The organism is Mycobacterium sp. D16Q13, from assembly GCF_002013375.1.
Lineage (GTDB): Bacteria > Actinomycetota > Actinomycetes > Mycobacteriales > Mycobacteriaceae > Mycobacterium.
In genome coordinates this window covers 57672-115342 of sequence record NZ_MAEW01000015.1, presented here as the reverse complement: position 1 = coordinate 115342, position 57671 = coordinate 57672, and the positions used below count along the sequence as shown (strand labels likewise).

Annotated in this window: 55 protein-coding genes (2 of these 55 cut by a window edge); 43 read left to right on the top strand and 12 right to left on the bottom strand. The window is 64.2% G+C overall.

The window, feature by feature from the left end; genetic code table 11:
* A protein-coding gene (locus tag B4400_RS17285) for a non-ribosomal peptide synthetase (protein ID WP_078311764.1) crosses the window boundary here: on the top strand, positions 1-885 show its end. 2598 nt of this gene lie to the left of the window's left edge; the window shows 885 of its 3483 coding nt (coding positions 2599-3483); its start codon lies off the left edge, out of view; its stop codon occupies positions 883-885.
* Positions 886-889: 4 nt separating this feature from the next.
* On the opposite strand, the gene B4400_RS17280 is transcribed toward B4400_RS17285, so the two are convergent.
* On the bottom strand, positions 890-2269 hold the full coding sequence (locus B4400_RS17280) for a SagB family peptide dehydrogenase (RefSeq protein WP_078311763.1): 1380 nt from the start codon (positions 2267-2269) through the stop codon (positions 890-892).
* A gap of 275 nt (positions 2270-2544) precedes the next feature.
* On the opposite strand from B4400_RS17280, the gene B4400_RS17275 reads away from it, so the two are divergent.
* The 3 genes from B4400_RS17275 to B4400_RS25060 are packed head-to-tail and all read left to right on the top strand — an operon-like array spanning position 2545 to position 4902.
* Positions 2545-3699: an alpha-hydroxy-acid oxidizing protein gene (locus B4400_RS17275; RefSeq protein ID WP_078311762.1), complete on the top strand. Its 1155-nt coding sequence runs from the start codon at positions 2545-2547 to the stop codon at positions 3697-3699.
* A 25-nt stretch (positions 3700-3724) separates the two neighbouring features.
* Positions 3725-4324 carry an Rv1363c family protein gene (locus B4400_RS17270; RefSeq protein ID WP_139360310.1) on the top strand — a complete coding sequence of 200 codons (600 nt, stop codon included), beginning with the start codon at positions 3725-3727 and terminating at the stop codon, positions 4322-4324.
* Entirely contained in the window at positions 4321-4902 is a 582-nt protein-coding gene (locus B4400_RS25060; RefSeq protein WP_078311760.1) for an Rv1363c family protein, read from the top strand. Before B4400_RS17270 ends, B4400_RS25060 begins: the two co-directional genes overlap by 4 nt.
* Positions 4903-4905: 3 nt before the next feature.
* Here the strand turns inward: B4400_RS25060 and B4400_RS17260 are convergent, their stop codons facing one another.
* Positions 4906-5787, bottom strand: a complete 882-nt coding sequence (locus B4400_RS17260; protein ID WP_078311846.1) for a PAC2 family protein — start codon at positions 5785-5787, stop codon at positions 4906-4908.
* A 242-nt stretch (positions 5788-6029) separates the two neighbouring features.
* Here B4400_RS17260 and metH point away from each other — a divergent pair, with 242 nt between their 5' ends.
* From metH to B4400_RS17155, 21 genes are all read left to right on the top strand, one after another.
* Positions 6030-9788: a methionine synthase gene (metH, locus tag B4400_RS17255; RefSeq protein ID WP_078311759.1), complete on the top strand. Its 3759-nt coding sequence runs from the start codon at positions 6030-6032 to the stop codon at positions 9786-9788.
* 46 nt (positions 9789-9834) lie between these two features.
* Positions 9835-10518 carry an HAD family hydrolase gene (locus B4400_RS17250; protein ID WP_078311758.1) on the top strand — a complete coding sequence of 228 codons (684 nt, stop codon included), beginning with the start codon at positions 9835-9837 and terminating at the stop codon, positions 10516-10518.
* Between the two features lie 16 nt (positions 10519-10534).
* Entirely contained in the window at positions 10535-10816 is a 282-nt protein-coding gene (locus B4400_RS17245) for a phosphoribosyl-ATP diphosphatase (protein ID WP_170915039.1), read from the top strand.
* 1 nt (position 10817) lies between these two features.
* Complete coding sequence (gene hisG, locus B4400_RS17240) at positions 10818-11687, top strand: ATP phosphoribosyltransferase (protein ID WP_078311756.1); 870 nt, start codon at positions 10818-10820, stop codon at positions 11685-11687.
* Positions 11688-11747: 60 nt separating this feature from the next.
* Positions 11748-12143 carry a response regulator gene (locus tag B4400_RS17235; protein WP_078311755.1) on the top strand — a complete coding sequence of 132 codons (396 nt, stop codon included), beginning with the start codon at positions 11748-11750 and terminating at the stop codon, positions 12141-12143.
* 207 nt (positions 12144-12350) lie between these two features.
* Entirely contained in the window at positions 12351-12737 is a 387-nt protein-coding gene (locus B4400_RS17230) for an NADH-quinone oxidoreductase subunit A (protein ID WP_078301967.1), read from the top strand.
* A gap of 72 nt (positions 12738-12809) precedes the next feature.
* The gene (locus B4400_RS17225; RefSeq protein WP_078311754.1) at positions 12810-13364 is read left to right on the top strand and encodes a NuoB/complex I 20 kDa subunit family protein; all 555 of its coding nucleotides are present in this window, start codon (positions 12810-12812) and stop codon (positions 13362-13364) included.
* Complete coding sequence (locus B4400_RS17220) at positions 13361-14047, top strand: NADH-quinone oxidoreductase subunit C (protein WP_078311753.1); 687 nt, start codon at positions 13361-13363, stop codon at positions 14045-14047. The genes B4400_RS17225 and B4400_RS17220 overlap by 4 nt, the downstream gene beginning before the upstream one ends.
* Positions 14047-15345, top strand: coding sequence for an NADH dehydrogenase (quinone) subunit D (gene nuoD / locus B4400_RS17215; protein WP_078311752.1), 1299 nt, complete (start codon positions 14047-14049; stop codon positions 15343-15345). The genes B4400_RS17220 and nuoD overlap by 1 nt, the downstream gene beginning before the upstream one ends.
* Positions 15342-16070 (top strand): NADH-quinone oxidoreductase subunit NuoE, encoded by a 729-nt coding sequence (gene nuoE, locus B4400_RS17210; RefSeq protein WP_078311751.1) that lies wholly within the window; start codon positions 15342-15344, stop codon positions 16068-16070. The genes nuoD and nuoE overlap by 4 nt, the downstream gene beginning before the upstream one ends.
* A 22-nt stretch (positions 16071-16092) precedes the next feature.
* A complete protein-coding gene (gene nuoF, locus B4400_RS17205; protein WP_078311750.1) occupies positions 16093-17388 on the top strand; it encodes an NADH-quinone oxidoreductase subunit NuoF in 1296 nt (431 codons plus the stop codon).
* Positions 17385-19769: an NADH-quinone oxidoreductase subunit G gene (locus tag B4400_RS17200; protein ID WP_078311749.1), complete on the top strand. Its 2385-nt coding sequence runs from the start codon at positions 17385-17387 to the stop codon at positions 19767-19769. Before nuoF ends, B4400_RS17200 begins: the two co-directional genes overlap by 4 nt.
* The gene (nuoH, locus tag B4400_RS17195) at positions 19766-21034 is read left to right on the top strand and encodes an NADH-quinone oxidoreductase subunit NuoH (RefSeq protein ID WP_078311748.1); all 1269 of its coding nucleotides are present in this window, start codon (positions 19766-19768) and stop codon (positions 21032-21034) included. Before B4400_RS17200 ends, nuoH begins: the two co-directional genes overlap by 4 nt.
* The gene (nuoI, locus tag B4400_RS17190) at positions 21027-21563 is read left to right on the top strand and encodes an NADH-quinone oxidoreductase subunit NuoI (protein ID WP_078311747.1); all 537 of its coding nucleotides are present in this window, start codon (positions 21027-21029) and stop codon (positions 21561-21563) included. The genes nuoH and nuoI overlap by 8 nt, the downstream gene beginning before the upstream one ends.
* A gap of 29 nt (positions 21564-21592) precedes the next feature.
* Positions 21593-22321, top strand: a complete 729-nt coding sequence (locus B4400_RS17185; protein ID WP_078311845.1) for an NADH-quinone oxidoreductase subunit J — start codon at positions 21593-21595, stop codon at positions 22319-22321.
* Positions 22318-22617 (top strand): NADH-quinone oxidoreductase subunit NuoK, encoded by a 300-nt coding sequence (nuoK, locus tag B4400_RS17180; protein ID WP_078311746.1) that lies wholly within the window; start codon positions 22318-22320, stop codon positions 22615-22617. Before B4400_RS17185 ends, nuoK begins: the two co-directional genes overlap by 4 nt.
* A gap of 24 nt (positions 22618-22641) precedes the next feature.
* The gene (gene nuoL / locus B4400_RS17175; protein ID WP_139361450.1) at positions 22642-24507 is read left to right on the top strand and encodes an NADH-quinone oxidoreductase subunit L; all 1866 of its coding nucleotides are present in this window, start codon (positions 22642-22644) and stop codon (positions 24505-24507) included.
* 5 nt (positions 24508-24512) lie between these two features.
* Entirely contained in the window at positions 24513-26111 is a 1599-nt protein-coding gene (locus tag B4400_RS17170) for an NADH-quinone oxidoreductase subunit M (protein WP_078311844.1), read from the top strand.
* A complete protein-coding gene (gene nuoN, locus B4400_RS17165; protein WP_078311744.1) occupies positions 26108-27703 on the top strand; it encodes an NADH-quinone oxidoreductase subunit NuoN in 1596 nt (531 codons plus the stop codon). The genes B4400_RS17170 and nuoN overlap by 4 nt, the downstream gene beginning before the upstream one ends.
* Before the next feature lie 184 nt (positions 27704-27887).
* On the top strand, positions 27888-29129 hold the full coding sequence (locus B4400_RS17160; protein ID WP_078311743.1) for a fatty acid desaturase family protein: 1242 nt from the start codon (positions 27888-27890) through the stop codon (positions 29127-29129).
* Between the two features lie 51 nt (positions 29130-29180).
* The gene (locus tag B4400_RS17155; RefSeq protein WP_078311742.1) at positions 29181-29846 is read left to right on the top strand and encodes an ABC transporter permease; all 666 of its coding nucleotides are present in this window, start codon (positions 29181-29183) and stop codon (positions 29844-29846) included.
* Between the two features lie 14 nt (positions 29847-29860).
* Here the strand turns inward: B4400_RS17155 and B4400_RS17150 are convergent, their stop codons facing one another.
* Both B4400_RS17150 and B4400_RS17145 read right to left on the bottom strand, forming a co-directional pair.
* Complete coding sequence (locus B4400_RS17150) at positions 29861-30538, bottom strand: nuclear transport factor 2 family protein (RefSeq protein WP_078311741.1); 678 nt, start codon at positions 30536-30538, stop codon at positions 29861-29863.
* A 34-nt stretch (positions 30539-30572) separates the two neighbouring features.
* A complete protein-coding gene (locus B4400_RS17145) occupies positions 30573-31973 on the bottom strand; it encodes a cytochrome P450 (protein ID WP_078311740.1) in 1401 nt (466 codons plus the stop codon).
* A gap of 168 nt (positions 31974-32141) precedes the next feature.
* Here B4400_RS17145 and B4400_RS17140 point away from each other — a divergent pair, with 168 nt between their 5' ends.
* Both B4400_RS17140 and B4400_RS17135 read left to right on the top strand, forming a co-directional pair.
* The gene (locus B4400_RS17140; protein WP_078311739.1) at positions 32142-32807 is read left to right on the top strand and encodes a TetR/AcrR family transcriptional regulator; all 666 of its coding nucleotides are present in this window, start codon (positions 32142-32144) and stop codon (positions 32805-32807) included.
* 19 nt (positions 32808-32826) lie between these two features.
* Positions 32827-33489, top strand: a complete 663-nt coding sequence (locus B4400_RS17135; RefSeq protein WP_139361448.1) for an MOSC domain-containing protein — start codon at positions 32827-32829, stop codon at positions 33487-33489.
* A gap of 1 nt (position 33490) precedes the next feature.
* On the opposite strand, the gene B4400_RS17130 is transcribed toward B4400_RS17135, so the two are convergent.
* Together B4400_RS17130 and B4400_RS17125 are read right to left on the bottom strand one after the other, a co-directional pair.
* On the bottom strand, positions 33491-34300 hold the full coding sequence (locus B4400_RS17130; RefSeq protein WP_078311738.1) for a thioesterase family protein: 810 nt from the start codon (positions 34298-34300) through the stop codon (positions 33491-33493).
* Positions 34297-35187, bottom strand: a complete 891-nt coding sequence (locus B4400_RS17125; RefSeq protein ID WP_078311737.1) for a RecB family exonuclease — start codon at positions 35185-35187, stop codon at positions 34297-34299. The genes B4400_RS17130 and B4400_RS17125 overlap by 4 nt, the downstream gene beginning before the upstream one ends.
* Positions 35188-35358: 171 nt before the next feature.
* Between B4400_RS17125 and B4400_RS17120 the strand changes: the two genes are divergently transcribed.
* Together B4400_RS17120 and B4400_RS17115 are read left to right on the top strand one after the other, a co-directional pair.
* Entirely contained in the window at positions 35359-37326 is a 1968-nt protein-coding gene (locus B4400_RS17120) for a CocE/NonD family hydrolase (protein WP_078311736.1), read from the top strand.
* 95 nt (positions 37327-37421) lie between these two features.
* Positions 37422-38342, top strand: coding sequence for an acyl-ACP desaturase (locus B4400_RS17115; RefSeq protein ID WP_078311842.1), 921 nt, complete (start codon positions 37422-37424; stop codon positions 38340-38342).
* Between the two features lie 73 nt (positions 38343-38415).
* On the opposite strand, the gene B4400_RS17110 is transcribed toward B4400_RS17115, so the two are convergent.
* A complete protein-coding gene (locus tag B4400_RS17110) occupies positions 38416-39729 on the bottom strand; it encodes a DEAD/DEAH box helicase (protein ID WP_078311841.1) in 1314 nt (437 codons plus the stop codon).
* A 311-nt stretch (positions 39730-40040) separates the two neighbouring features.
* Between B4400_RS17110 and B4400_RS17105 the strand changes: the two genes are divergently transcribed.
* Complete coding sequence (locus tag B4400_RS17105) at positions 40041-40886, top strand: tRNA (adenine-N1)-methyltransferase (RefSeq protein ID WP_078311735.1); 846 nt, start codon at positions 40041-40043, stop codon at positions 40884-40886.
* Here B4400_RS17105 and lppK read toward each other — a convergent pair whose 3' ends face one another.
* Positions 40887-41495: a lipoprotein LppK gene (lppK, locus tag B4400_RS17100; RefSeq protein WP_078311734.1), complete on the bottom strand. Its 609-nt coding sequence runs from the start codon at positions 41493-41495 to the stop codon at positions 40887-40889. It abuts the gene before it with no gap.
* An 11-nt stretch (positions 41496-41506) separates the two neighbouring features.
* On the bottom strand, positions 41507-42052 hold the full coding sequence (locus B4400_RS17095) for an MTB12 family secreted protein (protein ID WP_286151364.1): 546 nt from the start codon (positions 42050-42052) through the stop codon (positions 41507-41509).
* A 145-nt stretch (positions 42053-42197) separates the two neighbouring features.
* On the opposite strand from B4400_RS17095, the gene arc reads away from it, so the two are divergent.
* Positions 42198-44015, top strand: a complete 1818-nt coding sequence (gene arc / locus B4400_RS17085) for a proteasome ATPase (RefSeq protein ID WP_078311838.1) — start codon at positions 42198-42200, stop codon at positions 44013-44015.
* Between the two features lie 24 nt (positions 44016-44039).
* Here arc and B4400_RS17080 read toward each other — a convergent pair whose 3' ends face one another.
* Positions 44040-44906, bottom strand: coding sequence for a class I SAM-dependent methyltransferase (locus tag B4400_RS17080; RefSeq protein WP_078311733.1), 867 nt, complete (start codon positions 44904-44906; stop codon positions 44040-44042).
* A gap of 142 nt (positions 44907-45048) precedes the next feature.
* Here B4400_RS17080 and B4400_RS17075 point away from each other — a divergent pair, with 142 nt between their 5' ends.
* Positions 45049-45654 carry a maleylpyruvate isomerase family mycothiol-dependent enzyme gene (locus tag B4400_RS17075; RefSeq protein ID WP_286142118.1) on the top strand — a complete coding sequence of 202 codons (606 nt, stop codon included), beginning with the start codon at positions 45049-45051 and terminating at the stop codon, positions 45652-45654.
* Here B4400_RS17075 and B4400_RS17070 read toward each other — a convergent pair.
* The gene (locus B4400_RS17070) at positions 45651-46799 is read right to left on the bottom strand and encodes a hypothetical protein (protein ID WP_078311731.1); all 1149 of its coding nucleotides are present in this window, start codon (positions 46797-46799) and stop codon (positions 45651-45653) included. The two genes, B4400_RS17075 and B4400_RS17070, sit on opposite strands and share 4 nt — an antisense overlap.
* A 149-nt stretch (positions 46800-46948) precedes the next feature.
* On the opposite strand from B4400_RS17070, the gene B4400_RS17065 reads away from it, so the two are divergent.
* The 6 genes from B4400_RS17065 (at position 46949) to B4400_RS17040 (ending at position 52755) form a co-directional block, all read left to right on the top strand.
* Positions 46949-47431 (top strand): sigma-70 family RNA polymerase sigma factor, encoded by a 483-nt coding sequence (locus B4400_RS17065; protein ID WP_078292053.1) that lies wholly within the window; start codon positions 46949-46951, stop codon positions 47429-47431.
* Positions 47428-48174 (top strand): anti-sigma factor family protein, encoded by a 747-nt coding sequence (locus B4400_RS17060; protein WP_078311730.1) that lies wholly within the window; start codon positions 47428-47430, stop codon positions 48172-48174. Before B4400_RS17065 ends, B4400_RS17060 begins: the two co-directional genes overlap by 4 nt.
* Before the next feature lie 154 nt (positions 48175-48328).
* The gene (locus B4400_RS17055; protein WP_502688409.1) at positions 48329-50062 is read left to right on the top strand and encodes a thiamine pyrophosphate-binding protein; all 1734 of its coding nucleotides are present in this window, start codon (positions 48329-48331) and stop codon (positions 50060-50062) included.
* A complete protein-coding gene (locus tag B4400_RS17050; RefSeq protein ID WP_170915044.1) occupies positions 50049-50708 on the top strand; it encodes an SRPBCC family protein in 660 nt (219 codons plus the stop codon). Before B4400_RS17055 ends, B4400_RS17050 begins: the two co-directional genes overlap by 14 nt.
* A complete protein-coding gene (locus tag B4400_RS17045; protein WP_078311728.1) occupies positions 50705-51718 on the top strand; it encodes a 3-oxoacyl-ACP synthase III family protein in 1014 nt (337 codons plus the stop codon). The genes B4400_RS17050 and B4400_RS17045 overlap by 4 nt, the downstream gene beginning before the upstream one ends.
* Complete coding sequence (locus tag B4400_RS17040; protein ID WP_078311727.1) at positions 51697-52755, top strand: aminotransferase class I/II-fold pyridoxal phosphate-dependent enzyme; 1059 nt, start codon at positions 51697-51699, stop codon at positions 52753-52755. The genes B4400_RS17045 and B4400_RS17040 overlap by 22 nt, the downstream gene beginning before the upstream one ends.
* 78 nt (positions 52756-52833) lie before the next feature.
* Here B4400_RS17040 and B4400_RS17035 read toward each other — a convergent pair whose 3' ends face one another.
* On the bottom strand, positions 52834-53658 hold the full coding sequence (locus B4400_RS17035; RefSeq protein ID WP_078311726.1) for a class I SAM-dependent methyltransferase: 825 nt from the start codon (positions 53656-53658) through the stop codon (positions 52834-52836).
* 92 nt (positions 53659-53750) lie between these two features.
* On the opposite strand from B4400_RS17035, the gene dop reads away from it, so the two are divergent.
* From dop to B4400_RS17010, 5 genes are all read left to right on the top strand, one after another.
* Positions 53751-55247 carry a depupylase/deamidase Dop gene (gene dop / locus B4400_RS17030; protein WP_078292068.1) on the top strand — a complete coding sequence of 499 codons (1497 nt, stop codon included), beginning with the start codon at positions 53751-53753 and terminating at the stop codon, positions 55245-55247.
* 90 nt (positions 55248-55337) lie between these two features.
* Positions 55338-55532 carry a ubiquitin-like protein Pup gene (locus tag B4400_RS17025; RefSeq protein WP_030095612.1) on the top strand — a complete coding sequence of 65 codons (195 nt, stop codon included), beginning with the start codon at positions 55338-55340 and terminating at the stop codon, positions 55530-55532.
* Entirely contained in the window at positions 55529-56398 is an 870-nt protein-coding gene (prcB, locus tag B4400_RS17020; protein ID WP_078311725.1) for a proteasome subunit beta, read from the top strand. The genes B4400_RS17025 and prcB overlap by 4 nt, the downstream gene beginning before the upstream one ends.
* Complete coding sequence (gene prcA / locus B4400_RS17015) at positions 56395-57198, top strand: proteasome subunit alpha (RefSeq protein WP_078311724.1); 804 nt, start codon at positions 56395-56397, stop codon at positions 57196-57198. Before prcB ends, prcA begins: the two co-directional genes overlap by 4 nt.
* A gap of 136 nt (positions 57199-57334) precedes the next feature.
* On the top strand, positions 57335-57671 hold the 5' portion of the coding sequence (locus B4400_RS17010; protein WP_078311723.1) for a hypothetical protein. Its footprint extends 23 nt past the window's final position; the window shows 337 of its 360 coding nt (coding positions 1-337); its start codon is at positions 57335-57337; its stop codon lies off the right edge, out of view.

The following is a 57671-nucleotide window of genomic DNA, read 5'->3' as shown; positions in this document are numbered from 1 at the left end:
CCTTTCGGTGTGCCGCTGCGCAACGTCCGATGCCGGGTGGTGTCACCCGCAGGTCGCGACTGCCCGGACTGGGTGCCCGGTGAATTCTGGGTGGGTGGTGCCAATGTCGCGGCCGGATATCGCAATGACCCCGAACGCACCGCAGAACGATTCGTCGAGTACGACGGACTGCGCTGGTATCGGACGGGAGACATGGCCAGGTACTGGCCGGACGGAACCATCGAATTCCTCGGCCGCGCAGACCATCAGGTGCAGATCCGTGGTTATCGCGTGGAGCTGGGCGAGGTGGAAAGTGCGCTGCGGATGGTGCCCGGTGTGCGCCATGCCGTCGCTGCCATTGTCGGCGGTGATGCGCCGATCCTCGTTGCCGCGGTGTCGGGTGCCCCGGATCAGTCGGCAGATTATGCGGCGCTGCTCGGCGATGTGGTCCCCGGTTACATGGTCCCGGCTCGCGTCGAGCTCCTGGATCAGATGCCGTTGACCCCGAACGGGAAGATCGATCGGGGGGCGGTGACCGCTCTGCTCGAAGAGGTGGCCACCGCCGGAACCGACTCGGCTCCCCGGGATGATCTCGACACAGCCCTCGCCGATCTGATGGCAGGTGTGCTGGGCGTGGAATCCATTGGGGTGTACGACGATTTCTTTGCCCAGGGTGGTGACTCGGTGCTCGCCACGACGGTCATCGCGCGAGTGCGCGACTGGCTGTCGGTCGAGCACGCACTGGTTGGCGACCTCTTTGCCACCCGTACCGTCGCCGGGCTTGCCGACCGGCTCAAGCAGCGCGAGATCGAACTCGGTACGCCGGACCGCCTGGCTGTGGTCGCGGGACACTACCTGGAGATCGCGGCGATGACCGATGAGGAGATCCTGGCCGGTACCTCCTGACCGGTCAGGAGGTCGCCGGCGTACCCAGCACCATGCTGCCCACGCTGCACTCCTGCAGCTCCGGTACGGCCGCGGCCGCGGTGAATGCCGCGGTATCGCCGAATCCCTGGGCGCAGGCGCCCAGACCCATGGCGGTGGCTGCCAGATAGATGGTCTGCATGAGCACACCGACGTGCTTGAGAATGGCCGAGTAGGCGACCTGTTCGTAGGTCCACATCACGCGACCGGCACGCGCCGCCATCACCAGCAGCACCTGTGGTTCGGCGCCACCCTCCAGTGTCGCGGAGGTCGACTTCAGCAGCTGCTTGACGGCGGTGGAGTCGACGTCGGCCACCGGCCGCAGAGCGTGCTCGAAGGAGTCGTAGTGGTACATGCCGGGTGTGAGTCCGGCGACGTTGCGCACCACCGGATAGAGCTCCAGCTCGTACACGCTGCCACCCGAAGGATACGGGCGGGATAGGAGTTCTTCGCCTTCGCTTTCCGAGCGGGCGCCACGGGTACGGGCAGTGCGGTACAGCAGCTCGGAAAGCTGTTCGATGGTAATGGGGTTGGCGTCATCGAAGGCGCGCACCGAGATCCGGTCTTCGATGACCGTGGTGAGGGTCGGATCGTCGGCGCGGAGGGCGGCCAGGTCCGGGGCGGGTAGCGCGACAGGGATTCCCGGATAGTCGGGTTTGCGCGCTGCCGGCTGCGGGAACTTGCCCTTTGCCCATTTCGTGGGGCCGAAGTGGTCCCACGTGATGGTGCGTTCGCCCAGGGTGCTGCGGCGGTGGAACCACAGGTCGGGTGCGCTCCAACTGATCGAGGTGAACTCGCGGTTCTCCTCGTCGTTGTTGGAGACGAGGAATCCGGCCCAGCGCAGATCGGCCCGAAACCGCGTGATGAATTCCTGGCTCAGGTCGGCGATGGTGCGTTCGGGGCCGTCGAGTAAGGGGAGCAGGCGCAGATCCTGGATGCGGATATCGCACCAGCTCAGCGGATTCTCCAGCACGTATCCGCGTGAATCGCGATGCAGTACCGAGAATTTCGACAGATGGACGCCCGACGGTGGGGGATCGGTGGGTTGGGAGCCGGGTACGCCGAAACATTCGATGGCATAGAGGTCGTGCCTGTCGTTACGAACCGTCAGCGACAGCCATCCGCCTTCGAGTAGCCGCGTGATGAGTGGTTCGATAGCGTCGCTATCGGCATCGGTTATCAGTTCCGGGAGCGTCGTGGGGCCGCTGTTGAGAGTCTTGAGCACGCGCCGCTGCGGCCCGGTGAGCCCGGTGAGTTTCTCGTTGCGCGGCGGGTTCAGCAGTATCGCGCCCGCGGCCGTGACGAGGCACGTTGCACCGTCGCGTAGGGCGAATCGGGTGCCAGCAGGGTAGGTGAGAGCGGACAACGGAGGCCTTCCGGACGGTATGCCGACGCCGAATGCGTATGCGTTTCACGGAGGATCATAAGGAACCCCGGTAAGGTACCCCTAACTTGGGTCCCAATTTGCTGGGCAGGTGGATTGCTACCAGTCGTCCGGATGTGCGAGCTACCTGTACCGCGATGTGATGTGCGATCAGACTGATGAGCATGCGCGCCCACCCGGCCGACGGTGCTGGATGAGGCCGAAAGTGCTCAGTACGCTGAGCATCCAGCGAATGTCCGAACGATGAGGAGTGCTTGATGAACTTCGGCGATTTCCAGCTCCAGTTCTACGCGGCGGGTGCGCTCGGCAAGGTGTCGACACTTCCCTTCACCTTTGCCGAACTGGAGAGTCGCGCGGAGCAGGCGCTGGGCGAGGGGATCTTCGGCTACGTGCGTGGTGGGGCGGGTGACGAGCACACCCAGGATGCGAATGCCGCCGCGCTGCGCCACTACGGGCTTGTGCCCCGGATGCTGCGAGACCGTACGACTCGGGACATGTCGACGTCATTCCTGGGGCGCGAGCTCACCAGTCCGGTGTTCATCTGCCCGGTCGGTGTGCTGGGTGCGGTTCGCGATCGTGGCGACCTGCTGACGGCCGCCGCCGCCCGTGAGCTTGATGTGCCGGCCATGTATTCGACGCTCTCTTCGGCCACTCTTGAGGAGGTCGCTGCGGAGCGCGGCGATTCCTACGGGATTTTCCAGCTGTACCCGTCTTCGGATGCCGAGCTGACCGACAGCTTTATCCGGCGTGCCGAGGCGGCGGGGTACGACGCGCTCGCGGTGACTCTGGACACCGGCACATTGGGCTGGCGCCCCCGCGATCTCACACACGGTTACCTGCCGATGCTGCACGGACACTGCCTGGCGAACTACACCTCAGATCCCCGCTTCCTGGAAATCGCGGGGGTACGTTCGGCCGGGGAACTGGCCCCGATGCACGCCGGTCTGGTGTGGGCGTCGCTGTTCAGCCACCCGGGGCTCACCTGGGCGGATATCGATCGGTATCGCGAACTGACCAAACTCCCGATCATCCTCAAGGGCATCTGCGATGTCGACGACGTTCGGCAAGCGGTGGATCGCGGTATCGATGCCATTGCCTATTCCAATCACGGTGGGCGGCAAGCGAATGGCGGAATTCCCGCGATCGACGGTCTTGCCGCGGCCGTCCAGGCGGCCGGTTCGGTTCCGGTGACTTTCGACTCAGGGGTCCGTGACGGCATCGACGTGTTACGTGCCGTCGCCCTCGGAGCGAGCCTGGTGGGGATCGCCCGTCCGTACGTGTATGGGCTGGCGCTGGACGGAACCAGCGGCGTCAAACACGTGATCCAGTCACTGCTGGCCGAAGCTGATCTGACCATGGCGGTGAACTGCTATCTTTCGCTCGACGAGTTGGCGGTGCAGCGGCTTTCCTGATGCGCCGTAACTGAGTGGGGGGGTCGTGATTCAGCAGTGGCCGCAAGAGCCCATCCCGTATCCGGGTTATCCGATGCCCTCGCCCAGACCGAGTCGATGGGCGACGGTGGCGATCATCGTCTCCGGGCTGATTGCCGTGGTTGCCTTGACTGGGTGCGGGTTTCTGGGGTGGAAACTGGTGGCCGATGGTGGGGCGGTTCCTGATGGGCCGGAGGGATGGCGTGTCCAGCTCAGCCGAGATCGGGAGGCGCACAAGGCCGGTCAGCAAGCGCAGGAAGCATCCACCGCGTTCGCATTGCTGATGATCAACACGGACTACCGCGATGTCGACAGAAACACGTCAGAGATACTGGAAAAGTCGACCGGTGCGTTCAAAGAGAGGTACGCGAAGTCCAGCGCTCAACTCCACCAGATTCTGGTCGACAACAAGGCGAAGTCCAGCGGCAAGGTGATCGATTCCGCGATTCACACCGAATCGGTCGACAAGGTCATCATGCTGCTCTTCATCGATCAGTCCGTGACTAACGTCGCGATACCCGACTCGCGTATTGATCGAAGCCGGGTGCGAATGACCATGGAGAAGGTCGACAGTCGTTGGCTGGCAAGCGATGTCGAGCTGATATGACCGGTTATCCCGCGCCGCCCGGTGGCCAGCTGCGAATTGTTCTCGCCAGCCTGATGATTGGCGTTGCCGTTGTCGCACTCTGCGCCTGCGGACTGCTGGCGTGGAAGCAGTTTCATGACGGTCCGATTCTTGCTGCGCAGCGGGCGAAGGCCGCGCAGGAACACGATGAGTTCAATCGTGACCGTCAGATCCGAGAATTCAGGGAGCAGGCGCGCGCTGCCGCCGAGTCGTTAACGGTCATCTTGACCTCGGTCGATTCGGGCAACGTCGATGAAAACTTCGCCCAGATCCTAGAGCGCTGTACGGGCGAGCTCAAAGACGAGTTCACGAAGGGCTCAGTGCAACTGCGACAGCTGTTGATCGACAACAAGGCCAGCGCGGTCGGCAAGGTGGTCGCCTCGGCGGTGCAATCGGATACCGCCGACCAACCTGAGAAGAGCGTCGTAATCCTGCTCGCGGTGGATCAGTCCATTGTCAATTCTGTTCGGCCCGACCCAAGGATCGACAGAAGCCGGATGAAAATGACCTTGGAGCTGGTGGACGGTCGCTGGCTCGCGAGCAAGCTGGAATACCTCTAGGGATCACCCCCCGAATCGGGGTCCGCGCCGTCGCAGGTAGCGCTCGAATTCGGCGGCCAAGGCATCGCCATCGATCTTGCTGAGAATCTCGGTGGTGTCCACCTCGGCGTCGCCGCGCTCCTCAAGCGACTGCACGTACTCGGCGATCTCCTCGTCCTCGGTGGTCATCTCGGAGACTGCCTGCTCCCACTCCTCAGCCTGCTCCGGCAGATCTCCGAGCGGTACCTCGACGTCGAGCACATCCTCGACGCGCTGCAGCAGGGCGACCGTCGCCTTCGGATTGGGGGGTTGTGACACGTAGTGCGGTACTGCGGCCCAGAACGCGACGGCGGGTATCCCGGCGTTCACGCACGCGTCCTGGAACACCCCGGCGATACCGGTAGGACCCTCGTATCGAGTCTCCTCCAGGCCGAAGAACTTGGCCGCATCGGGGGAGTAGGCGGTGCCGCTCACGGGTACCGGCCGGGTGTGCGGAGTGTCGGCCAAGAGGGCACCCAGGATCACCACGGTCGATACGTTGAGGCGATCCGCGATGGCCAGCAAGCGGTTGCAGAAGGTGCGCCAGCGCATATTCGGCTCGGCACCGTGCATCAGAACCACATCGCGCTGCGAGCCGGGAGGCGAGCAGTACGAGATGTGCATCCCGGGCCACTCCAGCTCGCGGGTGACGCCCTCGACCAGCCGCACGATGGGACGATTGACCTGGTAGTCGTAGTAGTCCTCGTCGTCAATGGTCATCAACGGGGTGGCCTGCCAGGTGGTGTCCAGATGCTCCAACGCCGCGCTGGCCGCATCACCGGCGTCGTTCCAGCCCTCGAAAGCGGCAACCACCACCGGGTCGCGCAGCACGGGTAGGCCGTTCTGGGCGGTATCCGACAGTGTCACGGTGTCAGCGTAAGCCCTGCGTGACGGGGACGAGCCGCGGCTGGCGGAGAATGGATTGGATAGCCGGATCACATTGTTGATATGACCGCCCCTGGAGAAACCGCACGACACATGAGGCGTTCGCACGACTGTCGGGTGACGACGTAGACTTCATCTGGTCGAGAGGCGTTGCAACGGTTCCGGATCACAGCCCGTGACCGCCACGCTCGGCAGAGTTAAGGACGCCTTCCGCTCTGGAAGGAATGCGCGTGACCAATCCGCAGCCGAATGTCCGGCCCGACTGCACGGACTCGCTGACTGCTGCTCTCGAACAGCGGATCCTGGTGATCGACGGCGCGATGGGCACGGCGATCCAGCGCGACAGGCCCGACGAGGCCGGATACCGCGGCGTACGGTTCGCCGACTGGCCGAGCGACCTCGTCGGCAACAACGATCTGCTCACTCTGACGCAGCCGCACATCATCGAGGGCATCCACCGTGAGTACCTCGAAGCAGGTGCGGACATCCTCGAGACCAATACGTTCAACGCGAACGCGGTGTCGCTCTCCGACTACGGCATGGAAGAGCTGAGCTACGAGCTGAACTACGCCGGTGCCGCGCTGGCGCGGGCGGCCGCCGACGAGTACAGCACCCCTGCGAAGCCCCGTTATGTCGCCGGGGCGCTGGGGCCGACCACCCGGACCGCGTCGATTTCGCCGGACGTCAACGATCCCGCGGCCCGCAACGTCTCTTACGACCAGCTGGTCGCCGCCTACCTCGAAGCGGCCAACGGCCTGGTCGACGGCGGTTCCGACATCATCCTCGTGGAGACCATCTTCGACTCGCTGAACGCCAAAGCGGCGGTCTTCGCCGTAGAGACGCTGTTTGAGCAGCGTGGGAGGCGCTGGCCGATCATCATCTCGGGCACTATCACCGACGCGTCCGGGCGGACGTTGTCCGGCCAGGTCACCGAGGCATTCTGGAACGCGATTCGGCACGCCAAGCCCATCGCGGTGGGCCTTAACTGCGCCCTGGGCGCCCCGGAGATGCGGCCCTACATCGCCGAGATGTCGCGCATTGCCGACACTTTCGTCTCCTGCTATCCGAACGCAGGTTTGCCCAACGCCTTCGGCGAGTACGACGAGTCCCCTGAGCACCAGGCCGGCTACCTTGCCGAGTTCGCCGAGGCTGGACTGGTCAACCTGGTTGGTGGGTGCTGCGGGACCGCGCCCGCACATATCGCGGAGATCGCCAAGGTTGTCGACGGTGTGGCACCGAGGCGGATGGCGCACGTGCCGGTGGCGACTCGCCTGTCCGGACTGGAGCCCCTCAACATCACCGACGACTCGCTGTTCGTGAACATCGGTGAGCGCACCAACATCACCGGTTCGGCCCGGTTCCGCAACCTAATCAAGGCCGAGGACTATGACACCGCGCTGTCGGTCGCGCTACAGCAGGTCGAGGTCGGCGCGCAGATTATCGACATCAACATGGACGAGGGCATGATCGACGGCGTCGCCGCGATGGACCGGTTCACCAAGCTGATCGCGGCGGAACCCGACATCAGCCGCGTCCCGGTGATGATCGACTCCTCCAAGTGGGAGGTCATCGAGGCGGGCCTGAAGAACGTGCAGGGCAAGCCGATCGTCAACTCGATCTCCATGAAGGAGGGCGAGGAGAAGTTCATCCGCGAGGCGCAGCTGTGCCGCAAGTACGGTGCCGCCGTTGTGGTGATGGCCTTCGATGAGAAGGGTCAGGCTGACAATCTGGAACGGCGCAAGGAGATCTGCGGACGCGCCTACCGGATCTTGACCGAAGAGGTCGGCTTCCCGGCCGAGGACATCATCTTCGACCCCAACTGCTTCGCGCTGGCGACCGGTATCGAAGAGCACGCAACGTACGGGATCGACTTCATCGAGGCCTGCGCCTGGATCAAGGAGAACCTGCCCGGGGTACACATCTCCGGCGGTATCTCGAACGTGTCGTTCTCGTTCCGCGGCAATAACCCCGTCCGCGAGGCGATTCACGCGGTGTTCCTGTTCCACGCCATCAAGGCCGGCCTGGACATGGGCATCGTCAACGCCGGCGCGTTGGTGCCGTATGACTCGATCGACCCCGACCTGCGGGAAAGAATCGAGGACGTCGTGCTGAACCGGCGCGCGGATGCGGCCGAACGACTCCTGGAGATCGCCGAACGGTTCAACAGCACGGAGAACTCGGGCGGAGGAGACGATCGAGCTGTTCAAGAGTGGCGCAGTCTGCCTGTGCGCGAACGGATTACGCACGCACTGGTCAAGGGAATCGACGCCCATGTCGACGACGACACCGAGGAATTGCGCGCCGAGATCGCCGACGCCGGGGGGCGCCCCATCGAGGTGATCGAGGGCCCGCTGATGGACGGCATGAACGTCGTCGGCGACCTGTTCGGCGCGGGCAAGATGTTCTTGCCCCAGGTCGTGAAGTCGGCGCGGGTGATGAAGAAGGCCGTCGCGTACCTGCTGCCGTACATCGAGAAGGAAAAGGAAGAGTCCGGCGTCGCCGCGTCCAAGGACACCAACGGCACCATCATCATGGCGACCGTGAAGGGTGACGTTCACGACATCGGTAAGAACATCGTCGGGGTTGTGTTGCAGTGCAACAACTTCGAGGTAATCGATCTCGGGGTCATGGTGCCCGCCGAGAAAATCCTCGCTGCAGCAGAGGAATACGACGCGGACATCATCGGGTTGTCCGGCCTGATCACTCCGTCGCTGGACGAGATGGTCAACTTCGCCGTCGAGATGGAGCGCAGGGGGCTTCAGATTCCGCTGCTGATCGGCGGCGCGACCACCTCCCGCGCCCACACGGCGGTGAAGGTGGCGCCGCGTCGCAGCGGTCCGGTCGTGTGGGTCAAGGACGCGTCTCGCTCGGTGCCGGTCGCCGCCGCACTCCTCGACGACAAGCAGCGGCCGGGGCTACTGGAGGCCACCGAGAAGGACTACGCATCGCTTCGCGAACGGCATGCGCAGAAGAACGAGCGGCCGAAGCTGACGCTGGAGAAGGCCCGAGCCAACCGGACACCGATCGAGTGGGACGGATACACGCCGCCCGTGCCCGCCCAGGGCCTCGGCGTGCGGGAGTTTCTGGACTACGACATCGCGGAGTTGCGGGAGTACATCGACTGGCAGCCGTTCTTCAACGCCTGGGAGATGAAGGGCCGGTTCCCCGACATCCTGAACAACCCGGCCACCGGTGAGGCCGCGCGCAAGCTGTATGACGACGCCCAGCAGATGCTCGACACCCTGATCAAGGAGAAGTGGCTGACGGCCAACGGGGTGATCGGCTTCTTCCCCGCGAATGCGGTCGGCCCAGGTTTTGAAGACATCGAGGTCTACACCGACGACTCCCGCACCGAGGTGCTGACCACGTTGTACAACCTGCGCCAGCAGGGCGAGCATCGCGACGGCATCCCGAACCGCTCGCTGGGCGACTACATCGCCCCCCGAGAAACTGGGCACCGGGACTACGTCGGTGCCTTCGCAGTCACGTCGGGGCTCGGCAGCCAGGACAAGATCACGGAGTTCAAGGCTGACCTGGACGACTACAGCGCGATCCTGCTGGAGTCGATCGCGGACCGGCTGGCCGAGGCCTTCGCCGAGCGGATGCATCAGCGGGTGCGCAAGGAGTTCTGGGGTTTCCAGCCCGACGAGCAGCTGGACAACGAGGCGCTCATCGGCGAGAAGTACCGCGGAATCCGTCCGGCGCCCGGTTACCCGGCCTGCCCGGAGCACACCGAGAAGACGACGCTGTTCGACCTGATGGACGTCACGAAGCGGACCGGTATCGAGCTGACCGAATCGATGGCGATGTGGCCCGGCGCCGCCGTCAGCGGCTGGTATTTCTCGCACCCCCAGTCGCAGTACTTCGTGGTGGGCCGCTTGGCCCAGGATCAGGTCGCCGACTACGCCAAGCGCAAGGGCTGGACGCTACAGGAAGCGGAGCGCTGGCTCGGCCCGAACCTCGGCTATAACCCTGAGGACTGAGCACCAGCGTCATGGGCAGCGGGTGACCTCTGACAGAATTGGCCGCATGCGCGCGGTGCTGTGGGACATGGACGGCACGCTCATCGACTCGGAGAAGCTCTGGGATATCTCGATGGCCGAAACGTGCCGCAGGCTGGGCGGTGAGATGACCCCCGAACTGCGTACCGCGCTGCTCGGCGGCTCCGCCGAGGCCACGATGCAGATGATGTTCGCAGCGTTCGGGCTGGAGCCGGACCCCGAGTTGATGGCCAGCGAGAATGACTGGCTGCACGAGTACACCGGCGAGCTCTTTGAAACCGATTTGACCTGGTGTGATGGTGCGCAGGACATGCTGGCGCAGCTCGCCGCCGAGCAGGTGCCCATGGCGCTGGTCACCAACACCATCAGATCGCTCACCAACCAGGCGCTCAAGACCATTGGTACACAGTGGTTTTCTGGAACTGTCTGCGGTGACGAGGTGGTACGTACCAAACCGGCTCCGGACCCGTACTTGCGGGCTGCGGCGCTGCTGGGCGTGGATCCGTCCGATTGCGTGGCCATCGAGGACTCGGCGACCGGCGCCGCCGCGGCCGAGGCGGCGGGTTGTGTGGTGCTGGTGGTGCCCAACCATATCGAGGTGCCCGGCACTGATCGGCGCAGGCGTGCCCCCACGTTGTCGGGGCTGTCTCCGGAGGACTTGCGCCGTGCCCACGCTGACGTCCTGACGGCGACCGCCGGCAAACCCATATGACTCACCGGGGCCGGTCGTGACAGAATCGCCACCCGTGAAGACCTTCGAGGAGCTGTTCGCCGAGCTCAGTGACCGCGCCAGAACCCGGCCCGAGGGAAGTGGGACCGTCGCTGCCCTCGATGCGGGCGTGCACACCCTGGGCAAGAAACTGCTCGAAGAGGCGGGCGAGGTATGGCTGGCCGCCGAGCATGAGAGCGACGAATCGCTCGCCGAAGAAGTCAGCCAGCTGTTCTATTGGGCGCAGGTGCTGCTGATTGCCCGCGGTCTCACGCTCGATGACGTCTACCGGAAGCTCTGACATGACCAGTGCGAATGGAGCGTTGCGTGTCGCCGTCCCCAACAAGGGGGCGCTCAGCGAGGCCGCGTCGGAGATTCTTTCCGAGGCCGGCTACCGGCGGCGCGGAGACGCCAAGGACCTCACGGTGCTCGATCCGCAGAACGACGTCGAGTTCTTCTTCCTGAGGCCCAAGGACATAGCGATCTACGTCGGCTCCGGCGAGCTGGATCTTGGTATCACCGGCCGCGACCTGATGATGGACTCCGATGCGCCGGTGACCGAGCGGCTCGCTCTGGGATTCGGTGGATCGACGTTCCGCTACGCCGCGCCCGCCGGACGAGACTGGACGATTTACGACATCGCGGGGAAGCGGATCGCCACCGCCTATCCGAATTTGGTCCGAAAGGATCTGGCCACCAAGGGAATCGAGGCCGATGTCATTCGGCTGGACGGTGCTGTCGAGATATCCATCCAGCTTGGCGTGGCCGATGTGATCGCCGATATCGTCGGTACCGGACGAACCCTGCGCCAGCACGGACTGGTGGCCTTCGGTGAGTCGCTGTGCGATTCGGAGGCGGTGCTGATCGAGCGGGAGAACGCCGATCCGGCAACGGAAACGGCTCGCGCACAGCTGACGACGCGCATCCAGGGTGTGGTATTTGGCCAGCTGTATTTGATGCTCGACTATGACTGCCCGCGCGCGGTTCTGGACGAGGCACTCAAGGTGACGCCCGGCCTGGAATCTCCGACGCTGGCCCCGCTGGCCGACGAGAAGTGGGTGGCGGTGCGTGCCCTGGCCCCGCGCAAGGGCGTCAACACCACCATGGATGCGCTGGCCGCGATCGGTGCGAAGGCCATCCTGGCCTCTGAAGTCAGGTTCTTCCGGGCCTAGATTCCCGGGCTTTCCCCGGATTCCTTCGCGAGTAGCCGCAGCTCGGCCTAGCATGACCGTATGGCGCTGCACGTCCTCGTCTACAGCGATGACATCACGGTCCGGCGCAAGGTAATTCAGGGAATTGGCACACGGCCGGATTCCGCACTGCCGCCACTGGAGTTTGTCGAGGTGGCCACCGGGCCCATGGTCATCGAACGCCTGGCCGCGGGCGGTATCGACCTGGCGATCCTCGACGGTGAGGCGACGCCGTTCGGCGGGATGGGCGTGGCCAAGCAGGTGAAGGACGAGGTCGACGCGCCGCCTCCGATCGTGGTGCTGACCGGACGTCCGCAAGACAGCTGGCTGGCGAGCTGGTCCCGCGCGGAGGGCGTGGTACCGCGTCCGATCGACCCGATGCGATTGACCGCGACGGTGATCGAGCTGCTTGGTTCTGCCAACGTGACACACCGCTGACATCAGCCGTCGCAGGCGCTTCGGCTCAAGTACTTAATTGCGCAAAACACCGTCAAACGGTGGCATGGATCAGGCGCCAACCGATAGTGTGTTTGTTAGGTCACATCTGTACTGGTCGGCAGCCCTCGACCACACACAGCAATGACGCGGCAATGTTGCCGATCCAGCACAGGGACCCGATCGATCGATTCGGGAGGCTGTTCTGCCATGGATGCATATGTACCGATCTTGGTACTCGGCGCCATTGCGGTGGCCTTTGCCGTTTTCTCCATTGGGATTTCGTCATTCGTCGGTCCGCGCCGATACAACCGCGCGAAGCTTGAGGCGTATGAATGCGGTATCGAGCCCACCCAGCACTCGATGGGCCGTGACCATCACGGTGCCGCCGCTGGTGGACACCGGGTGCCCGTGAAGTACTACCTCACCGCGATGTTGTTCATCATCTTCGATATCGAGATCGTCTTCTTGTATCCGTGGGCCGTCCACTTCGAGGCCCTCGGAGTGTTCGGACTGCTCGCAATGGCCCTGTTCATCGTCAACGTGTCGGTGGCGTACGCCTACGAATGGAGGCGCGGTGGCCTGAGCTGGGATTAGCCCCTGTGCGATCGGTGGGGCGGCGCGGAAGTCCTTGCAACATCACGAATAAGCACACCTTTCGGGAGAGCCATGGGTCTTGAGGAACAACTGCCTAGCGGATTTCTGCTGAGCACCGTCGAGACGCTGGCCGGGTATGTGCGCAAAGGTTCGTTGTGGCCCGCCACCTTTGGGCTGGCCTGTTGCGCCATCGAGATGATGTCGACGGCGGGCCCGCGGTTCGACATCGCCCGCTTTGGCATGGAACGGTTCTCGGCGACGCCCCGGCAGGCCGACCTCATGATCGTCGCGGGCAGGGTCAGCCAGAAGATGGCCCCGGTGTTGCGGCAGATCTATGACCAGATGGCTGAACCGAAATGGGTGCTCGCCATGGGGGTCTGTGCTTCTTCGGGCGGGATGTTCAACAACTATGCCATCGTCCAGGGTGTCGATCATGTTGTCCCCGTGGATATATACCTTCCTGGGTGTCCTCCGCGCCCGGAGATGCTATTGCACGCGATCTTGAAGCTGCACGAGAAGATCGCCCACATGCCGCTCGGGGCCAACCGCGAGGAAGTCATCCGCGAGACCGAAGCGGCGGCCCTCGCCGCCACGCCGACCATCGAGATGAAGGGCCTACTGCGGTGACCGGCGACGAACAGAACCCAGGCGAGGTCATCGGGGTACGGCATGGGCTCTTCGGGGTCCGCGGCAGTGGCGACACGTCGGGCTATGGCGGACTGGTTCAGCCAATCTCCTTGCCGGTCAGCTCGGCCCGTCCTTATGGAGGGTACTTCGATCAGGTTGTCGATCGGCTGGAATCGGTGCTCGCGGACCAGGAGCATGTCACCTACGAGGACGCCATCGAGGGTGTCATCGTCTACCGCGATCAGCTCACGATCCACGTCCGGGCCGAGCATCTGGTCCAGGTCGCCCAGTCTCTGCGGGACGACCCGGAACTGCGTTTCGAGCTCTGCCTCGGTGTCAGCGGTGTGCATTACCCCGAGGATGCCTCGCGGGAACTGCATGCCGTCTACCCGCTCATGTCGATTACCTGGAACCGTCGCATTCTGCTCGAAGTGGCTGTGCCGGAAGATAATCCGCATGTTCCGTCACTGAATGCCGTGTACCCGACCACCGACTGGCATGAACGGGAAACCTACGACTTCTTCGGCATCGTGTTCGACGATCACCCGGCGTTGACGCGAATCGAAATGCCGGATGACTGGGAGGGGCATCCGCAGCGTAAGGACTATCCGCTCGGTGGCGTGCCGGTCGAGTACCACGGGGCGACCATCGCGCCGCCCGATCAGCGGAGGTCCTACAACTAATGACAGCACAGCCCGAGATCCATCTCATGGCCGGTGGGCAGGACTGGGACGAGATCGTCACTGCCGCCGCTCAAGCCAGCGACGAGCGCATCGTGGTCAACATGGGCCCCCAGCATCCCTCGACCCACGGCGTGCTGCGCCTGATCCTGGAGATCGAGGGGGAGACGGTTACCGACGTGCGCTGCGGAATTGGCTACCTGCACACCGGTATCGAAAAGAATCTGGAATATCGCACGTGGACACAGGGCGTCACCTTTGTGACCCGGATGGACTACCTGTCCCCGTTCTTCAACGAGACCGCCTATTGCCTGGGGGTCGAGCGGTTGCTTGACATCACCGACGAAATCCCAGAGCGCGCCACCGTGATCCGGGTGTTGATGATGGAACTCAATCGCATCTCCTCCCATCTGGTCGCACTCGCCACCGGCGGTATGGAGCTTGGTGCGATGACCGCGATGTTCCTCGGATTTCGCGAGCGCGAAATGATCCTCAAGGTGTTCGAAGCCGTCACCGGCCTGCGTATGAACCACGCCTACGTCAGGCCCGGTGGGTTGGCGCAGGATCTGCCCGACGGTGCCGAACACGAGGTGCGGGATCTGCTGAAGATCCTGCCCGGCAGGTTGCGCGACATGGAAAACCTGTTGAACGAGAACTACATCTGGAAGGCGCGGACCCAGGGGGTCGGATACCTGGATCTGACCGGGTGTATGGCGTTGGGCATCACCGGCCCGGTGCTGCGTGCGACGGGGTTGGCGCATGATCTGCGGCGTGCACAACCGTACTGCGGGTATGAGAACTATGACTTCGAAGTCATCACCGATAGCGACTGCGACTCCTATGGCCGGTATCTGATCAGGATCAAGGAGATGCACGAGTCCATCAAGATCGCTCAACAGTGTCTGGATAGGTTGAGGCCAGGTCCGATCATGGTGGACGACAAGAAGATTGCGTGGCCCGCAGATCTCGCGTCGGGCCCAGATGGATTGGGCAACTCGCCTAAGCACATCGCCAAGATCATGGGCACCTCCATGGAGGGGCTGATCCACCACTTCAAACTGGTGACCGAGGGGATCAGGGTGCCGGCCGGACAGGTGTACGTCGCCGTCGAGTCGCCGCGCGGCGAGCTCGGGGTGCACATGGTCAGCGATGGCGGAACCCGGCCCTACCGTGTGCATTTCCGTGATCCATCGTTCACGAATCTGCAGTCTGTCTCGGCAATGTGTGAGGGCGGGATGGTGGCCGATCTCATCGCTGCGGTCGCCAGTATCGATCCGGTGATGGGTGGGGTGGACAGGTGAAGGAGACGGAGCGCGAGAGCGTTTTTCTTGAACTCGGGAGTCGCCCGCCGGAGGACGAGGGCAGCTTCGCCGGACGCAGAACCTATCCGCCGGAGGTGGTGTCACGGCTTGCCATCGACGCCAAGGAGATCCTCGACCGGTATCCGAGCCGGAGGTCAGCGTTGCTGCCGCTGCTGCACTTGGTGCAGTCGGAAGACGGGTATGTGACCAGAGCGGGCATTGAATTCTGTTCCGGACAAGTGGAACTGACATCCGCCGAGGTCACCGCCGTGGCGAGCTTCTACTCGATGTACCGGCGCGAACCGACCGGCGATTATCTCGTCGGGGTATGCACCAACACGCTGTGCGCGGTGCTCGGTGGTGACGCGATCCTGACGCGGTTGGTCGATGAACTCGGTGTGCCACCCGGCGGTACCACCGAGGACGGCAAGGTCACACTTGAACATGTCGAGTGCAACGCCGCGTGCGACTACGCGCCGGTGTTGATGGTCAATTGGGAGTTCTTCGACAACCAAACTCCGGATGGAGCAGTCGATCTGGTGGAAGGCCTCCGCGGAGACCGTATTCCCGAGCCGCGGCGCGGTGCGCCGCCGTGCACCTTCAGACAGACCGCCCGGATCTTGGCGGGCTTCGCCGACGACCGGCCCGACGCGGTCGCCGCGGCACAGCCGGGCGACCCGACACTGGCGGGTCTGCGACTAGCCAAAGACGTACGGGAGAGATGAAGGGAGTGACTCGGTGTCGTCAATGATCCTGGCCCCGGTCCTGTCCGAGCACTGGGACGAGGCCGACTCCTGGACTCTCGGTGGGTATCTGCGCCATGAGGGCTACCAGGGTCTGCGCACCGCACTGGGTATGGAGCCGGATGCGGTCATCGCCTTGGTCAAGGACGCGGGTCTGCGTGGGCGGGGAGGTGCCGGATTCCCTACAGGCACCAAATGGTCTTTCATTCCGCAGGGTGACGGCAAGCCGCACTACCTGGTGGTGAACGCCGATGAGTCCGAACCCGGCACCTGCAAAGACATTCCGTTGATGCTGGCGACACCGCACACCCTCATCGAGGGAATCGTGATCGCCGCCTACGCGATCCGCGCCGCACATGCCTTCATCTACGTGCGCGGTGAGGTGATCTCGGTGATCCGGAGGTTACAGACGGCGGTGGCACAGGCGTACGAGGCCGGATACCTGGGCCGCAATATTCTTGATAGTGGTTTCGATCTGGAGCTGGTAGTGCACGCCGGTGCGGGCGCCTACATCTGCGGAGAAGAGACCGCGCTTTTGGACTCGTTGGAGGGACGCCGCGGCCAGCCGCGGCTGCGGCCCCCGTTTCCCGCGGTTGCCGGTCTGTATGCCAGTCCGACGGTCGTCAACAATGTCGAGTCCATCGCGAGTGTCCCGGTCATCCTGAGGCGCGGTCCCGAGTGGTTCCGGACAATGGGATCGGAGAAATCGCCGGGATTCACGCTGTACTCGTTGTCCGGGCATGTGCGCACTCCCGGACAGTATGAGGCTCCGCTCGGAGTGACACTGCGCGAGCTGCTGGAGCTGGCAGGGGGAGTGCGCGACGGGCACGGGCTCAAGTTCTGGACTCCCGGTGGCTCATCGACACCGTTGTTCACCGCCGAGCATCTGGATGTCCCGCTCGATTACGAGGGGGTAAGCGCCGCCGGATCGATGCTGGGCACCAAGGCATTACAGATATTCGATGACACCACGTGCGTGGTGCGTGCGGTGCTGAGGTGGACCGAGTTCTACGCGCACGAGTCCTGCGGTAAATGCACACCCTGCCGGGAGGGTACCTATTGGCTGGTGCGCATCCTCCAGCGACTGGAATCGGGTGAGGGCGCCGCCGAAGACCTGGACAAACTTCTCGACATCTCGGACATCGTGCTGGGTAAGTCATTCTGCGCTCTCGGTGACGGCGCCGCGAGTCCGATCATGTCCTCGCTCAAGTACTTCCGCGGAGAGTACGAGGCACACCTACAGAACGGATGTCCCTTCGATTCGGGGGCCAGCACCGTCTTCGGGGAGGGGAACCGATGACTGCCGTAGAAAGGGGGACCGAGATTGAGCTGGTTACCGTCAACATCGACGGAACCAGTATCTCGGTGCCCAAGGGCACATTGGTCATTCGTGCCGCTGAGTTGATTGGCGTCCAGATTCCCCGGTTCTGCGATCACCCGCTGCTCGATCCGGTGGGTGCCTGCCGCCAGTGTCTGGTCGAAGTGGAGGGGCAGCGTAAACCGTTGGCCGCCTGTACCACCACCGTCACCGACGAGATGGTGGTGCATACGCAGGTCACGTCCGCAGCAGCGCAGAAGGCGCAGAGCGGTGTGATGGAACTGCTGCTGATCAATCACCCACTCGACTGTCCAGTCTGCGATAAGGGCGGCGAGTGCCCACTGCAGAACCAGGCCATGTCGACAGGTCGCGCCGAGACCCGGTTCGCCGAAGCCAAGCGCACGTTTCCCAAGCCGATTCCGCTATCCACCGAAGTGCTACTCGACAGAGAGCGCTGTGTCCTGTGTGCGCGGTGCACCCGGTTCTCCCAACAGGTGGCCGGTGACCCCTTCATCGAGCTTCTCGAACGCGGTGCGCAACAACAGGTTGGCATCGCCAGCGACGAACCCTTCGAGTCTTACTTCTCCGGCAACACCGTGCAGATCTGCCCAGTGGGTGCTCTCACGGGCGCCGCGTACCGATTCCGGGCCCGACCGTTCGATCTGGTATCCACCCCTAGTGTGTGTGAGCACTGTGCCAGCGGATGCGCGCAGCGCACGGACCACCGGCGGGGAAAGGTCCTGCGGCGCCTGGCCGGTGACGATCCCGAAGTCAACGAGGAATGGAACTGCGACAAGGGGCGCTGGGCGTTCACGTACGCCACCGCGGGCGACCGCATCACCCATCCGATGATCCGCGACGAGTCCGGAAATCTGGTGGCTGTGTCGTGGCCGCAGGCATTGGAAACCGCCGCAAAGGGTTTAGCGGATGCGGGCACCAACGCCGGGGTCCTCACCGGTGGACGGCTCACCGTCGAAGACGCCTACGCATATGTCAAGTTCGCCCGCACGGTGATGGGCACCAATAACATCGACTTCCGGGCCCGCGCGCATAGCGCCGAGGAGGCCGCGTTCCTCGGCTCCGGCGTCGCCGGGCACGGGATGACGCAGACGTATGCGGCTGTGGAATCCGCGCCGGTGGTTCTGCTGGCGGGGTTCGAACCGGAAGAGGAATCTCCCATCGTCTTCCTGCGGTTGCGCAAGGGAGTCCGCAAGCGGGGACTGCGGGTGCTCACTATCGCGCCCTTTGTCAGCCGCGGATCCACCAAGCTCTCGGCCCGGGTGATCGCCACCGTTCCCGGTAGTGAACCGGAAACCATCGCGGGCCTGGCTGATTCGGAACTCTTGCGCCAGCCCGGAGCCGTGATCATGGCGGGGGAACGGCTGGCGTGGATACCCGGAGCGCTGTCGGCCACGGCCCAGCTCGCCGCGAAGACGGGCGCGACACTGGTGTGGGTTCCCCGCAGGGCAGGGGAGCGTGGAGCCCTGGAAGCTGGCGCACTGCCCAGGCTCCTGCCGGGTGGCCACCCGGTATCGGACAGCGCAGCGCGACGCTATGTTGCCGACAAGTGGGGAGTGATCGCACTGCCCGACATGCCCGGACTCGACGCCGCCGGCATGTTGGATCCGGGGAGTGGACTCGACGCGTTCCTTGTCGGTGGAATCGAGCTGGCGGATCTTCCGTATCCCGCAGCCGCTGTCGGTGCGCTCAAGACAGGATTCGTGGTGAGCCTGGAGATGCGCCACGGCTCCGTCACCGAGCTCGCCGACGTGGTACTTCCGGTGGCGGCGGTCGCGGAGAAATCCGGCAGCTTCGTGAATTGGGAGGGCCGGCTGAGATCCTTCCAGACCACGCTGGACACCAGTGACGCCCTCGACGATCTCAGAGTGCTTGCCGCGCTGTCGCAGCGGATGGATCGTCCGATCGGCCTGAACCACGCAACCGAGGCACTCGCCGAGCTCGCGGACATAGGTCCGTGGGAAGGGGCGCGGGAGACCCCGGGGCCGATCAGGGCGACCGCCAGGCCGCGGCCCGAGGCGGGCGAGGCGGTACTGGCGTCATGGCGGCTGCTGCTGGACGCCGGTCGGCTGCAGGACGGTGAGCAGTTTCTTGCCGGGACCGCCCATACCGCCGAGGTGCGGCTATCGGAGGCGACCGCCATCGAGATCGGCGCTTCCGAAGGCGAATTGGTGACCGTACGCAGCATGTCGGAGTCGATCCGCGGTGCCATTACCCTGCCCCTGCGGATCACCGAGATGCCCGACAGGGTGGTGTGGGTGCCCCTGCGCTCGGCCAGTTCGGAGGTTCATCAGCAGCTCGGCCCGGCGCTCGGGCAACTGGTCCGAATCGAGGTGGCGGCGTGACAGGAAAGACGGACTTGTCACAGTTCGGAATTGATCCGCTATGGCTCGTACTCCTGAAATGTGTTGCGGTGTTCGCCTTCCTGGTGCTCACCGTGCTCGTGGCGATTCTTGTCGAGCGCAAGGTGCTTGCCTGGATGCAGCGTCGCATCGGTCCCAACAGGGTGGGCCCGTTCGGACTGCTGCAGAGCCTGGCCGACGGCGTGAAACTGGCCCTCAAGGAGGGCCTGACCCCCGCCGGGGTCGACAAGCCGATCTACCTCCTGGCGCCCATCATCTCTGTAGTGCCGGCGATCGTCGCGTACGCGGTCATTCCGTTCGGTCCCGTGGTCTCGTTCTTCGGGCATCGCACACCGCTTCAGCTCACCGATCTCCCGGTGGCGATTCTTTTCGTGCTAGCGGTCACTTCCGTGGGCGTGTACGGGATTGTGTTGGGTGGCTGGGCCTCCGGATCTACCTACCCGCTGCTGGGTGGATTGCGGTCCTCCGCGCAGGTGATTTCCTACGAGATCGCGATGGGTCTGACCTTCGCCGCCGTATTCCTGCTGGCCGGAACGATGTCGACTTCGGGGATCGTCGCGGCGCAGGCCGGCCGGTGGTATGTCTTTCTGCTGCTGCCGTCGTTCCTCGTGTACGTGACCGCCATGGTCGGCGAGACCAACCGGGCTCCGTTCGACCTGCCCGAAGCGGAGGGTGAGCTGGTCGGCGGCTTCCATACCGAATACTCCTCACTGCGCTTCGCGATGTTCATGCTCGCCGAATACATCAACATGGCAACGGTTTCCGGGTTGGCCGCGACCATGTTCCTGGGTGGCTGGCATGCGCCCTGGCCGTTGAGCCTGATTGACGGTGCGAACACCTCATGGTGGCCGGTGCTGTGGTTCGTGGCCAAGGTCTGGGGCTTCATGTTCCTGTTCATGTGGCTGCGCGCCACATTGCCGCGGCTGCGCTACGACCAGTTCATGCGGCTGGGCTGGGAGGTCTTGATCCCGGTGGCGCTGGTATGGATTGTCGTCGTCGGAGTGGTACAGGCCATGGCGCTCTATGGATACGGAAATCCGTCGATCATCCTCGGGGTCATCGGCGTCGTGGTCTCAGTGGGCAGCATCGCCCTGGTGGGCGCCCTGTCGCGGCGCCCCGAATCGCCAAAAATCTTGTTATCCAGCAGTTTCGATCCGATGGCCGGCGGATTCCCGGTGCCGCCACTGCCCGGTCAGCACGCCGGTGCGGGCCCGGGTTCGACCACCAAGGAGGACGCACATGCCTAATCTTCTGCGACATTCGGTCGACGCCATGGCGGGGTTCTGGGTGACTTTCTCGTCGATGTTCAAAAAGCGCCTCACCGAGCAGTACCCCGAGAAGAAGGAGCCCACCGCCGCCCGATATCACGGAAGGCACCAGCTCAACCGGTACACCGACGGGCTCGAGAAATGCATCGGCTGCGAGCTGTGTGCCTGGGCATGTCCGGCCGATGCCATATTCGTCGAGGGCGCCGACAATTCCGAGGAAGAACGCTTCTCGCCAGGCGAGCGATACGGCCGGGTCTACCAGATCAACTATCTGCGGTGCATCGGTTGCGGGCTGTGTATCGAGGCGTGCCCGACCCGCGCTCTGACCATGACCAACGACTACGAGATGGCCGATGACAACCGGTCCGACCTCATCTACGGCAAGGACAAACTGCTGGCACCGCTGCAGCCCGGAATGGCGCCGCCGCCGCACGCGATGTATCCCGGCACCACCGACACGGATTACTACCTGGGCAACCTGCCTCAGCCCGGGGAGGAGGTCAGGTGAGCTTCGATACCGTAGCCGGCCATGTGACGGTGCTTGCGGCCGAGGGGCTCTCGCGCACGCCAACGTGGGAGGGGGTGACGTTCTGGGTGCTTGGCACCGTCGCCGTGCTCGGCGCGCTCGGTGTGATCGCCGCACCCAAGGCGGTGTATTCGGCGATCTTCCTGGCTATGACCATGGTGATCCTTGCGGTGTTCTTCGTGGCCCAGGGCGCGCTGTTTCTCGGGGTCGCCCAGGTGGTGGTGTACACCGGCGCGGTCATGATGCTATTTCTGTTCGTCCTCATGTTTGTGGGTGTAGATTCCTCCGACTCGCTGGTGGAGACCCTGCCGGGGCAGCGGGTGGGTGCCATCGCCGCCGGGCTTGGGTTCGGGATGCTGGCCGTTGCGGGCATCGGAAATGCTTCGACCACAGCATTCGTCGGGCTCGACCAAGCCAACAGCCGCGGCAATGTGGAAGGTCTGGCCGAGCGCATCTTCATCGACTACCTGTGGGCGTTTGAACTCACCGGCGCACTGTTGATCACCGCGACGATCGGCGCGATGGTGCTGGCGCACCGCGAGAAGCTCGGGCAGACGGGTGGACAGCGCGAGATGGCCATTCGCCGTTTCCAGCATGGCGACCGTGCCACGCCATTGCCCAATCCGGGTGTGTACGCGCGGCATAACGCTGTCGACGTGCCCGCGCTGCTTCCTGACGGGTCATTCTCGGAGCTGTCGGTCAGCGGTGTGCTCACTCCGCGAGACATGGAGGTGCGGTGAATCCCGACAATTACCTCTATCTGGCTGCGCTCATCTTCACCATCGGGGCTGCCGGCGTGATGTTGCGCCGCAACGCGATCGTGGTCTTCATGAGTGTCGAGCTGATGCTCAACGCGGCCAACCTGGCATTCGTCACCTTCGCCCGGATGCATGGAAACCTCGACGGCCAGGTCATCGCATTCTTCACCATGGTGGTCGCGGCCACGGAAGTGGTTGTGGGACTGGGGATCATCATGACCATATTCCGCACCCGTAGGTCGGCTTCGGTCGACGACGCCGATCTATTGAGATTCTAGGGATAGTTCTAGGAAGGAGTGCCCGTGACATGGCTCATGCCGGTGCTGCCCCTGGCTGGTGCGGCCGTCCTTCTGCTTGTCGGCCGCCGGGGTGATGGCTGGGGTCATCTCTTGGGTTGCGCGACGGCGTTGGCCTCCTTTCTCGTAGCCGTCGTGTCATTTATCGGCATGCTCGGCCGCACAGCCTCCGAACGTATGGTGCACGAAACGCTCTTCGCCTGGGTTCCGGTCGGGGCACTGCGCGTCGATTTCGGATTGACACTCGATCAGCTGTCCGTGTGTTTCGCACTGCTGATCACCGGGGTGGGTTCGCTTATCCACATCTACTCGATCGGGTACATGGCGGATGACCCCGACCGGCGACGGTTTTTCGGCTACCTGAATCTCTTTCTGGCGGCGATGCTGCTGCTGGTGCTCGCCGACAACTTCCTGGGGTTGTATGTGGGCTGGGAGGGAGTTGGCCTGGCGTCCTACCTGTTGATCGGTTTCTGGTACCAGAAACCTTCGGCCGCCGCCGCGGCCAAGAAGGCCTTCATCGTCAACCGCGTCGGCGACATGGGGTTGGCCCTGGCCATGATGCTGATGTTCGCGACGTTCGGCTCTGTCGGCTTCGCCCAGGTGCTCGGCTCGGCGGGTGCGGCCGGCGAGAGTCGCGATACCGCAATCGGATTGGCGCTATTGCTGGCGGCGTGCGGAAAATCGGCCCAGGTGCCGCTGCAGTCCTGGCTTGGGGATGCGATGGAGGGCCCCACCCCGGTGTCGGCCCTCATCCATGCGGCCACCATGGTGACCGCCGGTGTCTATCTGATCACCCGGTCCGGCCCGATCTTCGAACGCGCCCCCTACGCGCAGGTCGCGGTGGTGAGCGTCGGTGCCATCACCCTGCTCTTCGGAGCGATCATCGGCTGTGCCAAGGACGACATCAAGAAGGCCCTTGCCGCCAGCACGATGTCACAGATCGGCTACATGGTGTTGGCGGCGGCGCTGGGGCCCGCCGGGTATGCGGTGGCGATCATGCATCTGCTCACGCACGGGTTCTTCAAGGCGGGGCTGTTCCTCGGTGCCGGTTCGGTCATGCACGGTATGAACGAAGAAACCGATATGCGCCGTTACGGTGGGTTGCGCTCCGTCATGCCGATCACCTTCATCACCTTCGGGCTCGGATACCTCGCCATCATCGGGGTTCCGCCGTTCGCGGGGTTCTATTCGAAGGACAAGATCATCGAGGTCGCCTTCGGGCACGGCGGTGCCGGCGGATTCCTCCTCGGGTCGGTGGCGCTGCTGGGGGCCGGGATCACGGCCTTCTATATGACTCGGGTCATGCTCCTCACCTTCTTCGGTGCCCGCCGATGGCGACAGGACGCGCATCCACATGAGTCGCCGTCGGTGATGACCTGGCCGATGATGGTGCTCGCCATCGGTTCCGTGGCCGCGGGATTCCTGCTCAGCTTCGGTGGGGCCCTGCAGAACTGGCTGGAACCGATTGTCGGTGCGCATCATGGCGAGCTACCCGTTCCCGCGTGGGTGATCAGCGCTATCACCGTCACGGTGGTGCTCTGCGGAGTGGGTGTCGCCTACCGGATGTATCGCGCCGACGTGCCTGAAACGGCTCCGCAAGGTTCGGCGCTCACCGTTGCCGCGCGCCGGGACCTTTATGGGGATGCCGTCAACGAGGCAGTGTTCATGCGTCCCGGACAACGTCTCACCCGTGGGTTGGTGCTCGCCGACGACCGCTGGGTCGACGGCCTTGTCAATGGTGTGGCCTCCGCACTGGGCGCCGTCTCGGGTTGGGTGCGGCATATGCAGACTGGCCACGTTCGCTCCTATGCGTTATCCATGTGCGCCGGTGCGGCTCTGGTGGTCGCGGCGTTGATGGCAGTGAGGTGGTGAGTGCGATGGGTGCCGTAACAGCTCTGTGGCTTATTCCCCTGGTGGGCGCCGGTGCCGTGCTGATCATGCCGATTCATCAGCGGACCCTGGCCAAATACGTGGCGCTGGGTGCCTCATTGCTGGTCCTGATCGTCGCGATTGCGCTCGCGATTGCCTTTGATCCCTCGGGTCCGCAGTATCAGTTCGTCGAATCGGTGTCCTGGATACCGGCATTCGGGATGAAGTACGCGGTGGGACTCGATGGAATCGCGCTCGCGCTGGTGCTGCTGACAGCTGGCCTTCTGCCGATCCTGTTGCTGGCCGCCTGGAATGACGGAGCAGATGCCCCGGGGTACGGTAATCGTCCTGTGGCGCAACGCTATATCGCGCTAATCCTGGTCGTGGAATCGATGGTGCTGCTGTCCTTCTCCGCGCTGGACGTGTTGCTGTTCTATATCTTCTTCGAGGCGATGCTCATCCCGATGTACTTCCTGATCGGAGGATTCGGGAGCACGCACTCCGACACCAAGCAGCGGTCACGCGCGGCGGTGAAATTCTTGATGTACAACCTGTTCGGCGGCCTCATCATGCTGGCGGCCGTCATCGGGCTCTACGTGGTCACGGCGCAGGGCCAGCCCGGAAGCCCGGGTGGAACTTTCGATCTACGCGATATCACCGAAATGGTCGCCACCGGCGCACTCGGAATCGACCCCGGCGTCGCCAAGGCACTATTTCTCGGCTTCATGTTCGCGTTCGCGGTGAAGGCCCCGCTCTGGCCGCTCCATACCTGGCTGCCGGATGCCGCCGTGCACGCGACCCCGGCCAGTGCGGTGCTCATGATGGCGATCGTCGACAAGGTGGGAACGTTCGCGATGCTGCGGTATTGCATCCAGTTGTTCCCCGATGCCAGTAGATATTTCACGCCGGTGATCATCACGCTGGCAGTCGTCGGCATCGTCTACGGTGCCATCCTGGCGATCGGTCAGACCGACGTGATGCGACTGATCGCCTACACCTCGATATCGCATTTCGGCTTCATCATCCTGGGCATCTTCGCGATGACCAGTCAGGGGCAATCGGGTTCGACGTTGTATATGGTCAACCACGGCATCTCCACCGCGGCGTTGATGTTGGTGGCAGGGTTCCTGGTGTCCCGTAAAGGCTCTCGTCTCATCGCGGCATACGGTGGAGTGCAAAAGGTGGCACCGGTTCTCGCCGGGTCCTTCTTGGTGGCCGGTCTGGCCACGCTGTCGCTGCCCGGGTTGGCGCCGTTCATCAGTGAGTTCCTGGTGCTGGTGGGGACATTCACGCGGTACCCGCTGGCCGCGGCGTGTGCGGTCGTCGCGTTGGTGCTGGCCGCTATCTACGTGTTGTGGATGTACCAGCGGATGATGACCGGCCCGCTGGCACCCGGGAACGAGACCATCGGCGATCTGAAGCGCCGTGAGCTCGCCGTGGTGGTGCCGTTGGTCGCGTTGCTGCTCGTGCTGGGCATCTACCCCAAGCCACTGTTAAACATCGTGAATCCCGCGGTCGAACAGACCCTGCGCACCGTCAACGAGAAAGACCCACCGCCGGTTGTGGCCGATGTCGCCCTCCGTCACGGCGAAGGTGAGCGACGATGACCGATATCGGAATCCTTCCCGCACCGCCGATCGCCTATGGCGCGCTTTCTCCCATGCTGATCATGTTCGGGGTCGCGGTGGTGTCGGTACTGGTGGAGGCATTCGTTGTGCGGCGGTACCGGTTCGCCACGCAACTGGCGCTGGCCACCGCCGGAATCCTCGGCGCCTTTGTGGCAGTGGTGGCACTGAGCGGTTCGCGTCACGTCGTCATGAACGGCGCGGTGGCGATAGACGGCCCCACGCTCTACTTGCAGGGGCTCATCCTGGTGGCATCCGGTCTGGCACTGGCGGTGATAGCACAACGCAGAACAGTTGCCGCGCTTCCCAGTACGGTGGGCGCCGGGGGCCTGGACGCCTTCGCCGCGCAGGCATCCAGCGTTCCGGGCGGTGAACCGGAGCGAGTGCTGAACCGCACCGGTATCACCCAAACGGAGATCTTTCCGCTGACATTATTTGCGATCGCCGGCATGATGCTCTTTCCTGCCTGCAACGATCTGCTGACGATGTTTGTTGCCCTGGAGGTGTTCTCGCTTCCGCTATACGTGATGTGTGCGCTGGCCCGACGTCGGCGTCTGCTGTCCCAGGAGTCGGCGCTCAAGTACTTTCTGCTCGGGGCTTTTTCCTCTGCGTTCTTCCTGTTCGGCTCGGCCTTCGTATACGGATACGCCGGAACCGTTGAACTCGGTGCGGTCGCACGGGCTGTCCAGGCAGATGCGGGGGAGCGGCCCTTCTTGCTGCTCGGAGTCGCCATGCTGTCGGTGGGTCTGCTGTTCAAGGTAGGAGCGGTGCCCTTCCACTTCTGGGTCCCCGATGTGTATCAAGGTGCACCGACCCCGGTCACCGCATTCATGGCAGCCACCACCAAGATCGCGGCGTTCGGGGCGTTGCTACGAGTTCTGTATGTGGCGCTGCCGGGGATCACGGCCGACTGGCGTCCGGTGCTGTGGGCGGTGGCGATCGCCACCATGCTGATCGGATCTATCGGTGCGGTGACGCAGACCGACGTCAAGCGCATGTTGGCCTATTCGGCGGTCGCGCATACCGGATTTCTCTTGACCGGGGTCGCGGCCGCCAATGAGCGTGGTGTGTCGTCGACGTTGTTCTATTTGGCGGCATACGGTTTCAGCACCGTGGGGGCTTTCGCCATTGCGGGACTCGTGCGCTCGGACAACGGAGAGGACGGCCCGGATGAGGACGAAGAGATCACCGATCTGAGTCGATGGGCCGGAATCGGTCGCCGGTCGCCGGTGCTCGGTATTGTCTTCGCACTGTTTCTGCTGGCCTTCGCGGGTATCCCGTTGACGAGTGGATTCGTCAGCAAGTTCGCGGTCTTTGAGGCCGCAGCGTCCGGCGGGGCCATGCCGCTGGTGGTGGTGGGCGTGATGTGCAGCGCTATCGCCGCATACTTCTACGTGCGGGTGATCGTGCTGATGTTCTTCCCCGATCCGGTGCCGGACTCGGGGGTGCTCCGGATCCCGGGCCCCGCCGTCGCGATATCGATTGGAGTGAGTGCGCTCGTCACGGTTCTCCTCGGCGTGGTGCCCCAGCCGCTGCTCGAACTGGTTGGGAATCTCGTCAACTTCGCCACGTGAGTCCAGTCACCGATCACCGGCCGTGACTCGCCGCACGTGGCGGCGACACGCCCCGGATCTGTGCAGAATGCGGCGTGTCGAGGCATAGCGTGGCCTGGTTGTCACCACCTGTGGCGTGTCCATTTACCGGCGAGTAACCTACGGTACCGTAGGGTGGCGGTATCGCAGCTGCGGAAGGACACCAATGGCGATCACGGACATCTCGGCATTCGCGCATCTCACCAGCGAGGACGTCGAGAACCTGGCCGTCGAGCTCGATGGGCTCCGGCGTGAGATCGAGGAGTCGCGCGGTACGCGTGACGCCCGTTATATCCGGCGCACCATCGGCGCGCAACGCGCGCTCGAATTGACTGGCCGCGCCCTTTTGGCGGCGAGCAAGAAGCGCTCCGCATGGTGGGCCGGCACCGTGACGCTGGCCGTTGCCAAGATCATCGAGAACATGGAGATCGGCCACAACGTCATGCACGGTCAATGGGATTGGATGAACGATCCCGAGATTCACTCTTCGACGTGGGAGTGGGACATGGCCGGCGCCTCCAAGCACTGGCGCTTCACGCACAACGTCGAGCATCACAAGTACACCAACATCCTCGACCTGGACGACGACGTGGGCTACGGGATCCTCCGTGTCACGCGCGACGAGCCGTGGAAGGTGCGCAACCTCCTGAACCTGCCGCTCAATTTCATCCTCGCGGCGGGATTCGAGTGGGGAATTGCCCTGCAGCACCTGGAGTTCCGCAAGATCTGGACAAAGGAAACCCGCGAGGCGACCAAGCAGCGGGTGCGTGAGCTGATCACGTCCGCGGGTTCGCAGGTCTTCAAGGATTACGTCGCATTCCCGTCAATCACCGCGCTGTCGCCGGGGGCGACCTACCGATCCACATTGACCGCCACGGCGACGGCCAACCTGATTCGCAACTTCTGGTCCAACGCCGTCATCTTCTGCGGGCATTTTCCGGACGGCGCCGAGAAGTTCTCCGTGACCGATATGGAGAACGAGACGCGTGGCCAGTGGTACTTGCGTCAGCTGCTGGGCAGCGCGAACTTCGATGCGGGGCCGACGATGCGGCTGATGAGTGGCAACCTGTGTCATCAGATCGAGCACCACCTGTACCCGGACTTGCCGAGCAACCGGCTGCACGAGATCTCGGTGCGCGTGCGGGACATCTGCGAGCGCTACGACCTGCCGTATACGACCGGATCGATGCTGCTCCAGTACGCGAAGACCTGGCGGACCATCGCCAAGCTGTCGCTACCGGACCGGTTCCTGCGTGCTACCGCGGACAATGCGCCGGAGACTCGTAGTGAGCGCATGTTCGTGGTCCTGGAACCTCTTGCCACCGAGTCAGATTCGGTTCCGCGGCGCGGGCTCAAGACTGCCATCGCCATGGTCCGTGAGCGCCGCCGCAGCAAGGTGCCCGTCTAGATTTTTGTGATTCCGCCGCGAAGGCGGGCGGAACGCGATATGCACTGATATGTGACCACGTATCTAGAGGCCCCGACGGTGACCGACGCAGACCGGGGGAATGGCCTTATCTCGAGTCCTATCGAGAAGCCCAGGCGAACTTTTACCGGCTTTCTGGGGATGGCACTGGACACGTTGGGTGCCATGCTCCGTCGCCCACCCGCCGTGGGCGAGTTCTTCCGGCAGGTGTGGTCGATAGCCAGAGTGTCGGTGCTGCCGATGTGCATGGTGGCGATACCGCTGGCCGTAGTGATCGTGCTCGTCCTGGAGGCCCTGGTGTTCGGCCCGACGGGATTCCCGACGCACGCGGTGTTGGTCGCGGCGGCCACGGGTGCCACCGTTGTCTTCGCCGAGGCCGATTCGCCCCGGATTCAGCAGGAGATCGACGCCATGCGGGGCAGAGGCGTGGACGTCACGCACGGGTTCATCGTTCCCCGCGTCCTCGCTACCGCGGTCGCCGCGGTGCCGCTGGCGTTGATAGCTGTTGGGGCAGCTGGCGTCTACTTCTTCTCGGCTTTCGGTCAGCACACTCCGCTGAGTCTGTTCATCGGGAACTTGGCGCAGCTGATGAGTCCGACCAATGTGCTGATTGTGGCTATCGAGGCGGCGGCTCTCGGGTTCATGGGAGGCCTCATCGCTTGCTACAAAGGTGTCTCCGCGCCCGTTGACCGGTCCTGACCAAAGCGACGCGGTCACCGCGTGGTCAGCAGGGTCGCCAGACGGAACGCCGGTGCGACCACGCTGGCGGCGCGTAGTCCGATCTTCTGAAGGCTGCGGCTCCGCATGAGGGGGCCCAATCCCGCCAGCTGTGCGGCGCCGTAGAGCATGTCCCAGTCGGTGTCGATGTGGGTGATCTTGAAGTCGTCGGTCAATGTATAGCGGTCAATGCCAATGAAGTTCAGGCAGCGGCCCGTTCCCTTGAGCTTGGCTCCGGTGTTGGGTTCGATGGTCTCGCCGATCATGCGGCCGATGCCTCGCCACGGAATGGTCACGCGCCACTGACCATCGAAGTAGTCCCAGTAGGGCAGCGACCGATTCGTCCCGTCCTGCGGATAGAAGGCGAAGTCGGGGAAGACGTCGAAGGCGGCCTGGCAGTTGTCGATCGTGAACTGGCGTCCGAGCCTGTTCTCCTGGAACGTCGAGCTGTCGATGTAGCTACAGTCCTCGGCGATGCAGTAGTCGATCTTCTTGATGTCCTGCTCGGCCCAGGCGTCGAACCATGTGGACGCGAACTCTGTTCGGCCCTGGGCGGGAAGACCGCGTTCGATGTCGTTCTTTTCCTGCTGCTGCACCTTCCTCCAGAAATCCGGCATGAGTGGCTGGTACTTCGCGTGCTCCGGGGAGGGCCCCAGTCTTTCCAATCTGCTCATTTCGTTCCTTTCATCGTGGGAAACATGTGCTGGCTCAGCGGGCGAAGAGACGCACCGGCAGACCGCCCGCCAGGCCGGTGGACACCCGCACGCGATGTCGGGGCGTCCACCCGTCGCGGATCTGTAATGCGTAGCGCTGCAAGATGGTTCCGAGGACCAGGGTTCCCTCGATGTAGGCCATCCGTGTACCCATACACTTGCGGGGCCCGATACTGAAGGGCAGAAACGCATTCCGATTGATCTTGTCGGTCAGGAATCTGTCGGGATTGAATGTGTCCGGTTCCTTCCAGAACCGGGGATCACGCTGCAGCGCGTACTGCGTGATGATGACCTGCGAGCCCTGCGGAATGAAGTAGCCGCCGATCTCGTCGTCCTGTACGGCCGTTCTGACATTGGCGGGTGCGGCCTGAAAGCGCTGCGCCTCATCGAAACACGCCCTCAGGTACTTCAAATTCTCCAGGTCGTCGTATTCCAGTGTCTTCCCGCCGAGCGCGTCAATCTCTGCGTACGCCTTACCGAGCGCGATCGGGTTTCGGCAGAGCAGCGCGATCGTCCAGGCGAGGGCGGCGGCGGTGGTCTCGAATCCTGCGAACACCAGCCCGGCGGCCTCAGATCGCCGTCGCCGGTGCTGCGTCTGCGGGCAGCCGTCGAACTCCAGTCCCAGCAAGGCATCCACGAGGTCAGGCGTATCGGAAACCGGGCAGCCCGCGCGCTCGTCGACGAAGCGGTCGAGGATGCCAAAGAGTTCCGTTTTGGACTCCTCACCCTTGCGGTGCAAAGGGTTTGGTATCCAGCTGGGCAGGAAATGCATCGCGACCCTGCTGATGACGTAGACGCCATATCGCCGCGCCCCGTCGACCGCGTGATCGATCTCGTCCGGGCTGAGTTGAACCTTGAACATCGAGCGCATCAGGCCGTCCATCACCACCGCGCCGAGTTCGTGCTCGAGATCCACCAGTTCCCCGCTGTCCGCATGGCGGGACCAGGCGTCGACCCGATCTGTTATTCCGTCCATCATGAGCGGAGTCGCCGCTGCCAAAGCGCGCTCGCCGAAGTAGGGATTGAACGCGGAGCGGACACGTTTCCACTCCTGCCCTTCGAGCAAGGGGAGGGCCACCGGCTCCCCGGAGACCAGCTCGATGGTGGCCTCGTGTTTGACGTAGCGGTCGTGGTGGCGCGTAAAGACGTGGTCGACGTAGTCGGGATGGTTGATCAGGGTGAGTGTGAGTGCGGGCTTCGGCCCCGTGAACAGGCGGACGATGTCGCCGTACCGATGCGCGATCTTGGGCAATAGCAGGTACGGCAGACGAGACGGCTCGCCCATACAGCTGAGCCCCAAGAGTGCGGCCCGACGCAGCGGGAGCCTTGGAGGAAGCCGGGGTACGCCGGTCTGCGGTAGTTCCCGCGCGGCGGGGTTCGTGTCGGTGGCGTGCATGTCTGCCTCTTCTCTGCGGTCGGTCGCGAGGCCAGGAAACCGACCCGCTGCGATGCCGAACAGTGATTCTGGTGGCGAAGTGTATGGCGGATCGGGGCCGTGTGCAATACTGAATCAAAAGTAATTCATTGATTCAAACACCAGGTAGGCGATTCGGAGGGAGCAGCCGTGAGTCGTGTCGATGGTGCATCGGTCCCCGCCGTTAGGATCGGCTCCGTGGTAGAGCTCGACTCCTTGCTGCGGCAGCTGGCCACCGGTGCCTTGTCCGACACCAACGTGGCGACCTCTCGCCTGTTGGATGCCGCACGCGAGGAATTCGTCGCTCACGGGATCGGTCGTACCGCGGTGGGAGACATCGCGCGTCGTGCCGGCGTGTCCCGGCCGACGCTGTACCGCAAGTGTGGGGACAAAGAAGACATCGTCGCGGCGGTATTAGTCAGGGAGACAACGGAATTCTTTGTCCGGGCACAGGTGGTGCTCGCACCCTTGTCCAACGCGGAAGACCGGATGGTCGAAGCATTCGTCATGGGCATGCGCGAGGCGCGTGATCATCCGCTGGTGCTGGCACTCAAGGAATTCGACTCGGAATCGTTCTCGCGGAACGTTTTCGACGTAAATGCGGCCGGCTATCAAGGTCTGCTTGCCGTCATCGCGGAATTGCTGGCCGATGATGCGTATCCCGCCGCGGCGGTCAAGCGGGCGCTGGACTTGGCGCTGCGGCTGACGTCGACGTTTCTGATGAATCCCTCGGTGCTGGTGCCGACAGATACCGACGAGAACACCCGCGAATTCGCGGGCAGGTATCTACTGCCGCTGATGCGTGCTGCACGCTAGCGCTCCGTATCCTGGTGCGGTGGCGACAGTTTTGACGGTGAATGTGGGCGGACTCCGTTCGAACCCTACGGGCGGGCCCGTCCCGACCGGGATCGACAAGCGTCCCATCGATTCGGCGGTCGCGGTGCGTGCGCCCGGGGAGGTGGGCGACGGTACCGGCAGTGGTCTGGGCGGTGACGCCATCGGGGATCACACCGTGCACGGCGGCGACGACCAAGCCGTGTACGCGTATGCCCGCGAAGACCTTGACTGGTGGCAGGAAGAACTGGGCAGGGAGCTGACCAATGGCCAATTCGGGGAGAACCTCACCACCTGCGATATCGACGTAACCGACGCCAAAATCGGCGAGCAATGGCATGTCGGTACCGACGGTCTGGTGCTGGAGGTCTCGTCACCGCGAATACCGTGCCGGACATTCGCGGCCTGGCTCGACCAACAGGGTTGGGTCAAAACCTTTACCGTGCAGGCGGTTCCCGGTGCTTATTTACGGGTCGTTTCGCCCGGCGCGGTATGTCCGGGTGACCGGATCACCATCGGCAACAGTCCAGACCACGACGTCACCGTCGGGCTGGCCTTCCGGGCGCTGACCCGTGAACCCGCATTGCTTCCCCAACTGCTTGACGTTCCCGCGCTGCCCGAGCGCATCAAGGAAACCGTCCGGCGCAGGATCGGTTCGCCGTAATCTACCGCCGCTGGACCAACACGGTCTGTGCGCTGGAGCCGATGTAACCCCGGCGGTCGAAGATCTCCGCCGTGGTCACGCCGACACCGTCGGGTCCGACCGACATGCGGGCGCGCACTCCGAAATCATCACCGTGGGGAATCCGGTGCACGTGCATCACGGTGTCGGTGTTCATGTAGACGAATCGCAGCGGGTTGAGCACCGCGCCGATCCCGTTCGCGGAATCGATCACCGACGCCAGCCGCTGCCATGGAGTGGTGGGCTCGGTGTCAACGATATGCACGTGTGGTCGCATCCAGGCTACCTGTGGTTCCCCATCTGGCACCGAAAACCACTGAAAATCAACAGATTTCGAGTAGTTGGAGCCCTCGAAACCGAAGGCGGGCGGGGTGGCGCCCTGCGGGTACTCGGGCAGTGGTGGATATCGGTCACTGGCCTTGTCGGCGGTCACCGATGTGGCCAACAGCCACGCGCTGGCCCGCGCGACCGCACGGTATCCGCCGTTGGCGTGCGCCTCCATCTCGGCGACCGCAAGGGCGATCCGGCGCCCCGGCCGTTCGATCCACGCCCGCACCCGCACCGGCTCCAGGGGAACCGGGCCGAGGATGTCCAGCGCGACCCGGCCGATCCGCAAGCTCTCACGCGGCTCGGGCAGCTCCTCGATGGCCTTGAGTAGCAACGCCATCGGGGGCGAGCCGTGCTGGAGATTCGGACCCCACCCGCTGGCGGTCAGCGCGGTGGACTCGAATACCTGGAACTCGCCGTCGGCGTCCAAGCGCCGGTAGTAGCAGCCAGTCAGGTCCAGCGTCATGCGGCATCTCCCGGGATCGCGGTCGCGGAGGCTTCGGCATCTTCGATATCCGTATCAGAGACACCGTAATCGGAGGGCCAGCCCGGGTAGGGCGGCGGCGTGCCGCCAAATGCGGGGCACAGCGACTGATGGGCGCACCAGCCGCATAGTCGGGACGGGTTGGGCCGGAAGTCACCCGTGGTGCCGAGGTTTTGAATCGCCCGCCAGATCGCCATCAACGTCTTCTCGAACTTCAGCAGCTCCGCCTCATCCGGTGAGTAGTCGAGCACCTCGCCATCGGACAGATACAGCAGTCGCAGCCGCCGCGGCACCACACCACGGGTGCGATACAGCGCGACGGCGTAGAACTTCATTTGAAACAGCGCCTTGGCTTCGAACAGGGCGCGAGGTGCGCGTCCGGTCTTGTAATCCACCAGACGCATCGCGCCTCCGGGTGCGATATCGATGCGGTCGATGAATCCGCGCAGCATCGTGCCGTCGGACAACTCGACCTCGACGCGCTCCTCGCAGCTGTCGGGATCGAAACGGGTGGGATCTTCGAGCCGGTAGTAGCCCGAGAGCAGGTCTCTGGCCTCGTCGAGAAACCCTGGAAGGCGCTCGGCCTCGACCACTGCGGCGAGTTCGGGGTTCGAGTCCACGAGGCGTTCCCACGCGGGCTCCACCAATCCGGCGGCGGTGGCATACTCCCGTTCGGCGGCGGGCCGAGCATAGAGATCTTCCAGAGCGGCGTGCACGAGACTGCCGCGCACCTGTGCTGTGGACGGCGGCTCGGGGAGCCTGTCGATCGCGCGGAACCGGTACAGCAGTGGGCACTGCTTGAAGTCGCTGGCACGAGAAGGAGAGAGCGCGGGCCGGCGCGTTGGCCGGTTCTGCGTGGTCTCCTCCATGGTTGGCAGCCTAGGCATCACGTCCGACAGGTGCTGACGCCACGCCGCGCACAAAATAGGCGGGCGCCATTCAACACATGTCACAAGTCGTCCCCGAAATACCCGTACTCGAAGTAACGTGAACCTCTCATTGGCCATGGGCAGCGCGGCCCCGCCCGAGAGGAACACGCAGTGACGACGGCAAAGCATCGAAGCCCTCTGGAGAGCCTGCAGGTAAACGACACGGCGCTCGCCGGGGCTGCCCAGGCCGATCGATGGACCGCGGTGACCGATGGACCCAGTCGGTACTCCCGGGTGTCCTTCACTCCCAATGTCTCGATACCGCTGTCCGATGGGACCGTGCTCAAAGCCCAGGTGTTCCGGCCGGCCAACGCCGACGGGACTCCGGTGAGTGACCCGGTGCCGGTGCTTTTCAACCTCACCCCCTACAACAAATCCGTTACTCATCTGGCTGCGTGGCTGCTTCGGGGGCTGAGCCGGTTCGGCGTGACCGTGCCCGCCGCGCCGCCGAAGAACCCGCGTCTCGTCGAGCTCGCCGAGCTGGCGCGTGCGATTCCGGGCGGTGGCCTGACGACGTTTGGGGTGAATGACTCACTGATCCGCAGTGGGTACGCCCAGGTGGTTGTGGACGTTCGGGGAACCGGCGCCTCCACCGGTGACTGGGGGATGCTCAACGATGTCGAGCAGCGCGACACCGCCGAAGTGGTGGCGTGGGCGCAGGCGCAACCATGGTGCGACGGCGGGGTGGGGATGTATGGAATCTCCTACTGCTCGATCAACTCGCTCCAGGCCGCGGGGAATCGGGTGCCTGGTCTCGGCGCGGTGTTTGCGGTGGAGCCGGTCAGTGACATATCTCGAGACCTCATGAAAACCGGTGGAGCACAGACATTTTTCCTCCCCGTCTGGATGCTTGCCGTCGCCCTGGGAAAGTGGCTGCCGTCGCCGTCGGATGTGACACGTGGTGGCATCGGGCTGGGCTGGCTCGCGGGGCGGTTGCGGGCGCCGCTGAATCGCGTGGTGCGGTACATCTTCGAGGGGCTGCGCGGCAAGGGTGCACTGATCGACGACGACGAATACTTCCAGCAGATCAGCCCCCGGTTCGAGGACATCGAGATCCCGACGTTTGTCTATGGGGTGTGGGACGACATCTTTGGTCCGGCCGCCTTGCGTATCCATCGCCGAGCCGCGTTGCCGGGTGGCAGATTTCAGGTCGTCATCAACGAGGGGTATCACGGCTCTCCGGGTTCACAGCTTGGCCGCCAGGGTGGACCGCCTCGGCTGGATGTCTTGCAGCGTGCGTGGTTTGACAGGTGGCTCAAAGGTATTGACAACGGAATGGAGAGCTACGGCCCGCTCACCTTGCAGCAGCAAAATGGCGGTTGGCACACCCTGGACGCCTATCCGCGGCCCGAGGCAAGGCCGCAACGCTTCTACCTGGACGCCGAACCCTCGGGCGTGGGCGCTGGTTCGACATTCGACGGGTCGTTGGGTGGTGCCGCACCGCTCAATAGGACCGAGCACCTCCTTCGGCGCCGGATGGGACTGCTGAAATCGCCGACGACCTCCCGGTTGACGGCCGGTATCACCGCCGCCTTGGGAACGTCCGGGCTCAAGGACTCGCGCTACTTCGAGCGTGGTGCGCTCACGTTCACCAGCGTCGCGGCCGCGGAGTCATGGGTGATCTCCGGGGCGCTCAACCTTCATCTGCGTACCAAAGCGTTGGGGACGGAGGCATTCTGGGTCGTTTCGGTGACGGATGTGGCACCCGACGGCTTTTCCCGGATGCTGGCCGAGGGCGCGCTGCTGGCATCGCGGCGGGGCGTGGATGAGGGCAAGAGCCTGCGGACCGCGGACGGCGACTATCTATCGCCTTGGCATCCCACCGGTGCGGGGTGCAAGCTCCCGGTGGAACCCGGTGTGCCGATAACACTCGATATCGATCTCACGGAGGTAGATGCGGTGATCGCGGCCGGGCACCGGCTGCGGGTGGTCGTCTCGGCCGCCAGCCTGCCGAGGTACATACCGTCCATTCCCGAACTGTGGGCGAGTCGCCACGGTCAGACTCTCGTTCTGGACCCTGACCAGCCGAGTTACCTGGTGGCACCCGTGGTTGCGGGCGCCGGCGCCGGGGCTGCCTAGTCCTCGTCAGTTCACCAATTCGTCAGCCACTTTTCCTGTAACTTACGGTACCGTAGGTTAGAGATGGGGGTAGGCCGAAAGGAGAGGTGGACGAGATGGTGACCGGACTGCAAACGCGATTGCTCACCGAGTTGGAGCCCGTTGTCGAGGCGAATCTCGAACGGCACCTGGGTGTCGCGCGGCCATGGGCCCCACATGATTACGTGCCATGGAGCCGGGGCAGGGACTTTGCCTTCCTTGGTGGCGAGGATTGGCGGCCGGAGGACAGCCCTCTCGACCCGGTGGCCCAGGCGGCATTGATCGTCAATCTGCTGACCGAGGACAACCTGCCGTCCTATCACCGTGAGATCGCCACGAGATTTGGGCGGGACGGCGCGTGGGGAACCTGGGTGGGCCAGTGGACGGCGGAGGAGGGGCGGCACAGCATCGCACTTCGCGACTATCTGGTGGTCACCCGTGGTGTGGACCCGACGAATCTTGAGGCAATGCGCATGGCGCACACCGTCGCCGGCTACGACTCGGGGGATAAGACACCCCTGGAGGCGCTGGCGTATGTGTCGTTCCAGGAGCTGGCCACCCGGATATCGCACCGCAACACGGGCAGGGCCTCGGGCTGCCCGATTGCCGATCAGCTGTTGGCGCGGGTGGCGCTGGACGAGAACCTGCACATGGTCTTCTACCGCAATCTCATGTCGGCAGCACTCGATATCGAGCCGGATGCTGCGATACAGGCGATCTGCAAGGAGATCGTCGGCTTCGCGATGCCGGGTATGGGGATGGCCGGTTTCGCGCAGAACGCGATTGCCATCGCGAAGGCGGGTATCTACGACTTGCGCATCCATCACGACGAGGTGCTGCAGCCGATCCTGCGGTTCTGGCGGGTGTTCGAACGTTCCGATGTCGGGCCCGAGGGTGAGCAGGCTCGCGAGACTCTCGTGAAATTCCTTGCCGCCGTGGATGAACGTGCGAAGTACTACGAGGAGAGGGCGGCCGCGCGCGCGGCACGAGGTGCCTGAAAGCAATTACCGGAGGTCACCCGCGGTTGGCGGATGACCTCCGGTAATCGGCTTACTGATCGTGGATTCAGACTTACCGCGAGGTGCTGCTGCTGCCAGTGCGCTGCGCGGATCGCTGCCCGTGTCCACCGCGCCGAGGCGCCCGCGCGGGGCGTCCCTCGGTACCGCCACGGGGCCGGTGCGCCCGCTGGCCGCGCTGTCCGTTGGGGGCGGGGGAACCGCTAGCTTTTTGGGCGGGAGCAGGTTTCACATACGGTGCCACCTCGCCCACCAAGTTCTTGACCTCATCGGAATGAGCCGTCACCTGCTGCGGGGTGGCCGTGATGGCGGCCTTGCGCAGCAGCTGCGTAACGTCGCGTCGCTGTTCGGGAAGCACCACCGTCACCACGTCACCGGTGCCGCCTGCGCGGGCAGTGCGGCCCGACCGATGCAGGTAGGCCTTGTGCTCAGCGGGCGGGTCGACGTGTACGACCAATGTCACGTCGTCGACGTGGACTCCGCGTGCGGCGACATCGGTTGCCACCAGCACCCGTGCCTGGCCACTGGAGAAGGCGGCGAGGTTACGGTCGCGTGCACCCTGAGAAAGGTTGCCGTGCAAGTCAACCGATGGGATACCCGACTGATTGAGCTGATGCGCGAGCCGCTTTGCCTGATGCTTGGTGCGCATGAACAGGATGCGCCGCCCGGTGCCGGAGGCCAGCGTGTTGACCAGATCGCGCTTGGCATCGGGGCCGCTGACGGTGAACACGTGATGTGTCATCGCGGCGACGGGGGAGTCGACGGAATCGACCGAGTGCTCGGCAGGATTGTGCAGGAACCGCTTGACGAGCTTGTCGACATCGTTGTCCAGAGTGGCCGAGAACAGCAGGCGCTGACCGGAACTCGGTGTCGCGGCCAGTAGGCGGGTCACCGCGGGCAGGAAGCCGAGGTCGGCCATGTGGTCGGCCTCGTCCAGCACGCAGATCTCCACGGCGTCCAGGCTCAGATGGCGTTGCTTCAGAAGGTCTTCCAGGCGTCCCGGGCAGGCGACCACGATGTCGACACCGGCCGAAAGGGCCTGCACCTGCCGGTGCTGGGAAACTCCACCGAAAATAGTGGTGACTTTGAGTCGGCAGATCGCCGCCAAAGGTTCGATGACTGCGCTGATTTGGGTCGCCAGCTCCCGGGTGGGCGCCAGCACGAGTGCACGCGGCTTGCGCGGCACCCGGTTGCCGCTGGCAATGCGGGCGACGACAGGAAGGGAGAACGCGAGAGTCTTTCCGCTGCCGGTCTTGCCGCGAGCCAGTACGTCACGGCCACTGAGGGTGTCGGGAAGGGTCGCGGCCTGGATGGGGAACGGCGCGCTGATTCCAGCGGCCTGCAACACGTCAATAAGTGGTGCGGGCACGCCGAGAGAATCAAATGTGGGTTGAGACATGGGTAGTTGAACGCCTTTCGAGGCATTGTGGTGGCGAGATTGCCAATGGGCAATGTCGATCGCCGAGAGAAGAGCCTGAAAGTCTGCCTAAATTCACACTGGCTGACGAAAGAAACGTTCTTCGACGCGAGCGCAAATTCAGCGCTCAGTAATAGACACTACTGCCTGTTGGCGTCGATAGCTAAACCTGTGCGGCGAAACACACTGGTGACGGACACTCCTGCCTGCCCCGATGTCTGCCCGATTCGGAGTCGGCAACGCATACCTGGCAAGGTGAGCGCATGTCTCGAACCGGACCGTTCGTCGTCGGCGATCGTGTGCAACTGACCGACGCCAAGGGGCGGCACTACACGATGGTGCTCGAGCCCGGTAAGGAGTTCCACACCCATCGTGGTGCGATCGCGCACGACGGGGTGATCGGTATCCCCGAGGGCAGTGTCGTGAAATCGGCCAACGGTGACCAGTTCTTGGTGCTGCGTCCTTTGCTGATCGACTACGTGCTGTCGATGCCGCGCGGCGCGCAGGTGATCTACCCGAAGGACGCCGCGCAGATCGTGCACGACGGCGATATCTTCCCTGGCGCGCGGGTGCTGGAAGCCGGCGCGGGCTCGGGCGCACTGACCTGCTCGCTGTTGCGAGCGGTGGGGCCGGAGGGAACGGTGATCTCTTACGAGATTCGTGAGGATCACGCCGAACACGCTGTGCGTAACGTCACAACGTTTTTCGGAGAGCGGCCGGATAACTGGGAGCTGGTGCTGGGCGACCTGTGCGAGCGGCCCGCGGATGCGGGCGGCGTCGACCGGGTGGTTCTCGACATGTTGGCGCCCTGGGAGACTTTGCCCGCGGTCGCCGAATCGCTCGTGCCCGGCGGCGTGCTCATCGTCTACGTCGCGACCGTCACCCAGCTATCGCGTGTGGTCGAGGCGTTGCGAGAACAGCAATGCTGGACCGAGCCACGGTCCTGGGAGACGATGCAGCGCGGCTGGAACGTCGTGGGCCTGGCCGTGCGTCCGGAGCACAGCATGCGTGGGCACACCGCGTTCTTGGTCAGCGCGCGCCGCCTGGCACCCGACACGATCACCCCGACGCCACTGCGCCGTAAACGGTTACCGACTAGCGCTGTGTAGCTAGGGGGTAGGCGTGGGGGCCGCCGGTGTCTCGGCGGCCGGCGCTCCGCCGGGAGGCGCCTCATGTGGTGCGGCGGTACCCGCGAGCGATGTCCCGGTCTTGAGTAGTAGGTCGGAGGTCCGCTTCGACAGCTTCCACCCCTGACCCTCGGGTGAGAACGACATCGGCACCGCGAACCCGCCCATCTTGGGGCTCGGGCTGTTGATGGTCACGACGGCTTCGACGTCCCCCGCGGTCTCCGTCGACCACTTGGGATCCTTCACGGTGAACGACAACGGCGAGAACCCGGCGTCGCCGATCGCCTTGGTGAACTTGTCCAGCTGCTCGGGGGTGGCGCCCTGAACGGCGGTGACCTTCTCGGCGCCCGGCAGGTTCGGATCGCCGAGACGGTTGAGGACGTCGGTGAGCACCGCCGGATCCGGCAGCGGATGATCTGGGACGGCCGCGGCGGCGGCAGCCGAGGACCCGGGCTGCGTCGCCGACGGGCTGGCCGGAGCGGCCTTATCGTTTGAGCTGCTGCAGGCGGTGAGAGCGAGAACAGCCGCGCTCGCTGCGATGACCGCGAGTTGAAGGTGACGGGCCATGATCCAGGTGACTCCATTCGGCATATCGGCTACGTCTACCTTCCAGACTTACCGGATGCCGCCTGGATTAGCGAAATGGCCGACGCCTTGCTGATCTTCCAGCCGTCCTGGTTCACGAAGTTGATCTTCGTCGTGTAGGCCTGGGTCTTGGGTCCGGTAATGGTGACCGCCGCCGAGGCCAGGCCCGGTCCGGTGGGTTTGACGTCGGACACCGTGAAAGCCAGCGGCAGGAACCCGTCGCGGTTGGCGTTCTTGAACGCGCGATCGGCGTAGATCGCCTCACCGGCACCGATGCCGCCCTCGACCAGACCGCCCTTGGCGAGCGCCGACACGCCCGGATCCGCGAGGGAATACAGCAAACCACTCAACTCGTCGGACGTGGGGGTGGCATCGGCCGGATCGGTAGGAACGTCCATCGGGATATCCCACGACACGGGGGCGATGCCCGCGGGTATCGCGATCGTTGCTGTCGGGCTAGGAGAGCTGGCTGTCGGCTCGCCCATTGGCACTGCCAAGCCAACCGCGGCCGCCGCGAGTAAACCCAGCATGGCGACCCCCGACATACCGGTTTGTGAGCTCACGGTTGTCCTTTCGATCGACCTGAATGTGACGAACGCTAACAGCGTAGACGTCACAGACAACGGGTAGACCCCGCATGACCGGCCAATCGCCGGTAGCGTTGAAGTATCCACCGCACCAATTCTCGGTGTGGGAAAGGAGGACATCATGAGTGAGTCGGAGCGTTCAGAGGCGTTCGGCACACCGGATGCCGCCGAGCTAGAGCGGCTACGCCGAGAGATTGCGGCGCTTCGCCAAGAGCTGGAAGACAGTGCGACTCAGCGAGGAGCGAGCGCCGGGGATACCGGCCGTCTGCGCGACCTGAACCAGCTTGAGGCCCGCATCGACTCCCTGAATGCGCGGAACGCCAAGCTGATGGACACCCTCAAGGAGGCCCGTCAGCAGCTCTTGGCGCTGCGCGAGGAAGTTGACCGGCTGGGCCAGCCACCGAGCGGTTACGGCGTGTTGCTGGCCGTACAGGCCGACGACACGGTGGACGTCTTCACCTCGGGCCGCAAGATGCGGGTGACCTGCTCGCCCAACATCGAGACCGCCGAGCTGCGCCGGGGCCAGACCGTGCGCCTCAATGAGGCGCTCACGGTGGTCGAGGCCGGCCACTTCGAATCTGTCGGTGAGATCAGCACGCTGCGCGAGCTGCTGGACGACGGTCACCGCGCGCTCGTGGTGGGACATGCCGACGAGGAACGCATCGTCTGGCTGGCCGATCCGCTGATCGCGCCGGACCTCTCGGATGTGTCCGAGGACGCCGACGGAGCGGACCTCAAGCCGCGGAAGCTACGGCCCGGCGATTCGTTGCTGGTTGACACCAAGGCCGGGTATGCCTTCGAGCGGATCCCCAAGGCCGAGGTCGAGGATCTGGTGCTGGAGGAGGTGCCGGACGTCAGCTACAGCGACATCGGAGGCCTGACCCGGCAGATCGAGCAGATCCGCGACGCGGTGGAGCTGCCGTTCCTGCACAAGGATCTCTACCGGGAGTACGCCCTGCGTCCGCCCAAGGGTGTGCTGCTGTACGGGCCGCCCGGATGCGGAAAGACCCTCATCGCCAAGGCCGTTGCCAACTCGCTGGCCAAGAAGATGGCAGAGCTGCGTGGCGACGACTCCCGCGAGGCCAAGTCCTACTTCCTGAACATCAAGGGCCCGGAGCTGCTCAACAAGTTCGTCGGTGAGACGGAGCGGCACATCCGCTTGATCTTCCAGCGAGCCCGCGAAAAGGCTTCGGACGGTACGCCGGTCATCGTTTTCTTCGATGAGATGGACTCCATCTTCCGCACCCGCGGTACCGGTGTCAGCTCTGATGTGGAGACGACCGTGGTGCCGCAGCTGCTCTCCGAGATCGACGGTGTCGAAGGCCTGGAGAACGTCATCGTCATCGGCGCCTCCAACCGTGAAGACATGATTGATCCGGCGATCCTGCGGCCCGGCCGCCTGGACGTCAAGATCAAGATCGAGCGGCCGGACGCCGAGTCGGCGCAGGACATCTTCTCCAAGTACCTCACCGAGAAGCTGCCGGTGAACGAAGACGATCTCGCCGAGTTCGGTGGTGATCGCGGGTTGACCATCAAGGCCATGATCGAGAAGGTCGTGGACCGGATGTACGCCGAGATCGACGACAACCGGTTCCTGGAGGTCACCTATGCCAACGGTGACAAGGAAGTCATGTACTTCAAGGACTTCAACTCCGGTGCCATGATCCAGAACGTCGTGGACCGCGCGAAGAAGAACGCCATCAAGGCGGTGCTGGAGACCGGTCAGCGGGGTCTGCGGATCCAGCATCTGCTCGACTCGATCGTTGACGAGTTCGCCGAGAACGAGGATCTGCCCAACACCACCAATCCGGATGACTGGGCACGGATCTCGGGCAAGAAGGGCGAGCGGATCGTCTACATCCGCACGCTGGTCACCGGCAAGAGCTCGAGCGCCAGCCGTGCGATCGACACCGAATCGAGCCTGGGCCAGTACCTGTAGACCTCTGTGCGGCGTGCTGACAGCTCACACGCGCTGAGCTGTCAGCACCGCGTTCCAATCGCCGCGCGCGAGCCGACGCGCGTTCGTCGGGTCGTAGCGGTCCAGGAGCCCGGGCACGCGCTGGTGCGCCACTGTCTGAAAGCCTTGGCGCGCAAGGAGTTCGTCGGCGCGGGCCGCGGTCATACCGGTGCGATAAGGCTCGCCCCGCCGGGTGACGGACTTCGATACTCGACGCACCATCGGCCGGGGGCTGTCGTGGCCGACGATGTCTGGATCGCCGTAGTCCATCACGAGCCGGCTTCCCGGAGCGCAGAGGTTTTTGAGTTGCGCCAGTGTTGATTCCAGTGCGGGCACCGTCAGGTAGTAGGTGACGCCGAGCCAGATCACCAGCGCCGGCGCCGCCGCATCGAATCCCGCGGTGTGCAGGCTGGTGGTCAGATCGTCCCGCTCGAAATCGCAGGGTGCCCATCGTGGCTGCACGCCGCGGTGTTCCAACAAACGCCTTTTGTCTTGCTGCGTCGAGGGCGCGTCGACCTCGAACACGGTGACGGGCAGCGACCCCAGATGTTGACTGCTGGTGTCAAATCCGGCGCCGAGAACAACCACTTGGGTGATGCCGGACGCCGCCGCTGCCCGCAGTTCGTCATCGGAAACCCGCCGGCGCACCATGATGTGGGCGTGCAGACCACCGCACCACCGGTCCAGCAGTCGCAGTCCCCACCGCGCGGTCGTCGGCGAGGTGAGTCCGAGCCGGAACAGCGGGTGCGTCACGAACCAGGCGGACTGCGGATCATCGAGCAGGGCGCCGGGTTGCAGTGACTCGGCGGCGCGCTGCCAGGCATTGAATTGCGCGGTCAGGCTTGCGGTGTGGTCCAGTCGACGTGGGGGCATAGCGCGAGGATAGAAAGCCCGGTGGGCTCACGATGATGCTTTGGCACTGTTTGGCAGTGCCTGGCAGGCGACGGCGGTGCTGGTCAGCGTGGTTTTCCTAGCATGGCGAGTACAGCCCGACGTCAGCCCCAAAGGACGACACATGAAACCCCGAGACATGCTTTCCGCCGAGCGCGCCAGCCTGGCCGAATTCCTGCACACGCTCACCGAGGACGACTGGATGGCGCCGTCACTGTGTGCGGGGTGGCGGGTCCGCGATGTGGTGGCACATGCCAGTGTCGACGCGGTATCGCTCGGTGCGTATCTGGGAACCGCGCTGCGCAACCCATCGATCGACAAGCTCAACGATGCACTGCTGGAACGCACCGGCCATCTATCGAATCAGGAACTGTTGCGCCATTTCGAGTCGGCGGTTCAACCCGGAGCTTTCGGCAAGATGGCGCCCGCGGCTCTTCATACCGACGCCATGGTGCACCAGCAGGACATCAGGAGGCCGTTGGGTAAACCGCGCGCCATCCCCACGGACCGGCTGGTCTTCGCCTTGGATCATCCGGACTTTGGTGCTCACCCGAAGCGCTACACCAAGGGACTGCGGTTTGTGGCCACCGATGTGGACTGGGCCAAAGGTTCCGGGCCGGAGGTGCGTGGCACCGGAGAGGCGCTGGTGTTGGCGATGGCAGGGCGCCCGGTGGTGATCGGTGAGCTCGACGGCGACGGCGTGCCCACCCTGACCCGGCGCATGCGCTAGGCGCGGGTGGCCGCGAGGTATGCGTCGCGGCCGGCCAGGCTGATCGCCACATCGGCGATAAGCGGTTCGAAGAAGCGGCTGCGGTACTGGGGGTCCACACTGCTGTTGACCGTGAAGTACAACCCCGAGAGCACGGCGACCAACAACGCCATATGGATCAGCGTCTGCGGCACTCCGATCCGGATCCCGAACCAGGTGCCCGCGCACGGTGGCGCCGCCCCGGATGCGCAGGCGGCCTCGTTGGACCACAGGGCCATCACGTCGTGTGGCACCGCCACGATACCCAGCAGCATGAAGAAGGCGAACACTCCGGCGGTGAAGAACGCGACCTGGATGGCCTGTGACACCACCATCACCAGCAGCACATTGAGGCGTTCCGGCCACCTCAATTCCAGACGAGGTACCTCATCATCGGAGAGGTCGGCCAGTGGCGTGCCCACCAGCAGTGCCGCGGTGGCCGGTTGTCCGGCACGGTTCTCGCGCAGGCCGGACAGCTCGTCGCGCACCGTCACCGCCATGAAGGCCACCGCCGTCAGTGCCAGGAAACCAATGGTCTGCCATAGCCTTTCCCGGGTAATGCGTGCCGACAGTTGCCAGAGCTCGCCGGTGAAGAACACCACCACGGTCAACATGAGCAGCGGTAGCGCGCGGGACATGAGTGTGGCGAGTGCGCCGAACTGCGTCGAGGCGTAACGCAGCGCCCACAGACCAATGGATCCGGCGCCCAGATATGTCAGCCAAATCAGTACCAGCGCGGCGAGCAGGAACGCGGGCATCATCGCGGCGGCCGATCTCCACGAGCCGGTGTCGGCGAGGGGCAGCACGATCACGAAGATCGTGATGACGAGCCAGGACAAGGCGCGGCGCACCGAGTCGGCGCGGACGGTGCCAAGGCGCTGCAGCGCCGTCAGCACAAGCGGCTGCGCCGCCATGAGCAGGGCGAGCAGGATCAGCAGGGCCATCAGCATGATCGAGCGGGTGTCGTTGTCGGTGGAGAGCAATTCATACAGCGAGACGCCCGCGCCGGCCACTCCGATCATGGGTGCGGCGCGGTCGAGGAGCTCGCGGGAGCGCACCCGCCGGTCCAGCACCACGGGTAGGCCCCGGGACAGGAACCATTCGTGAATGTCCTCGAGATTGCGCATCCGAACATGATGACAAGGCTGTTCGATGAGGCAAAACGGGCGTACTTTGAACCAATCGGGCGGTCGGTTCGTGTAACCGTCGGAGGTGTTCCATGGCGGATGGGCAGGCTGGGCCGAAAGGCATCGGCGTCAATGGCTCATCGAGTCTTATGCGGGCCTTTTACGACGAGTACGCAGGCCCGCTGCATCGCTATGTCATGTATCTGACCCACGACTCGGCGCTGTCGGAGGACATCGTGCAAGAGGTGCTGTTACGCGCCTGGCGGCATCCAACACTGGTCAACCAGACCGAAGGATCTGCGCGCGCCTGGCTCTTCACGGTTGCTCACAATCTGGTCCGCGATAACGCGCGTAGCTCCCGTTTTCGTAGCGAGATAGCCACCGCCGAGACACCTGAGTTCGCGTCCCCCGACCAGGTGGATGCGACGCTGGACGCGTGGCTGGTCGCCGAGGCGCTACGCACACTGTCCACGGATCACCGAGCCGTCATCCTGCGTGCGTACTACCGCGGGAGTTCAGTCGCCGACATATCCGCTGAGCTGGGGGTGCCCGAAGGTACCGTCAAATCACGCCTGCACTACGGCGTGCGTGCGCTGCGGTTGTCGCTGCAGGAAATGGGGGTCACGCGATGACTATCGAACATGTCTACGCCGATTGGGATGCCGCCTATGTGCTGGGCGCGCTCTCGTCGACCGAACGGCGTGAGTACGAGCAGCACCTGGTGGACTGCGCCAGCTGCCAGCGCGCTCTGTCGGAGGTCACCGCCATGCCCGGCCTGCTGTCCAAGGTCGACCGCGGCTACGCCGAGAAGATGGAACTCGAGGACCCTCCGGCCCTCGCGAAGCCGGCCACCAGCTGCCCGGTCCAGGCTCTGTGGCCCAAGCTGCAGGCTCGGTGGCGACGGCAGAGTGCCGTGCGCCGACTCGCGTATGTGGGCGCCGTCGCGGTGGCCGCCGCCGTGGCGCTGACGGTCTCACTGGTGCCGCCACCGTGGTATCACCGGCCCGCGCCGATGAATGTCGCGGCGGGTTCGTTGCCCTCGGGCGAGCATTGGCAGCCGATGCGTCAAGTGACGCCATCACCGCTGAGCGCGCAAGTGGCCATTGTCCGTGACGGTGCCGGGACTCGTATCGAAATGTGGTGCAGCTATCCGGCGTACGGAAACGATGCCGACGACTCGGCGGCGCCGTACGCGCTGCGGATCGGTACCCGCGAAGGCGGGAACATCATTGCCAGTTCGTGGACGGCCAAGCCGGGCTCCGCGATGATGACATCGACGACCGTTCCGATGGCTCAGGATCAGATCGAGAGCGTCCAGGTGATCGACAATCACGGCGACTCGGCTCCGCTGGTGTTCCTCGAACTGCGCCGCTGAAGTCCCCAGGCGTCAGGCTCGTGATGCTTTGACGTGCCCATATCGGCACCACCTGAAACTCGATTCATATTGCGCCATCACATGATTGAGATAACTCGATCACTTTTTCTCGAGGATTGTTGAACCGGTCACGTGTGACAGTCGTGTACTAGTCATGACCACGCCGATATGTGCCGGGAACGGGAACATACGAGTGGTTGACTGGCTCGCGCTGGAGCTGCGTCACCACGATGTCGACTACCTCTTCGGAGTCGACGGCGCCAACATCGAGGATCTCTACGATGCCGTGCACTACACACCCGGTATCGAAGCCGTCGTCGCCAAGCACGAGTTCTCGGCGGGCACGATGGCCGACGGCTACGCGCGCGCCACGTCGAGGATGAGCGTAGTGGCCGCCACGTCGGGCGGTGGTGCTGTCAATCTTGTTCCCGCGCTTGCTGAATCATATGCAAGCAGGGTTCCCGTCCTGGCGATCGTGGGTCAGCCGCCCCGCCCGTTGGAAGGTAACGGCGCGTTTCAGGACGGGAGTGGGCGTGCCGGAAGCATGGACCTGGAGGCGGTTTTCCGTCCCATCTCCGGCTACTGCGCCCGCGTGGAGCACCCGGAAGACATCGCCGAGGCGCTTAGCCATGCCCTGGCGGCGGTCCGGGACGGCCTGCCCGCGGTGCTCTTGATACCTAAAGATGTTCAGCAGGCGCGCCTGAGGTCGCTGCCGCAGATGCGGGAGCCGCATGCTCGGCCCGGGGCGGTGCCGGCCCAGCTTGCCGATTTCGCCGAGCATCTGGCCGATACACCCGGCCGGATCTTGGTGGTGGCCGGCCCGGAGGTGGCGCGGCACAATGCCCGTGACGAGCTGTCTGATCTCATCGATCGTCTCGACGCCTTTGTCGCGGTATCTCCCGACGCCAAAGATGCTGTAGACGGCGAGGATCCGCGACTGCTGGGTGTCATCGGGGTCATGGGACACCCAGCGGTGGAAAGGATCATGCACCACGGTGTGACGTGTGTGTGCGTCGGGACCACCATGCCCGTGATGACTCGTGGGGGCGTCGACTTCTCGACAACACCGGTGCTCTCGGTCGGTTCGGCGACACCGCACATCGCATCGCGGCACCTGCACACCGAGGATCTGGCATCGACGCTGGCCCAGCTCGCCGCGGCCCTACCGGCGCGCGCCCACTGCCCGGACAGTGAAACGATCTACGCGCCAGCTCATCTCGAACCGCCCGCACATGACGGCGAAGGTGTCAGGTACCACGATGGCATGCATGTTCTGGACCGGGTGATTCCCGCGGAGGCGGATATCTTCATCGACGCCGGCAACACCGGAGCTGCCGCGGTGCACTATCTGGGCGCCCGGCACCAGGGGCGTTACGTCGTCGCCCTCGGGATGGGAGGCATGGGGTATGCCTTCGGCGCAGGCATCGGCTGCGCCTTCGCGCGGGGCGGCCGCACCGTGGTGGTCGCGGGCGACGGTGCATTCTTCATGCACGGCATGGAGATTCACACGGCAATCGAACATCGATTGCCGGTGACCTTCGTCATCGTCAACAACAACGCGCACGCCATGTGTGTCACCCGCGAACAGCTGTATTACGGAGGGCAATACAGCTTCAACCGGTTCTCGCCCTCGCACATCGGGGCCGGGCTGGCGGCAATGTTCCCCGGCCTGATGTGCCGTTCGGCCGATACGGTGGCCGATCTCGAGGCCGCCATGAATGCGGCGATGGCTCACAGCGGTCCTTCCGTGGTGGAGGTCATCTGCTCTACCGACGAGATACCCCCGTTTGCTCCGTTCCTGTCATCCGAAATCGCTAAGGAGAAAACACATGACCGACACGATTACCGAAACATCCAAGCCTGGCCTGAAAGCCTTGCCCGCGCTTAGCGATATCGCCGCCGATGCCGGCACCGAGGATGCGCTGCCCGGGGTGCACCGCATCGAGACCTCGCCGCGCGAGAAGGCGACACCGATCATCATGGACATGATGCGATCGGTGTATCCGCATGATCAGGTGTTCGGACCGTTTTGCACCGTCCAGGAGTATGTGGACTGCCCGCCGGACGAATTGCATCGATACCTCTCCGATACCCGTTGCCTGGAGGAGTGGACCTACAGCCTGCGCGGTTTCGAGGAAACCGATGAAGCCGGGCTGTGGGTCGCGCATGACCGCTTGGGTTCGGACACGCTGATCTATACCCGCACCGAGTCGAACGCCGAATCCGGAACCGTTGATTATCACTGTGCCTGGGATCAGGGCGATCACCTGTGGATGATCTACCTCATGCGGGTGGTCGACGCGCAGGTGGTGCTCAACAAGCCGGGCTCCGTCGTGCTGTGGACCAACTGCCACCACCCGTTCTACGACGAGAATCCGTATCCGGAAACCGCTCCTCCACAACGTAAGCCGTGGGTAGGGGACTTCTGGGACATGTTCGGCGCGGGCCATCTGTTGGAGCTGCTGAATCTCAAGGCCATCGCCGAATACCGCCACAGCCATGGGCTGCCGATCGTTCCGGAGTGGATGAAATGACCGTCAGCATCTTCGATATCTCCAGCTATCTTCCCGAGAACCGGGTCAGCGCCGACTATTTCGCCCAGTACGCCAAGGATGATGACCTGGCTGAGAACGTCATGTTCCGCAGCCCGGCTCATCGGCATCACGTCGCCGCCGACGAATCCGCGGTGGATATGGCCGAGCGTGCGGTCGCCGGTCTCAAGGACCGGCACGGGGACAGTGTGTTGGACGAGGTGGACATTCTGCTGACGCATACCCAGTTGCCCGACTTACCCTTCGTGGGATGCGGTGGAGAGGTGGCGAACCGGCTGCAGATCCGCCCGGAGTGGATTCTGGACGTGCACAACGGCGGCTGCGTGTCGTTCGTTCTGATGCTCAAGCTTGTGCAACAGATGATGGCCTCGTCGAGCGCCCGCTCGGCGCTCATCGTTAACATGCAGAACGCGGCGGGCCAGATCTTTGTGCAAGAGCAAGTGCGCTCCACCGCACAGGCCTCGATACCGGGGGACGGCGCCACCGCGGCGCTGATCACCCGGGAAGGGGGCTCGCCGGTTTTGGGTATCGAGACGCGGAACTTCGGTGAGTTCGCGGGAGACATGACCTACGCGGTCACGCCGCATCGCAAGTACTGGGAGGCCGGCCCTGGGCAGGGGCGGGTGGCGTTCACCGAGCACAAGATCAGCAAGGTGCTGGCCCGCGGCAACCGGATGGTGCCCGAGGTGGCGCTGGCGGTCTGTGATCGAATCGGGGTTCCGTCAACGGATCTCGATGCACTGGTGACCAACCAGCCAAACCGGATCTTCCTGCGGAACTGGCGTGATGCCCTGCAGCTGCCCCGGGAGAAGCACCCCGATACCTTTGACGAGTGCGGCAACCTGTTCGGGGTGGGTATCCCGCACACGCTCGATCAGGCGATCTCCGATGGGCAGGTCAAGGCCGGCGACACCGTGATGCTGGCGGGGTTCGCCCACGCCGGTGATTACGCGGCGGCCGCGGCCGTGCGGTGGGGCGGGAGGGGTCTGTGACGATCAGTCCGCTCCGATTGGCGCTGAACGAAAATCCCTATCGTCCACTGCCGTCGGTGCGCGATGCGCTCAGGCATGACATTGCGGAGGTGAATCGGTACCCGGAGTTTCTGCCTGTGGTGCTCCCGAGATTGATCGCCGAACGTGTCGGTATGACACCGGAGGAAGTGGTGGTGGGTGTCGGGGCCACCGGGGTTGCGCTGCAGGTGTTGCAGGCGTTGTGTCAGCCGGGCGATTCCTTGGTCTTCGCGCATCCGACATTCGACGGTTACCCGATACTGGCCGATATCGCCGGACTGATCCAGGTGCCGATCCCGCTGGCGGACAATGGGATGACTGATCTGGATGAGCTGCTGGGAGCGGCCTATGATGCCGATGCCGCCGCCGTGGTGCTGTGCCGGCCACATAACCCGACCGGAACGCTGATACCTGCCGATCAGGTCTATGAGTTTGTCCGTCAGGCTCCGCCGACCAGCGTCGTCATTCTCGACGAGGCCTATATCGAATTCGTGGATCCCGATGCGCATCTGGACATTCCGAGGCTGATCGCGGCGCACCCGAACCTGGTGGTGCTGCGCACATTCTCCAAGGCGTACGGGTTGGCGGGGCTGCGCATCGGCTACGGGCTGGCCGCTCCCGCGGTCTGTGGTGTCATTCGTAGATACCAGCTTCCGTTCGGCATGAACCGTGCGGCCGCGGTGGCGGTCGCGGCGTCCTACGCGGCCGAGGATGAGTTGCGGCTTCGGGTCGATTCCATTGTCTACGAACGTGATCAGCTCCGGGAGCGGCTCGCGCAGATGGGTGCGCACATTCCGGACTCCCATGCCAACTTCGTGTACCTGCCCGCGCGTGGCGATGGTGAGCCCTGGATGTCGATCCTGGGAACGGATGACGTTGTCGCGAAGGAATATCCCGATGGCGGTGTTCGGCTCACGGTCGGTGATCCGCGCGAGATGGCCATCGTCGCGCGGCGGCTGCTGGAGGTCGACGAGATTGGCGAAGGCGCAGCGCCCCAGATGAGTAGACCAGCGTCATAGACTGGTTGGCCGCGGCGATCCGTCCCCCCGATTGCCGGCCCCGAAACGGCAAGGACCGCCGCGGCCAACCCCCACTTCTCAAAACGCGTAGCGGTGATACTGCGCCATGTATCGCAACGTCGGAGACAGTGACATCACCTTCGCCAGAAGCCGATACGTGGTTTTGGTCCGCTGGAAGGCCTCCGAATCAAACGGTGACTCCCAGCGGAGTAGTTGCAGCCGGGGTATCGCGCCAAGGAGGTCCGCGGGGCGGTCGATGCCCCAATGCAGCGTCGCCCCGGAACGTCGGACCACCGCATTCGACCACTGTGTCTTGATGCCGAACTTGTTGAACGCATCGAATTGCAGTTCCCCATAGGGAAAGTGATCAACGATGCGGCGAAACAAGGCGATGCCGTCGGCCTCCGTCAGGTACATCGTCAGCCCTTCGCCGATCGCCAGGACCGGGCGGTCGCCCCGAATATGTGCGAGCCACGCCGGATCGGTCACCGATGCGGAAACGACATGGTAGTTGTCGTGCGCGGGGTAGAGCTGGCTGCGCAGTGACGCCACATCGGGATAGTCGACGTCGTACCACTCGATTCCCGGGCCAGGGTTCAGCCGGAAGAAGCGACCGTCGAGACCGCACCCCAGGTGTAGCACGACGGCCTCGGCGTGTCTGGACAGAAAGGCCCGGGCCCAGCTGTCGAAGTGCGCGGAGCGAGTCGTCACGGCGGGGGACCTGCCCGCGGTGATGGTCGTCTTGGACCAGTCGTAGTCGATGCGGTTGGCGATATCGCGGGCCAGCCGGTCGCCGAGGATCGGCTCGGGCAGATCGGCATCCAGCGCCTTGGCATAGAACGTCGCCAGCATCGTCTGCGGTGCTCCAGTGAGATCGACATGAATCTTCTCGGGGTGGCTCATGAGGCCGACGCTAATGCCGATTCGGTGGCACGCAGAGGAGTCTGAACAGTCCCCGGCGTGGTGTTCAGCCTCACCTCTCTAGGCTGAACGTCATGCAACGGATCATCGGTACTGAGGTTGAATACGGCATTTCGTCACCCACGGACCCTGCCGCCAACCCGATCCTCACCTCTACGCAGGCGGTGCTGGCCTACGCCGCGGCGTCGGGGATCCAGCGGGCCAAGCGCACGCGCTGGGACTATGAGGTGGAGTCGCCGCTGCGTGACGCCCGCGGCTTCGATCTGGGGCGCACCACCGGCCCGGCCCCCATCGTGGACGCCGACGAGGTCGGGGCGGCCAACATGATCCTCACCAACGGTGCTCGCCTGTACGTCGATCATGCGCACCCGGAGTATTCGGCGCCGGAATGCACCAATCCGTTGGACGCCGTCATCTGGGACAAGGCCGGTGAGCGCGTGATGGAGGCCGCCGCGCGACACGTTGCCAGCGTGCCCGGCGCGGCCCGGCTGCAGCTCTACAAGAACAACATTGACGGCAAGGGCGCCTCCTACGGCACCCACGAGAACTACCTGATGGACCGGCAGACGCCGTTCTCGGCGATCATCACGGGCCTCACCCCGTTCTTCGTGTCCCGCCAGGTTGTGACAGGTTCTGGTCGCGTGGGCATCGGGCCCTCCGGTGACGACTCCGGCTTCCAGTTGTCGCAGCGGGCCGACTACATCGAGGTCGAGGTCGGCCTGGAAACCACCCTCAAGCGGGGCATCATCAACACACGCGACGAGCCACATGCCGACGCCGACAAATATCGGCGGCTGCACGTCATCATCGGGGACGCCAACCTGGCCGAGACCTCGACATTCCTCAAGGTGGGTACCACCTCCCTGGTGCTCGACCTGATCGAATCCGGGGCTGACCTGTCGGATCTGGCCCTGGCCCGGCCGGTGTACGCGGTGCATGTGATCAGTCGCGATCCGTCGCTGCGGGCCACTGTGGCGCTGGCGGACGGCCGAGAGCTGACAGCGCTTGCGCTGCAGCGCATCTACCTGGAGCGGGTAGCCGAGCTGGTCGCGTCCCGCGACCCTGATCCGCAGGCCGACCATGTGCTGCAGGTGTGGGCCAAGGTGCTCGATTTATTGGAGCGCGATCCCATGGAATGCGCCGACTTGCTGGATTGGCCCGCCAAGCTGCGACTGCTGGAGGGTTTCCGGCAGCGCGAGAACCTGAGCTGGTCGGCACCGCGCCTGCACCTGGTCGATCTTCAGTACTCGGACGTACGCCTCGACAAGGGGCTCTACAACCGGTTGGTCGCCCGCGGATCCATGCAGCGGATGGTCACCGAGCAGCAGGTGCTCGACGCGGTGACTCGTCCTCCGTCGGATACGCGTGCCTACTTCCGCGGCGAGTGCCTGCGCCGCTTCGGCGCCGATATCGCCGCCGCCAGCTGGGACTCGGTGATCTTTGACCTGGGCGGGGATTCGCTTGTCAGGATTCCAACGCTGGAGCCGCTGCGCGGCAGCAAGAGCCACGTGGGCTCGCTGCTGGACTCGGTCGATTCGGCGGCTGAACTGGTCGATCAGCTCACCACGTAACGCGATCGGCGACGCACGCCAGCGAAACGTCACGCCGTCGGCCCTGCCCGGTAGGCTGAACAGAACCGACCTAGCAGTCAGGAGGCAGCGATGGCGCAGGAGCAGACCAAGCGCGGTGGTGGCGGTGACGAGGACGATGTCACCGACCTGGGAGGACCGGCCGGGCAGGAGCGCCGCGAAAAGCTGGCGGAGGACACCGACGATCTGCTCGATGAGATCGATGACGTGCTGGAAGAGAACGCCGAAGACTTCGTGCGGGCGTACGTCCAAAAGGGTGGCCAGTGATCTGGCGCGATGACTCGATCGCGCCCCAGCAGTTCACCCGACACTCGCACCTTTCGTCGTTCTCCGAGTACCTGAGGATTCAGGCCCCGGAGTTACTCCCGGCGGTCGGAAGGGCGACAAGCGACGTGATCGCGAACCTGCCGCACGGCACCACCATCGTGGCGCTCACCTACCGCGGCGGTGTGCTGATCGCCGGTGACCGGCGCGCCACTCAGGGCAACTACATCGCCAACCGCGATATCGACAAGGTGCAGATCACCGACAACTACTCCGCGACCGGCATCGCTGGAACCGCTGCCATCGCCGTCGAATTCGCGCGGTTGTACGCCGTCGAGCTGGAGCATTACGAAAAGCTCGAAGGTGTGCCGCTGACCTTTAACGGTAAGGCCAATAGGCTCTCGGCACTGGTGCGCGGCAATCTCGCGGCGGCCATGCAGGGTCTGGTGGCGGTGCCCCTGTTGGTGGGCTACGACATCGACGACCCGAACGGTGAAACCGCTGGGCGCATTGTGTCTTTCGATGTGGCCGGTGGCTGGCACGTGGAGAGCGACGGCTACCAGGCGGTGGGGTCGGGCTCGATGTTCGCCAAGTCCTCGATCAAGAAGCTGTACAAGCCCGGCGGCGACGCGCTCGGTGCCCTGGCGGTGGCCGTGGAGTCGCTTTACGATGCGGCCGAAGACGATTCGGCAACGGGCGGGCCGGATCTGGTGCGCCGGGTGTTCCCGACGGCCGTTCGGATCGATTCCGGGGGAGCGGTCCGGGTGCCCGAGGCGGACATCGAACGCATCGCGCGCGAGGTCATCGAGAAGCGGACAGAAGCGGCACGTGCCGAGTCAGAATTGCGTGAATCGGGAGGTAAGTCATGACCTTTCCGTACTATGCGTCGGTCGAGCAGCTCATGCGCGACCGTTCAGAGCTGGCGCGCAAGGGAATCAGCCGCGGTCGATCGGTAGTGGCGCTCACCTACGCCGACGGAGTGTTATTCGTCGCCGAGAACCCGTCCAACTCGTTGCAGAAGGTCAGCGAGGTGTACGACCGGGTGGGTTTCGCGGCAGTCGGAAAGTTCAATGAGTTCGACCGGTTGCGCCGCGGTGGTATTCAGTGGGCCGATATGCGCGGCTATGCCTACGACCGCCGGGACGTGAGTGGACGTCAGCTGGCCAACATCTATGCCGAGGCGCTCGGCACCATCTTCAACGAGCAGGCCAAGCCGTACGAGGTGGAGCTGTGTGTCGGCGAGGTGGCCCACCATGGCCGGGACACCGAGCCGGTGCTGTACCGGATTACCTACGACGGGTCGATCGCCGATGAGCCGCACTGGGTTGTCATGGGTGGGAACACCGAGCCGGTGATCAACTCGCTCAAGGAGAGCTACGCCGAGCGGGCCACGCTCAAGGACGCGGTGGGCTTCGCGGTGAAGGCACTGCAGGCCGGGGCCGGTGCGGCCAATGGCTCCGCGGAGGGCCGGGTGCTGGGTGGCCTGGAGGTCGCGGTGCTGGAGCAGAGCCGTCCACGGCGTGCGTTCCGGCGAATCAAGGGCGCGGCCTTGGAAGCGCTTCTGCCCGAGGACTTCTCACCAGGGCAAACCGAGGGTGGGGGAGATCCCGCACCCGAGTCCGGTGACTCCAAGGAGACCAAAGACTCGAAAGACTCCAAGGACAGTTAGCTCGCGCGCTGTCGGCCCGCGAGGGGCTAACCCCTCGTCCCGAAAGTTATCCACAGCCTGAAATCGATGAAACCGCACGCGTATGTCGGCGGTCCTACCTGGTATCGAACCCGTATTGCACCAGGTAGGAGTAGCAATGTCCGTCAACGATCAGGACACGTACATCGATCTCTCGACGCTGCGGCTCGCCGACGGTACCTGTGAGGCGCTAGCCACCCGCTGTGAGCTGCTGCGGAGCTCATTTGCGGGGGTGATCGCGCGCCTCGACACGTTCGCGCCGGTCAGCCATGCCATCTTCGGCGACTGTGAAGAAGGCCGAGGGTGGGGCCGGGTCGTCCATGACACGGTCCGGGCGCCGACGGGATCTCTGGCCGCCGTCCTCGAGCAGCACCGAACGGCGCTCACCGAGTTCGCCGAGACCTTCCGGCGCATCGGTGATGCCTACCTGGAAACTGACAGGTGCTCCGCTGAGC

Bases quoted from the DNA above. Each gene is read 5' to 3' on its own strand.
- B4400_RS17275 (WP_078311762.1), top strand. From the start codon at position 2,545: ATGAACTTCGGCGATTTCCAGCTCCAGTTCTACGCGGCGGGTGCGCTC.
- B4400_RS25060 (WP_078311760.1), top strand. From the start codon at position 4,321: ATGACCGGTTATCCCGCGCCGCCCGGTGGCCAGCTGCGAATTGTTCTC.
- metH (WP_078311759.1), top strand. From the start codon at position 6,030: ATGCGCGTGACCAATCCGCAGCCGAATGTCCGGCCCGACTGCACGGAC.
- B4400_RS17250 (WP_078311758.1), top strand. From the start codon at position 9,835: ATGCGCGCGGTGCTGTGGGACATGGACGGCACGCTCATCGACTCGGAG.
- hisG (WP_078311756.1), top strand. From the start codon at position 10,818: ATGACCAGTGCGAATGGAGCGTTGCGTGTCGCCGTCCCCAACAAGGGG.
- B4400_RS17235 (WP_078311755.1), top strand. From the start codon at position 11,748: ATGGCGCTGCACGTCCTCGTCTACAGCGATGACATCACGGTCCGGCGC.
- B4400_RS17230 (WP_078301967.1), top strand. From the start codon at position 12,351: ATGGATGCATATGTACCGATCTTGGTACTCGGCGCCATTGCGGTGGCC.
- B4400_RS17225 (WP_078311754.1), top strand. From the start codon at position 12,810: ATGGGTCTTGAGGAACAACTGCCTAGCGGATTTCTGCTGAGCACCGTC.
- nuoD (WP_078311752.1), top strand. From the start codon at position 14,047: ATGACAGCACAGCCCGAGATCCATCTCATGGCCGGTGGGCAGGACTGG.
- nuoF (WP_078311750.1), top strand. From the start codon at position 16,093: ATGATCCTGGCCCCGGTCCTGTCCGAGCACTGGGACGAGGCCGACTCC.
- B4400_RS17200 (WP_078311749.1), top strand. From the start codon at position 17,385: ATGACTGCCGTAGAAAGGGGGACCGAGATTGAGCTGGTTACCGTCAAC.
- nuoI (WP_078311747.1), top strand. From the start codon at position 21,027: ATGCCTAATCTTCTGCGACATTCGGTCGACGCCATGGCGGGGTTCTGG.
- B4400_RS17170 (WP_078311844.1), top strand. From the start codon at position 24,513: ATGGGTGCCGTAACAGCTCTGTGGCTTATTCCCCTGGTGGGCGCCGGT.
- nuoN (WP_078311744.1), top strand. From the start codon at position 26,108: ATGACCGATATCGGAATCCTTCCCGCACCGCCGATCGCCTATGGCGCG.
- B4400_RS17160 (WP_078311743.1), top strand. From the start codon at position 27,888: ATGGCGATCACGGACATCTCGGCATTCGCGCATCTCACCAGCGAGGAC.
- B4400_RS17150 (WP_078311741.1), bottom strand. From the start codon at position 30,538: ATGAGCAGATTGGAAAGACTGGGGCCCTCCCCGGAGCACGCGAAGTAC.
- B4400_RS17145 (WP_078311740.1), bottom strand. From the start codon at position 31,973: ATGCACGCCACCGACACGAACCCCGCCGCGCGGGAACTACCGCAGACC.
- B4400_RS17130 (WP_078311738.1), bottom strand. From the start codon at position 34,300: ATGACGCTGGACCTGACTGGCTGCTACTACCGGCGCTTGGACGCCGAC.
- B4400_RS17125 (WP_078311737.1), bottom strand. From the start codon at position 35,187: ATGGAGGAGACCACGCAGAACCGGCCAACGCGCCGGCCCGCGCTCTCT.
- B4400_RS17115 (WP_078311842.1), top strand. From the start codon at position 37,422: ATGGTGACCGGACTGCAAACGCGATTGCTCACCGAGTTGGAGCCCGTT.
- B4400_RS17105 (WP_078311735.1), top strand. From the start codon at position 40,041: ATGTCTCGAACCGGACCGTTCGTCGTCGGCGATCGTGTGCAACTGACC.
- lppK (WP_078311734.1), bottom strand. From the start codon at position 41,495: ATGCCGAATGGAGTCACCTGGATCATGGCCCGTCACCTTCAACTCGCG.
- arc (WP_078311838.1), top strand. From the start codon at position 42,198: ATGAGTGAGTCGGAGCGTTCAGAGGCGTTCGGCACACCGGATGCCGCC.
- B4400_RS17080 (WP_078311733.1), bottom strand. From the start codon at position 44,906: ATGCCCCCACGTCGACTGGACCACACCGCAAGCCTGACCGCGCAATTC.
- B4400_RS17075 (WP_286142118.1), top strand. From the start codon at position 45,049: ATGAAACCCCGAGACATGCTTTCCGCCGAGCGCGCCAGCCTGGCCGAA.
- B4400_RS17070 (WP_078311731.1), bottom strand. From the start codon at position 46,799: ATGCGCAATCTCGAGGACATTCACGAATGGTTCCTGTCCCGGGGCCTA.
- B4400_RS17065 (WP_078292053.1), top strand. From the start codon at position 46,949: ATGCGGGCCTTTTACGACGAGTACGCAGGCCCGCTGCATCGCTATGTC.
- B4400_RS17060 (WP_078311730.1), top strand. From the start codon at position 47,428: ATGACTATCGAACATGTCTACGCCGATTGGGATGCCGCCTATGTGCTG.
- B4400_RS17055 (WP_502688409.1), top strand. From the start codon at position 48,329: ATGACCACGCCGATATGTGCCGGGAACGGGAACATACGAGTGGTTGAC.
- B4400_RS17045 (WP_078311728.1), top strand. From the start codon at position 50,705: ATGACCGTCAGCATCTTCGATATCTCCAGCTATCTTCCCGAGAACCGG.
- B4400_RS17035 (WP_078311726.1), bottom strand. From the start codon at position 53,658: ATGAGCCACCCCGAGAAGATTCATGTCGATCTCACTGGAGCACCGCAG.
- dop (WP_078292068.1), top strand. From the start codon at position 53,751: ATGCAACGGATCATCGGTACTGAGGTTGAATACGGCATTTCGTCACCC.
- B4400_RS17025 (WP_030095612.1), top strand. From the start codon at position 55,338: ATGGCGCAGGAGCAGACCAAGCGCGGTGGTGGCGGTGACGAGGACGAT.
- prcA (WP_078311724.1), top strand. From the start codon at position 56,395: ATGACCTTTCCGTACTATGCGTCGGTCGAGCAGCTCATGCGCGACCGT.